Origin of the sequence: Desulfatibacillum aliphaticivorans DSM 15576 (assembly GCF_000429905.1) — a bacterium.
GTDB lineage: Bacteria > Desulfobacterota > Desulfobacteria > Desulfobacterales > Desulfatibacillaceae > Desulfatibacillum > Desulfatibacillum aliphaticivorans.
In genome coordinates this window covers 1-57,671 of the sequence record NZ_AUCT01000007.1, presented here as the reverse complement: position 1 = coordinate 57,671, position 57,671 = coordinate 1, and the positions used below count along the sequence as shown (strand labels likewise).

The window sequence follows — 57,671 nt, the reverse complement described above, 5'->3', positions numbered from 1 at the left end:
GTTTGGAAGCGGTGCGATATTTCTACGGATGCTAAATATTACGATACAAAAATCGAAAAAGCAAATTTTTCCATCCGTAATGCTTGCCGGGTGTCTTAAAAGGCGGAAAAGAAGCTGCCCTTCGCCGTTTACTTGAACAATATATATCAACGGCAGGCGTCCGTAAAGGCAAAGTTTATGAAAGGGGATTAGACATTTTGAAAGTAATTTCATTGAAACTGTAGGTAATCACGTACATCGGACGCTAAAATCCGCACCAAAAGCGACGCATACTAACTAAGTCAGAGGAATGGCTATTGTGCAGATTAGAGTCAAGTATCGTTGTGTTTTTTTATATCATCAAAAATGCACAGAATTTCATTATTCGTTAAAACTTTTATTTTTCCGATTGTGAGACCTAAAGTCGGTCAATATTATTAACTCGCATTCAACCTTAATCTGTTTCAGGGAGAGTTCGGTTGAGAGGATCAAGCTGCATAAGCGTATTCTTTGAAAAAGCGCCTGCCAGGCCCCCATGTTATAAAGCGGCGGCATTGATGTGCTAGGTTTTGCAATTGTTGCGGAGGCAAGGGGAAGCATTAACCGCCCATTGCAAGCCCTTCCTTTTTCAGTCTGTTTTGGTAAACGAGGGAGTTATGTTCTACCAGTTCCAGCCCGGTTCCCGGTCAATTATGACTCGGCCGGAACCACGAGAAGTGTCCACGTCGTACACCAGCATCATTCTGAATTACGTTGCTAACGTTCACCCGGAGATTGATCTGGACTTGCTTGTATCGCGCATCTCCGAGCACAATGAGTACTTTATTCGGCCGGCGCCAGGAAAGATTCCTGAACAGGTTTGCTTACGCCACCTCACCAATCCCAGGCTCTGGATTTCCAACCGGCTGGTTGCGGACATCACATCCAGTCTGGAAGCTCTGATTGACGACCCTATGCTTGGCTACAAAGTGGGCAGGTGGTCGCCCAACTGCGGCGCTTTTGTTAAAAATTCCCTGCTCGTGCCTTTTTTGGGCGTGGGGCCTGTATTGGGCCGGGCGCCGGAAATCCACGAGAAGTACACACGCATTAAAAAGGTGGAGATTCTGATCAACAAGCCGGGATGGCTGCGCATTCGCAAAACCCATAAGCCTGAGGCGATCATCACCTATTTCATGATCCTGTCGTGGATTGGAATGGCCGAGGCCTACGTGGAGTTAGCCGGAGTGGCTTCGCCGAAAGTATCGGTGGAGGTGGACCCGCGGGAGAACAACGCCTATTTTCTGGACATCAAGTACACCCGGACGCGGCTTACCGCCAGGTTCCGCAACCGTTTGGCCTGGTGGCTTCTGCCGGCCCACACCCGGGAGAGCCTCATCGCCACGGATCAGATCGTTTCCGAGGAGTACGATTACGCCGTAACCGAGGAAAAGATGGAGGACATGCTGGAGCTTCAGCGGAGCGGCATTGCAGCTTATTACGCGCACAAGATCGAAGACATTCTTTCCATCATCAATAAAAAATAATTCAAATCCCAAAAATAAAAACCGTTCTCAGGGCCGTCAAACGGCGCCGGAGAACGGTTTTGTTTGTATAAATTCAGCAAGCGGGCTATTTGCCCGTATTTTCAAACTCTCTGCGTAAGTCCGACTTTTTAATCTTGCCCAAGGCGGTCATGGGAAGATCCTGCCGGAAAACAATCTGCTTGGGCACCTTATAATCCGCAAGGCTCTGGATGCAGAATGACCTGAGTTCATCCTCGTTGGTCTCGGAACCCGGACTGGGAACCACGTAGTATCTTCCAACCTCTCCGTAAACGGGATCGGGAATGCCGATGCCGGCCACCATGTCCACCGCAGGATGGGTGGAAAGAATGTCCTCCACCTCCACGGGGAATACATTCAATCCTTCCTGGATGTACATTTCCGTGCGGCGCCCCATGAGAATGATAAAGCCTTCCTCGTCCTTATAGGCCATGTCGCCCGTACGCAGCCATCCGGTCTGGTCAAAGGTCTTGGCGGTTTCCTCCGGCATGTCAAAGTAGCCGGTGACCACGCAGTCCCCCTTAAGCCACACTTCGCCGGTTTCGTTGACCGGAAGCTCCCGGCCGTCCATGCCCACAATTTTAACGTCAAATCCCGGGAAAGGCTTGCCGACTGTGCGCCCCACCATGGTGTAATGGCAGTTCCATGGGGTCATGAGAGCCCCGCCGGAAGATTCGCTGAGCCCGTAGAGATTCATGATGGTGGATTCGGGGTAGGCTTGATGCAGGCGCTCCACCAGGTCGGGCTCGGCATTGGATCCGCCGGTGATTACCACCCGGATATTGGAGACGTCCATTTTGTCAAAGCCTTCATGGGCCATGAGCATGTGGTGGGTGGTGGGAAATCCGCCGATGATGGTGGGATGGTATTCCGCGGCCTGGTTCAAAACCTCCTCCGGCAGAAACACCGGAATGAGAATCGTGGGGCCGCCGGCCAGAAGCATGGAGGCCATGCCGATGGTGATGCCGCCCACATGGGAGAGGGGCTGGGTAAGCATGAGGACGTCTTTGGAAGTCACCCTGACATGCTTGGTCTGCGCCCTTGCCGACGCTATCTGGCTTTTATGGGTGATGGCCGCCGCTTTGGGCTGGCCCGTGGTTCCGGAGGTGAAGGCGAACATGATTTCGTCTTCCGGCTCCACTTGGGCGTAGGCCGCCGTCAAAAGCTCCTGATCCGGCTCCTCCTCCATGAGGGATTCCAGACTCTTGCAGCCGTTGGCGCCTTCACCGCCGATAAAATAGCAGAACTCCAGGCCTTTCACCTTGTCTTTGTTCTGTTCGAGCAATTCCACATAGTCCGTGTCGCCCACGTTTTTCAGGCTGACAATGGCGCGGGGCCGGCTCCTTTGCACCAGCTTGAGCAATTCCGGAGCAGGATGCCTGGGGCTTAAACCCACCACAGACGCGCCGATTTTCGCTGCTGCAAAATACACCGCCAGCCATTCCGGCTGATTCAGGGCGATGATTCCAATCCTGTCGCCCCTTAAAATCCCCTCTTTTAAAAACCCGTAGGCCAACTTGTCCGACAAGTCGTCCATTTCCTTAAAACTGATTTCCCTGCCGTAAAAATAGTAAGCCGGAGCGTCCGGAGCCGCCTCGGCCGTTTCCTTCAAAATCTGACCCATTAAATTTGCTTGTGACATGCCGCTCATAATCCTACTCCCTCAACATACTTTCCCGGGAATCCAGCAAGTTGACGTTTTGAACCACATGCCCGGGGTGCAACAATTATATTTCCGGGGAAAAGCGAACCGTTCATCACATTGGTTCGGCTTCCGCGGTAATCCTTGCTCATGATAACCAATTGGCGCTATACGCTTTACTCGATGGGCGGACATTACCAGAAATATCCAACCAGTCAACCAATGGTTAAAATAGCAGAGAGCGTGCCATAACGGGAAATCATGATCCCGCAGGCGAGTTATACGTCGGCCGTTAAAGGCCGGTCAAGGGTAAGTTTTTAAAATAACAATTTATACGCTTTTGAAATTTGAAACGGATTATTAGAAACAGGGGCGGGTATCTTTTTTAAGCAACGAAAAATAAATCCCGTTAACGGGGCGTATTGCAACACAATGCGAAAAAATTCCTCCGTCTCAATCAATCGGGGGCCGCCGCTTTTTGCGACCGGCCCCCGGCTTAATCGGAACCTTTGCAAATAGAGTTACTTATTCGGTCACAAAGGTGTTTTCCAACTCTCCCAGGCCCTTGATGCGGCACACAACCTTATCTCCCGCCTTAAGAGTAATGGGAGGATCGCGGAATATGCCCACCCCGGATGGAGTGCCCGTGGAGATGACGTCTCCGGGAAGCAGGGTGATGTCCTGGCTGATGTATTCTATGATGGAAGGGATGTCGTAAATCAGGTCCTTGGTATTGCCCTGCTGCATGACTTCCCCGTTCACGATGGCTTCCAGCTCCAGATTGTTGATGTCCTCAATTTCGTCCAGAGTCACGATGGCGGGGCCCATGGGAGCGAATGTGTCGAAGGACTTGCCGCGAAACCACTGCTTGTCTCCAAACTGGGCCTCCCGGCCGGACACGTCGTTTAAAATCATAAGGCCGGCGACGTGATCCAATGCCTTTTCCTTGGATATTCGCTTACCCTGTTTGCCGATTACCACGGCCAGTTCCACTTCCCAATCGATTTGGCCGGAACAAGCAGGGATCAGCACCGGGTCCGAGGGGCCGTTGACGGTATTGGCGGTTTTACAAAAGAGCAGAGGGGCGGGCGGTACGGACATGCCGCCTTCCTTGGCGTGGTCCTCATAGTTCTTGCCAAGACAGATAATCTTGGACGGATTGGCCAAGGGAGGCCCCAGCCGGACGTCCATGGTCACGCCTGCGTCGGTCCAGTTTTTTAATTTTTCCATCCATCCTTGCTCGAAAAATTCCCGTCCGATATCCGGAACGTCATGGAACTGTTTTTTCAAATCCACAATGCGGCCGTATTTGAGCAGACCTGGGCGTTCCTTGCCTTTTTCTCCAAATCTTACCAGTCTCATTCCCAAATTCCTTATTCTAAGTGTTGGTCTTCTCTAAAAATTAAGTAAGAACATACCTCAACATACGGCGCATTAGCAATACGGAAACGCTGTAAAACCATTTACTAACAAAAAGGACGCGTAACCTAATACACGCTCCCGTTTTCCCGGGTCATGGGAACAAAGCGCACGGGGATGATCTTCTTTTCTTTGACCTTGCCGTTGATTTTCGTCAGCAATACCAGATTTTGGTTTCCCGCCTCGCCCACGGGGATGACCATGCGGCCCCCTTCAGCCAGTTGCTCCACCAAAGGCGCGGGGATGTCCGTAGGCGCACAAGTGACGATAATAGCATCAAACGGAGCATGTTCGGGCCAGCCTTTGTACCCGTCCCCGACTTTCACCTTCACATTGTCGTAATGCAGTTGGGCCAGAATTTTCGCGGCTCGTTCCCCCAGGGGCTCCACGATTTCCATGGTGTACACTTCCCGGGCCAATTCCCCCAAAACCGCAGCCTGATATCCCGAGCCTGTCCCGATTTCCAGCACCTTTTCCGATCCGTCCAATTCCAAAACCTGGGTCATGAGCGCCACGATGTACGGCTGGGATATGGTTTGGCCTTCTCCTATGGGAAGGGGGTAGTCGTTGTACGCCTGACTGCGATAGGACTCGGGGACGAAAAGGCGCCGTTCCACCTTGCGCATGGCGGCGAGAGTCCCGGCATCTTTTACTCCCCGTTTTTCAATCTGACTATACACCATCTGTTCACGCAGTTTTTGATAATCGGGGCCTGGGGCGTTCCCGCCCGCCAAAACGGCGGACGCCCAAAACAGGCCTCCGGCCAGCGCCAGTGCAATCAGCACTTTAGGTCCCATGGCTTCGCCTCCTGTTATTTTAGGGTATAGCTGTTGACGGATCTTGCATAATAAGGCTATATATCATCCGAGTAAAACTTCAAGGCCTTAAAGTTTTCCCTCATAGTATACGGAGGAATTATGAATTTTTCGCCCCCTCCTTACGGTTTGTTTTCGCCGAAGATTGACCTGATGGTCAATCTTCCGGGCCTGGGCAAGCTGGGTGAAAAGCATCCCGCATACATCGCCCGCGCGGAAAATGCCCAAGCGGCCGCCCGAAAATTCGCCGTAAATCACATTTTACCTCGTTCTTTGGAAACTGACAAGAAATGCAGCCAGGACCCCGCTTATTTTGACTGGGATTTATGGCATGCCGCCAACCGGGAAAAATTCACCATAGCCTGCCTGCCGGAAAAAATGGGCGGCCTGGGGTGGAGCGCCCTTGCCAATGCAGCCGCCGTGGAAGAGTTCTCCAGCGCCTGCATGGGCAGTACAGCCAATATCCTGTTTAATACGTTCGGGGTGTTGGGCGCCATGGTGGAGTGCAAAACCGGCATTGTGCTTTCCATGATCAAAAAAATGCTCCAGGCCCAGCAGGCAGGCGCCCCTTTGTTCTACTCCTGGGCCATTACCGAACCGGGCGCCGGCACGGACATGGAAGACGCCCGGGGCATGGAAGCCATGCGCCCTTCCTGTCACGCTCAAAAAGTCCAGGGCGGATACAGCCTGAGCGGGGTAAAATGCTTTATCACCAACGGCAGCCTGGCCCACTACGTCATTGTAAACATGCCCGTGGATCCGGAACATCCCCTGGAATCCATGGCGACCTTTCATGTACCAACGGGCGCGCCCGGTTTTTCCGTAGGCCGGGTGGAGCGAAAGTGCGGCCAAAAAGCCAGCCAGACCGCCGAACTTTTTTTCGAGCGGGTTTTTGTTCCCGACGCTGACGTCTGGGCTCAGCCCGGCAAAGGTTTCGACCACACCCGGGAAATTCTATCCATAACCAGAGGCTTTGTGGGCTTGTGCGGCATGGGCATAGCCCGCGGCGCCCTGGAGCGGTGCATCCGCTACTCCGCAGACAAGCAAACGCCCCAAGGCCGGTTGATCGACCAGGACTGGGTGCGGTTCGCCCTGGCGGACATGCTTAAGGATCTCCACATGGTGCGGGCTGCAGCCTACAACTTCGCCATGGCTCTGGACGCCTTCCACGTATGGAAGCTGTTCGATTCTCCGGCCGTTAAAGGGGCCGCATGCCTGCCTGACAAACTCTTGTTGTCCGATTCCCTGCAGGCCTTGGCGAAAAGCGCCCCGGCTTCGGAGGCCGGGTCCATCTTCAAGAAAAAAATCGTCACCGGCAAGGTTCTGGACGAATTCGTCAGGCATGGATCGGCACTCAAGGTTGCGGGAACCGATCTCGCCATGAAGACAAGCTCTCGGGTTCTGGACATTGTAGGGCTGGAGGGCATGTCCCGGGAATTCGGCATGGAAAAATCTTTTCGGGACGCCAAGGTCACCCAGATTTACGAGGGCTCCAACCAGGCCAATCTGCTTGACCTTTTCCATGAAGAAATCGGTCGGCTGCTTTAGCGGATTTCCTGAATTAGGAGATGTGGAATGGATTTTCCCAAGGAATATTTGCAGGTTGTTAAAGAGATTGAAAAATTCGCCGGACGGGAATTGCGCGAACCCGCTTTGGAATGGGACCTCCATCCCGATCCCAAGCATTTGCTGGGGTTCTGGAAAAAAAGCCGATCCTTGGACCTGCCTCTCATCCCCGTCCCCGAAAAGTTTCAGGGCGTGGGATACGATCCCCTTTGCCAGGCCATGGCCGTGGAAGCCCTGGCCCGCCATTGTCCGGGGGCGGCTTCCGTATTTCTCCATCATTTTGCGGGGCTATTTCCCGTGCAATTTGCGGAGGAAGAGCAGCAAACCGAATTGTGGGAGTCCGTAATCAAAGAGACGGGCAGGGGAATCGTAGGAATAGTCTTTGATCCGGAATGTGCATTGACCCTAACCCTAAAAAGCAAAAGTCTGGTTGTGAACGGCCGATCCTCCCTGAGCGCTAACGCCTCCTACGCTGACTGGATGTGCGTTTTTGCAAAAGCCGACAATCAGGAAGACTTCTGCCTTATCGCACCTCTGGACGCGCCGGGCGTATCTTTAGGGCCTGACCTGGAGCTTCCTGGCCTGAAAATCAACCCCTTCCATTCAATATCTTTTGAAGATGTAAAACTATCCTCCAACACTGTGATCAAAGTTCCTAAAAAGTCGCAATCCCTTAAAAATCTGACCCTTGACCTCCTGTATGTTTTGACCGCCGCAGCCGCCCTGGGCGCGGCCCGAACGGCCTACGACAAAGCCCTGGCCTACGCCAGGGAGCGGTATCAATACGGCAAGGTCATCATCCAACACCAGGAAATCCGGCGCATGCTGGGCGCCATGCGCATGAACCTGGACGCGGCCAGAGCCTTTTTGTACGCCTATTTCGACGAAAAATCCGGCGTCCATGCCGCGCACGTCAAAGCCTTTTGCACCGATGCGGCCTTTAACGTTGTGGTGGACGCCATACAAATTCATGGCGGTTACGGATACATGCACGAACAGGGTTTGGAAAAGCTCATGCGGGATGTGAAGGTGCTGCAGGTCCTGGGCGGGTCCAATCCTCAGCTTTTGGTGGATTCGATAAAGGGGTAATATCGACCCGATAAATAATATTCAAGCGCCGTCATTCGAGTCATTTGTTCATTGATGTTTAAAAATTGCAACCCATCTCCAGCCGCTATTCCGCAACGACACTGGGTCCCCGTTTCCGGGAATGACAAAAAGCGACGACGGCAGGGTGGCCCAGGCACGGTACTGCTGTGCCTGGGCCACCCATCATAGGCTACGGCATAAATCGTCATCCCGGCAAGGGCGATCCGTTTTTCAGGTTCGCCCGCAAGCCGGGATCCAGCGTCATTTTGGACTCACCTTGGAAAAATTTTATTCGTTCGAACACAACTTGGTAGAAGACAGTCTTATGGGCGCAAAAAAATGGGGAAGACGCTCGTCCTCCCCATTTTGATTTTACAGACTATGTTTGAAAAAGATTACAGCTTTTTCATGGTGTCCACCAATTCCTGGACGGCCGCAGCGGAGTGCTTCAGGGCCTTGTCTTCGTCCTCGGTAAGATTGATTTCAACGATTTCCTCAATGCCGGCGGCGCCAAGTTTGACGGGCACGCCGATGAACAGGTCGTTGATGCCGTATTGGCCGCTCAGCATGGCCGCGCAGGGCAGGATTTTTTTCTTGTCCTTTAAAATGGCTTCGGCCATTTCCACGGCTGCGGATGCAGGAGCATAGTAGGCGGACCCGGTCTTGAGCAGAGACACGATTTCTGCGCCGCCCGTGGCCGTGCGTTTGCACAGGGCCTCAATGCGATCCTGGGGCATCAACTCGGTGATGGGAATGCCTGCCACGGTGGAGTACCGGGGCAGGGGAACCATGGTGTCGCCGTGGCCGCCCAGCACGAATGCGTGGGTGTTTTCCACGGATACGTTCAGCTCCATGGCGATGAAAGCGCGAAAACGCGCGGAGTCCAAAACGCCGGCCATACCCATGACGCGTTCCTTGGGGAATCCGGAGGCTTCATAAGCCACATGGCACATGGCGTCCAAAGGGTTGCTCACCACGATGATTTTGGCGTTGGGGCTGTATTTGGCCACCTGCTCGGTCACCTGGCGCATGATCCCCATATTGGTGCTCAGAAGATCATCCCGGCTCATGCCCGGCTTCCTGGGAATGCCGGCGGTGATGATCACCACGTCGGAATCGGCGGACATTTCATAGGAGTTGGCGCCCGTTACGGAGGCGTCGTGCTTTTCGATGGGCGCCGCTTCGGTCAGGTCCAGCGCCTTGCCCTGGGGCATGCCTTCCATAATGTCGATCAACACCACGTCGGCCAGTTCTTTTTCACACAGCCGTTGAGCTGCGGTTGCGCCAACGTTTCCACCGCCAATCACGGTTACTTTCTTGTCCATGTTAAGCTCCTTTAATGTTGCGGTCCATGTTTTATTGTTTGCCAGGTCAATTTATATTAGTAACAAGCCAAAGCCTTCTTGTACCAATGCTTTGCGGAGCAATATGAGGGCCTTCAAACCGGATGAAATCGTCCACTTGCTCAACTGAAAGCCCCTTTCCATCAAATGATGGAGAAAGCCCTTCCCATTAATCACAGCTTCCAGGGAATGTCAACCAAATACGGGAAAGCATTTTCACGATTCCCGCAAAATACAGTCCCCTTCTTCCTTATCCAAATAAACAAAACCCCAAGCCCTTATGGCAAGAAAAAAAGCCCTCGCCATATCAAAAAGGAAATGAGACCCGTCAAGTGCGAACAGAGGGGAGAGGGTGATTAAACCCAATGGCGGCGAGATTTCCGGGGACATGAATTTATCTCTGCGAAAGCGAATAACTTTCATAGGGGAAAGCTGAGATAAGTATCGCTTCCTCCTGAAATCATTACTGAATTTGGCGGAATGATTGCAACTTGATATTGCCGGTTGGAGGGATTTTCTGAAAATGCAATCAAACCGTAAAATGTCTTGATAGCTTGCCGATGAAAGAGTATTCTTGTTCCAGTCGTCAGGCCGCCGGACTCACAACCGGTATTCCGGCGCACAGGTCTTTTTTAATCTTCCAACCAGTTACATAGCAGTCCTTTTATCCGGGGCGCCCCATGGGGCCATTGACGCGTCGCCCATATCGTCGCGCCGGATGCTTAAAGTTAACTTTAAGATTAATATGCTGAAGGAGGCGCTTATGTATGACTTCTTACTCACCCCCGAAGAACAGGAACTCAAAAAGGAAACCAGGGAGTTCGTCCGCGAGGAAATCTCCGGCGATTTCCTGAGAAAGCTGGATAATGACGAAATCGTCTATCCCCGGGAGTTTGTGGAAAAATTGGCGGAACGGGGGCTTCGGGGCATTCGTTTCCCCAAGGAATATGGAGGGCGGGGCATGTCCTGGGTTGCGGACGTGGCGGCCACCGAGGAAATCGGGTGCCTGGGCATGGCTTTGGGCTGCGCCTTTGTCATGCCCTCCATTGTGGGAGAGGCATTGAACAAGTTCGGCACGGAGGAGCAAAAGCAAAAATTTCTGAAGCCCTATATCGAGGGCAAGCTGGTGGCCGCCGAGGCCCTGACCGAGCCCCGGGGAGGGTCGGACTTTTTCGGCGCCATGACCCGTGCGGACGACAAGGGGGACTATTTTCTGTTAAACGGCATGAAGCGCTTTGTGGTGGGGGCGGACGGCGCGGATTTCTTTCTGGTTTACGCCAGGACGAATTTCGATCCTGAGGCCCACAAGTACAGCCGTTTGAGCCTGTTTATCGTGGAAAAAGGGCCGGGCGTGGAGACCGAATACCTCTTCGGCCTTATGGGATGCCGGGGCGGCGGAACGGGCAGGCTGGTTTTTCGGGACGTGAAAGTCCCCAAGGAAAACCTGGTGGGCCAGTTGCACGGCGGCGCCTTATGCTTTCATCAAATGATGATCCCCGAACGGCTCACCTCCGCCGCCGGGTGCCTGGGCGTATGGGGCGCCCTGGATCTGGCCGTGCGCTATTCGGACAAACGCCGCACCTTCGGCAAGGAAATCCGCAAGTACCAGGGAATCAGCTTTCGAGTGGCCGAGTCCATCACAAAGCTGGACGCCGCACGGGGCCTGACATACATGGCGGCCAAAGCCGTGGACGGGAACTATCCCAACATGCGCAGGATAGTCTCCGAAGCCAAGCGTTTCGCCACCGAGTCCGCCTGGGACGTGGTTAACGACGCCATGCAGATTATGGGCGGTATAGGATACACGGACGTCTACCCCATAGAACGAGCGGTCCGGGACACCCGTCTTGGCATGATCTGGACCGGGACCACGGAAATCATGAATCTCATGATTCAACACGAATACTATAATGAGGTGCTTTCTCCGGACTATAACCGCCGGAAAATGGAGGGCGACGCCATGCAGCCCGACGATTCTGAACGCTGCCTGACCGACGACGACATGATCAAGGTTTTCGGCCCGGGTTTGGAATGAAATGAAGTAGAGGGGCTGCCGCGCCGCAGCCCCTCTGCAAAATTCAAAACATCTAAACAATCCAACCTGTAGTCCAACCTGTAATTGCCACATTTTAAAGATTAAGATACAATCCTCCCAATCCGAATTTCTCATTCCCATGCTTCGCGTGGGAATGCATACGGGCGCTGTGAACAAGACGGGGCAAACAAATAACGACTCCGTCCATCCGCCCGAAGATATACCAGCAAAGGCGCCGCCATGTCCGCATCCCACATTCTGATCGACCAGTATATGAACTACCTCCTGGTGGAAAAAGGCCTGGCCCAAAACACCCTGGAGGCCTACGGCAAAGACCTGGGCGTTTTCACCGACTTTCTTCAGGAAAGGCAGATTGATGACCTGACCAAGGCGGACACCCCGGACATCGTCCAGCATTTGATCGATCTTCGCGCCCAGGGCCTGGGCGCTCGCACAAGGGCGCGGCATCTGGTGGCTATCCGGGGCTTGTTTTCCTTTTTGGAGCAGGAAAAAATCATCAAACACAATCCAGCCAAGCTGGTGGATCTGCCTAAGACCGGGCTGCATCTGCCGGACGTGATTTCCGTGGAGGAGATAGAGCAATTGCTGGAGGCGCCCAACGAGATGGATATCCTGGGGGCGCGGGACAGGGCCATGATGGAGCTTGCCTACGCTTCGGGCCTGCGGGTTTCCGAACTGATCAATGTGAGAGTGCAGGACATTCATCTGGATGCGGGATTCGTCCGGGTCATGGGGAAAGGCTCCAAAGAGCGCATCGTGCCCATGGGCAGGCAGGCCAGGGAAAAGATCAAAACCTACATGGATCACGACCGGCCCATCCTCTTGAAAGGCAAACCGGGCGAGTTTTTGTTCGTGGTCAGGGGCGGGCGGCCCATGACCCGCCAGGCCTTCTGGAAACTGTTGAAGAAATACGCCCTAAAGGCCGGATTAACCAAGAATATCACGCCCCACACCTTGCGGCATTCCTTCGCCAGCCATTTGCTGGAAGGCGGCGCGGACCTTCGGGTGGTCCAGGAAATGCTTGGGCACGTTGACATTTCCACCACCCAGATATACACACACGTGGCAAGAGAGCGATTGATTGAAATTCACGAACGCTATCATCCCCGGCATTGATAAGCGCCGGGGCAAATTTTATTTGCGAGGACGAATATGAAAATCTACCAGTATCCTTCCCAGGCTGCGGAAAAACGGTTTAAGTCCATGGTGGACCGGGGCGTCTCGTTCCGGGTCAAGGACGTGAAAGCCGTATCCAAAATTTTGGAAGACGTGCGGAAAAACGGCGATCAGGCGGTGGTGGACTACTCCAACCGTTTTGACGCCGGCGGCATGACCGTGGAATCCATGCGGGTGACCGACCAGGAAATGAAAGACGCCCTGGCTCAGGTCGATCCCGATTTTCAAAAAGCCATGGAACGGTCTCATCGCAATGTGGCGGATTTTCATCGCAGGCAGCTTCCCAAGTCCTGGATCACCACGGACAGGCCGGGCACGGTTTTAGGCCAGATGATACGCCCCGTGGACGCGGCGGGCGTGTACGTGCCGGGAGGGCAGGGCGGCAGTACGCCCTTGGTTTCCTCCGTCATCATGGGCGGGGTTCCCGCAAAAATCGCCGGCGTGGAGCGGGTGATCATGGTCACCCCTCCCAGGGCGGACGGAACCGTGCACCCCTATCTTCTGGCGGCGGCCCATCTTACAGGAATCGACGAGGTCTATAAAATCGGCAGCGCATGGGCCATCGCAGCCATGGCTTTCGGCACCGAAACCATCAAGGCTGTGGACGTCATCGTGGGCCCTGGCAATATTTACGTGACCATCGCCAAGAGCCTGGTGGCCGGAACCGTGGGCATCGACATGATCGCAGGCCCCAGCGAGGTCCTGGTCATCGCGGATCACACCGCCGACCCTGACTGCATAGCGGCCGACCTTCTTTCCCAGGCTGAGCACGATCCCATGGCAAGCTCCATCCTGGTGACCACAAAAAGAAAAATCGCCCTCAACGCCAAAAAAGCCCTGTACGAACGGGTGGCCAAGCTCTCCCGCCGGGAAATCGCCGAAGCATCAGTGCAAAAAAACTGCGTGGCCTTTGTGGTGGACGACCTGGACGCGGCCGCGGACCTGTCCAACGCCATCGCCCCGGAACACTTGGAACTCCTGGTGGAAGACCCCTTCGCCTACTTCCCCAAAATCAAGCACGCAGGCGCCATGTTCCTGGGCCAGTACACTCCCGAGCCCGTAGGAGACTACGTGGCAGGACCCAATCACGTCTTGCCCACCCAAGGCACAGGACGCTTTTCCTCTGCTTTAAACGTGGACAACTTCCTCAAGAAAACCAGCCTCCTGCACTATTCCAAGGAGACGTTCGATGAGGAGGCCGAGGACATCATTCGCCTGGCCGAGGTGGAAGGCCTCACCGCCCACGCCGAGTCAGTAAAAGCGAGACTGAAAAAATAGGGGCGAAAAAACGGATAGAACGAAAAGAAAAACTGCGGAACCACAAAAGAAGGAAGATCTTGCCTCCGGCGGCTAACTTTTTATAAAAAGTTGGCCGCCGGAGGCGTTTTTTTAGTCTTCATCCTTTTTGGGCGAGTTGTCGGACCATCAGATCAGTAACCCAGTTACTGGTCCGACCAGGGAAGAGCTTGACGATGTAATAGGACATCTTGGCCATGAAGCCTGGGATGACCACAAACCGATTTTTTTCGATCCCCCGGACAATGTCCCGCGCCACTTTTTCCAACGGCTCGATGCCGGCCATGAGCTTGACGGCCCGGTATTCCCTGGGCAGGGTTTTCAACTCCTCCTCCACCATGGGGGTGTAAACTTCCGGCGGGCAAATCAGGGTCAGGCCCACGCCCTTGGTTTTTAGCTCCGGCCGGAGGCATTTTGCAAAGCCCACGGCGGCGAATTTGGAAGTTCCGTAGGCAGTGTAGCCCGGCAAGGCCGCCATGCCTGCCAAGGAGGCTACAATAACCAGATGCCCTTGATTTTGCACCAGATAGGACAGGGTTGCGGCGGTCATATTGCGTACGCCGTAGACGTTGGTCTGCATAACCTGGTCAAACACCTCAAAGGGGGTGTTTTCAAAATGATCTCCGAATCCCTTGCCGGCGTTGGCGATGACCACATCCGGCGGTCCTGCGGTTTCCACGGCTTTTTGTACAGCCTGTTCCACGTTCTTTGGGTCGGTCACGTCCATTGTATGGATTTCCACTTTTTGGGACAGGGCCTTGCGGTAATTCAGGAGAAGGCTGCGGGCCTTTTCCAATTTTTCGGGATTTCTCGCAAACAGGACGATATGGCAGCCTTTGGAGGCAAGCAGGCGGGCTGTTTCCAGGCCGATTCCTGATGAGCCGCCTGTGATAAAGGCTGTCTTGCCATGGAGATCTTTCATCAGCATTCCTTCTTATAGCCCGTATTGGGCCCGTTCGATCAATTCCAGTTGCATGTCCCGATTCAGGGTGACGAAATAGGCGTTATATCCGGAAATCCGCACGAGAAGATTGCGGTAATTCTCCGGGTTGGCCATGGCGTCCTTGAGAGTGTCCGAGGTGACGGCGTTTAATTGCATTTGCATGCCGCCCAGATCGAAATAGGTTTTAACATACGAGAACATGTTGTCCACCGTTTGTTCATGGGTGTCGTTAGGTCCGGGCACGATCTTGACGTTAAACGCGAGGTTGTTGGTGATGTACTTGGGCGAAAGCCTTGCCACGTCCCGGATGTTGTCCAAAAGATTGGGCGAAGCGATGGGTTGAGGCGTTAGTCCAGGCGTGAAGGGCTTGCCTTCCAGCTTGCCCGAGGGCAGGGCGCCGCTTAGTGTGCCGTATATCACGTGGTTGGACATGGACCAGAACCCCACGGTATACTTACCGCCCCGGTAGTTGGTGTGGGTTCCGTAATGATCGTGAGCGAATTTGGCGACCCGGTTGGCCATTTCCACGGCTTCCTCGCTGCCCGACCCGAACAAAGGAACCTTGTGGGTGATCAGGGCGTGAAGCGCCGGCTCTGACTGAAAATTATCGGCCACGGCATTTTTCAGGTCCGCAAAGCTGACGGACTTGTCATCATACACCAGCTTTTTGATGGCCATAAGAGAGTCGGTCACGTCGGCCAGGCCGATGCAGGCGGCGCCGGAGCTGTTGTACCGGGCTCCCCCATGGGTGACGTCCGCGGCTGTGCTGATGCAGTCGTCAATGAGCGAGGACAGGAACGGGGTGGGGCGGATGGCTTGGTGGGCCAGCCCCATGAGGTTGTTGTATTCCACGGATTGATCGATCAGGAAGGCGAACTGTTTGGTGAAAGCCTCGAAAAAATCGTCAAAGGTTTTGAAGGCGCCTTCCGCCGGTTCGCCGGTTTCAGGCCCCAGGCGCCAGTTCATAAGCGGGTGAAGTCCGTTGTTCAGGGCCATTTCCAACGCGGCCACCATGTTCATCATTTGAAAATTGGTATGGCCGATATGCCTGCCCGATAAGGTGGGCTCCACGCACCCGGTGGCGGACCAGTTGTTCAGATCCTCCTGGGCGTAATCGAATTCCTTTAAGGACTCGATCACGGCCTGATCGCTATGCAGCGAGGGTGTGGCCGCCGTGATGAGGTTAACCTCGCACAAACGCTTAAGGTAGACGTCGCTGTTCTTCTCCCTGTTATACCGGGCGTTTACGTTGGGATCCCGAATACCCAGCATTTCCGTGACTTTCAGGAAAATGTAGGTCATGTCGTTCACCGCATCCTCGCCTTCGGGCGTGACGCCGCCCAGGGTGATGGCCTGATCCGAGGAGCTGCCGCCAAAATACCAGTTGGCCAGGTCCGGGGTCAGGGGCAGATGGTCGGTGCAGCGCATAAACAAGCACCCCACAAGCTCAATAGCGTGTTTGATGTAGGCTTCCCGCTCCTTTTCATCGGAGATTTTTTCCAGGTCCGTTTCATAATAAGGCTGAAGCCATTGATCCAGACGGCCCATGGACAGCCCGGCGTTGGTGTTTTCCATATGCATGCCAACCCAGGTGATCCACACGGCGTTGACGGCCTCGTCCAGGTTTCGGGCCGGATTTTCGATCACCTGGGCGCAGGCCTGGGCGATATTTTCCAACTCGGCCTTGCGTTTGGGATCGGATTCCTGAGCAGCCTCTTCGGCCGCCTGGGCGGAAAGATTTTTGGAATAGGCGATCATGCCTTCCATGGAGTGAATCATGCCTTCCAGCAGGCCCTTTTGGCGATCCGACAAGCCTTCCTGATTCAGTTTTCCTTTGATTTCATTAATAACGCCGGAGGCGCCCAGGGACAGGATTTTGGGGAAGTCCGGGATAGTATGGGACAGAGCGGCTTGTTTCCAAACAAAATATACTGCGTAGCGTTCATCTATGGCCTGGCACAAGGGGGATTGGTAATTATACCTCACCCATTCCTTGAAGTTTCTATGAGTAAAGTACGGAAATACTTCGTGATGAAGCAGCCTGACCGTATCCTCGGAAACATCGTAGGGATTTAAGGAACGATGGGGAACCGTGTATAATTCCCCCCAGAGCATGGTGCCGTGGGCGTCGGGATAGACGATCACGCCGACTTCCTTGGTCGTGGAGGTTCCGGCCAGGAGATCGTCCTTGCGGATGATGGGCTTGCGGTTTTCCATGAGGTGTTTGAATGCCAGGCCCTGGCGAAGCTCGGGTATCCAATCCTTACCCGAGGCGTCTTTTTCAAACCCGTGCTCCTTAAACCAGTCAGTCAGGATTTTCGGCCGCTCCGGGCAAATTTCCCCTTTTTGGGTGAAGTGGATATCCAGGAACCTGGACAGCCTGGGAAAATCTTCCAGAGAGTATTGGGACAGGTACGGATCATCCAGAAAACGTACGCCGGGGTCCACTTTTGGCCCTTTAAGCCGATGGTTTTTTCTATCCAATAAGGCATGGCTCAACTCCGGCTTGGAGTCCGGGACAAGCTCTTTGGCCTGTTTGGCAGAGGCCTGTTTTTCCTTTTCAATGAGCTTGTATGCTTTCTTTTTTAAAAGTAAATTAAGATAGAAAAACAACAAGTTAAGATATGTTTGGTTGCCCTGGGTCCGGAGTTCGCTTTTCAGCAGCATGAAAATTTGCTCCGTGGGCGTGCTTCCCAGGAGCTTGCGCACGGTCTTGTCGTCCCGAAAAATCAGGGAGATGTCGCAAGGATCAGGCGCGACGGCCGGGACAAAGGCCTTGCCGTCCTTGAAAACGATGGAGGCGTTCAGGCTGTTGTTTTCCGTGCGCAGGTTGGCGCTGAAATTCATCCAGCCGTCCACGCTTTTTAGATACTGGTTCAGGCCTGGGCGCAGGTTGAAATTCAAGGCCATGAGCCTGAGCAGGTTCTTGATAAGCAAGTTAGTAAAGGAAAACCCAGGTTTTGACGAACCATTGGATTGGAATTGAAACAGCATGGCTATCTTCCTCCATGGGCGGCTGCGGCCCGGATAGGGCGTTACGCCAGTTGAATGCCGGCCGCCAGGAAGGCCTCCCGGCAGGCCTGGAGCCTGTCTTTATCCAGAAAAGACTGCATGGCCGGGGCGTCGCCCCGGGAGTCTTTGATTCCGATCTTAAAATTTTTTTCCTGCCATAAAGGGTGGTAGGGCAGCAAATCCGCCTTTTTCACGCCGCATTCCTGCAAAAAGCTGATGACGGCCCCAATGTTTTCGTCCGAATCCGTAATGCCGGGAATCAAGGGCGTACGCGGCAATATTTCCACGCCGCCTTCCTGGTACAGCTTGTTCAATGCCTTAAAATTTTTCAGGATCACTTCATTTGACGTCCCGCAATACTGTTGGTGGGCAGCCTTGTCCATGATCTTGATATCCATATAAATTGCATCGATATGGGGATAAACTTTTTCCAGAAAATCCTCCATGCGAAACATGCCGCAGGTCTCCACCAGAACATGGATTTCCTGCTCCCTAAAGGCCCGGACAAGGCGGCTCAGGAAGTCCATGGACAAAGTGGGTTCTCCGCCCGACAGGGTGACGCCTCCGCCCGAGGTTTTGAAAAAGGGCTTGTCCCGGGCCACGTCCCGGACAATAGCGTCGATTTCCATGACCGTGCCCACCCGGGAAAGAGCGCCGGAAGGGCAGGCTTCCACGCATTGCATGCATAAGGTGCATTTTTTTCGATCAATAAAAAATGGGTTGTCCGGCGAAAGAGCATTCTCCGGGCAGGTTTCCATGCATGTATCGCAATGCACGCAGTCTTTGGGATCGTAGGAGATTTCAAGCTCCCGCCTTTTGCTTTCCGGGTTGTGGCACCACAGGCAGGATAGGGGGCATCCCTTGAAAAACACCACGGACCGTATACCCGGGCCGTCGTCCAGGGAATTTCCCTTGATGTCCAGAATCAAAGGTTCATTCATAAAAAATCGTCTCCTACGCAGTGGAAAGGCTGCGTTCCGGCAATTGAATCCGCTCCATACGCCGTAAAAAGTCTTCCCGGATTTCCTCCCGCATATCGGGAACCAAATCCATGGGGCTGGAATGCATATATTGAAGCAAGGTATTGTTATAGCTGGCTATAAAACCATGCAAACGCGTAAATATGGAAATCAGGACCTTTCGGCTGTCTTCCTCTTGGATGAAGAAGCCGGGTGATGCGCACGCCCCAATGGCGTCAGCAAAAAGATCCACTATTTTTAAAGCGGCCTGCAACTCAAGCAAGGCGGCCGGCTCCATGTCGCTGCCTACGTAATCATTGTATTTGGGCACGTGCCATGTGAACATGAGATTGTACGCATTGGACTCGTTCAACCCAAAATCCAGGAATGCCGAAACCATGGCCTCGATGCGGTCCAACGGTTCGTCGCGGGAGTCCCGGGCCTTTTCGCATTGGCGATGCAGCCGGTTGAATCCCTTGGTGAGAATGGCCAAATAAAGTTCATCTTTGTTTGTGTAATAATTATAGATGGTTTTGGCGGCAATCCCCAGCCTGGCCGACAACTTGCGCATGCTGAAGCCTTCAAAGCCCTTCACGGAGATCAACTCCACGGCGTGAGCCAGAATGTTCTCCCGAAATGCTTCCACTTCCTGCGGCGTGCGCGGGGGCTTGGGCATGGCGAATTTCCTTTTTGGTCAAAATTAAAGAAATGAGCTTGGGTCCGCCAATCAAGGCCGAATTGACGATGGGTTAAAGTAACAGCGTTACTTTTTCGTGTCAACAGGAAAAATACCCTTGTTTTCACGCTTGGCAGCTCCAAATCCTTGACCGGAGTAGCGCGTGTGGTATTCTTGGACGAAAGATTCCTAAACAATGGAAAACAAGCATATCAGGAGATTCTAAATGAGAAATATCGCTCTTCTTGTAACCGTCTGCCTGTTCATCCTGGCCTTATCCTCTTGCGCAAGCTTTGGGGTGGGGTACAAAGCTCCTGAAGTCACCCTGGCCAGTATCGCCGTTCAGGACGCCACGTTATTTGAAACCTCGTTCAAGGTGAAACTGCGCGTGATCAATAAGAACGCCGACCCGTTGCAGATTGCAGGGTCGGAAGGGGACATCTACCTCTCGGGAAGCAAGCTGATCAGCATTGTGTCCGGCCAGCAGGCGGAGGTTCCAGGGTTTGGATCCCAGATTATCGAGGCCGAGGCCCATGCCTCGAATCTCAACCTGGTTCCTTTATTGGCCAAGCTCCTGGTTCAGTTGCAATCCGGCCAGGCCGTGGAAGACGTGGATTACAAGGCCAGCGGGGTGGTTCATCTGGTGGGCGGAGGGCTTTTTTCCGGCCGGGTTCCGTTCAAGACCACAGGCGTGCTGCCCTTGAGCGCGGTGCAGAACCTGCACCAGGGATTGGTTGAGCCGGGCAAGTACGTAGCTCCCCTGACGCCTTTGACCGCACAATAAATGGGGTCTACGTTTGACGTTTGAGGAGTATATATTGGTCGGAAGGAAGTAAAAAATCGGCCCGGAGTGAGGCGCCCGATTTTGAAGAGTGAACCTTTTGTCGGGTCGCTCCGCAAAGGGGCTTAGGATTCAACATCATTTTGGGTAGATTAGGCGCCTCTGGATTCTATATTTTTCCCGGAATGCTTCGCGTGACCCGACCTACATAACAACTTGAATTTTTGGTGGTTTTGTAGGTCGGGTCACGCGAAGCGGCGATATGGCATTTGAATCCTAAAGACTGTATTTCGCCCTATCTGAATTCGCAGCAAAGTGCGATCGCGCGCAGCGACCCGACATATTGGAATTGTCGCGAAAGGTATTTGATGGAAAACAACATCCATGGAAAAAGTGGTTGCGCAATAATTTTGGAATGTTTGGGAATAGTTCTTTTAGGTGCAATCCCCCTTTTTTTAGGAATAAAGGCTTTGGTCACTGGAGAGGTGCATTGGAGGGGTAGTTATACCTTTTCAGGAATTCTTGCGACCATTTACGGACTGATTTTAACTGGGATGGGAATCGTTGCAATTGCGGCACTGTTGTCAACAGTCTTGCCATTTTACAGGGTATCAGAAAAGGAGGTGAAGGACTCAGAGGAGATAAAGCAACCCACTATATCAAGCAAATCTGCAGAAGGATTGACTGATAGTAAAAAGATTGAAAATGATAACGACTTGTTTAAAAAACTCAAGGACCGGAGTGATCTTAAGTGAACGAAAAGAGGCAATTTGTCGGGTCGCTCCGCAAGGGGGCTTAGGATTCAACATCATTTCGGGTAGATTGGGCGCTTCCGGATTCTATATTTTTCCCGGAAGGCTCCGCGTGACCCGACCTACGTAACTGCTCGAAATATTGATTATTTTGTAGGTCGGGTTACACGGAGCGGCGGCATGGCATTTGAATCCTAAAGACTGTATTTCGCCCTATCTGAATTCGCAGCAAAGTGCGATCGCGCGCAGCAACCCGACATCTTTCGGTATATGAAGTTGACCATATTAACCGTTTCTTAACGGCGCTTGGAATCCTCATGCGATACAAACGGGCGAAAATCCGAGGAGGAACTTATTTTTTTACGGTGGTGACCCGGTTGCGAAAACCATTTTTATGCGTCCCCGAAAATCGAGACCTGCTGCGGGAATCTTTCAAGCAAGTCATGACCTTTCGCCCTTTTCGCATTGAAGCCTTTGTTTTATTGCCCGACCATTTACATTGCATTTGGACGCTGCCTGACGGAGACAGGGATTTTTCCACGAGATGGCGGCTGATCAAGACGCATTTCACCAAGAATTGCGACCAGCAACTTCGCACCCAGCCGGACAAATCCCGAGAGCGTGGAAAAGAGCAAAGCGTTTGGCAGCATCGCTATTGGGAGCACTTGATAAGAGATCAGAATGATTTCAACCGGCATGTGGAATATATCCATTATAACCCGGTCAAGCATGGTTATGTTGGATCTCCATTTGATTGGGAGTATTCAAGTTTTAAGAAATTTGTGATATTGGGGATTTATGCCGAAACATGGGGAGCGAAAATGGAAGACAGGGATGATTGGGGTGATATTGAAGAATAGTTTTTTTTGCCCAATGCTAAAATGGGCGTCGTCACAATTTGTCGGGTCGCTCCGCATCAAGGCATAGGAAATTCGTGCACAGCGACCCGACATTTTAAATCCCCTCTACAATTCAGAACTGTTTTTCTTTTATTTATACGCGCATTTTCACGGCTTTCCTGATTGCCGAACCCATAAACCATGCTTATAGTTTGGTATTGCATACGGAATAGGAAGGAGAATCCCGCCCGAACCAAGTTTTACCGTATGCAGTTGTTAAATTTGGATTTTCAAGCCAAACAAGGGCTTGTGCAGGAGCAATGGTTTTGCTATACCCCCAATACGCACTCGCACACTGGCGGCGCCATGCCAATCTTCCAAAGGAAAAGGCGTCCACGGCTTTCAGCCCATCCGGTTTTACGAGCATAACCTGTTAAGTCAATACGTGTATTCTGAAAGGCGAAATTTTCAATGATAGGCGAAACCCTAGCAAAAATTTTCGGCACCAAAAATTCCCGGGTTATTAAATCTTTCCATCCCACAGTCAATCAGATAAATGAGCTTGAGCCCAAATACCAAGCCATGAGCGACGACGAGTTGCGGGCTCAGACGGAAGTGTTCAAAAAGCTGTTGGCGGACGGCAAGCCCCTTGACGACATCCTGTGCGACGCTTTTGCAGCGGTTCGCGAAGCCTCCATCCGCACCCTGGAAATGCGGCATTTTGACGTTCAGCTCATAGGCGGCATGGTCTTGCATCAGGGAAACATTGCGGAAATGAAAACAGGCGAGGGCAAGACCCTGGTGGCCACGCTGCCCGCTTATCTGAATGCATTGACCGGCCGCGGCGTGCATGTGGTTACGGTGAACGATTACCTGGCCACGCGCGACACCGAATGGATGGGGCAGATCTACCGTTTTCTGGGCATGACTGTGGGAACTATCGTGCACGGCCTGGATGATGATGAACGCCAGGAAGCCTATGCCGCAGACATCACGTACGGCACCAACAATGAGTTCGGCTTTGATTATCTGCGCGACAACATGAAGTATTCCCGGGGGCATTTCGTACAAAGGGACCACCACTTCGCCATCGTGGACGAAGTGGACAGCATCCTGATTGACGAAGCCAGAACGCCTTTGATCATTTCCGGCCCTGCGGAAAAATCCACCCAGTTGTACTATCAGGTGGACGTGGTCATCCCCCGGCTCAGGGAGGAGGATCATTATACCATCGACGAAAAGGCCCGCACCGTGGCACTGACGGAAGAGGGCGTCAAAGTGGTCGAAGGGGGCCTTGGTGTGGACAACCTGTACGACCACAAAAACATGGAAATGCTGCACCATGTCAACCAGGCCCTGAAGGCCCACACCCTTTTTAAAAGGGATGTGGACTACATCGTCAAGCAGGGCGAGGTCATCATCGTGGACGAGTTCACGGGCCGCCTTATGCCCGGCAGGCGCTACAGCGACGGCCTGCATCAGGCTCTGGAAGCCAAGGAAAAGGTCAAAATCGAAAACGAAAACCAGACCCTGGCGTCCATCACCTTTCAGAATTATTTCCGCATGTACGAAAAACTTTCGGGCATGACCGGTACGGCGGACACGGAAGCCCCCGAATTTAAAAAGATTTACAACCTTGATGTTGTGGTTATCCCCACCAACATGCCCATGATCCGAAAGGATTACCCGGACGTCATTTATCGTTCCAAGCAGGAGAAGTACGAAGCTGTCATCAACGAAATCCAGGAGTTGCATCGCTCCGGCCAGCCGGTTTTGGTGGGCACTATCTCCATTGACGACTCGGAAACCCTGGCGAAAATGCTAAAAAAGCGGGGCGTTCCCCACAACGTATTGAACGCCAAGAACCATGAAGGCGAAGCGCAGATCGTGGCCAACGCAGGGCAGGCGGGCTCCGTCACCATTTCCACCAATATGGCCGGCCGCGGTACGGACATCAAGCTGGGCGAGGGCGTCAAGGAATTGGGCGGCCTCCATATTCTCGGTACGGAAAGGCACGAAAGCCGCCGGATCGACAACCAGCTTCGCGGCCGCTCCGGCCGTCAGGGCGACCCGGGCTCCTCCCGTTTTTATTTGTCCATGGACGACGATCTGCTGCGTATTTTCGGCGGGGAGCGCATGTCCAAGATCATGGACACCTTGGGCATGCAGGAAGGCGAACCCATTGAGGCCAAGATTCTCTCCCGGGGCATTGAAAACGCCCAGGCCAAGGTGGAAGCCCACAACTTTGAAGGCCGTAAGCATATCTTGGAATACGACGACGTCATGAACCAGCAGCGCGAGGTGATCTACCGCCAGCGCCGGGAAATACTCAGCGGAGAAAGCCTGCGCCCCAATATCGAAGCTATGATCGAAGATCTGACCGAGGGCATTGCCGCTGTCCACGCAGACGACCGGACTCACGCCAAAGACTGGGACTGGGAAGCCATCAACGACGATATGTACGCCCAGTTCGGCATTCGCGTTCAAGTCGACGACGAAATCAAGGACAAAATCAAGTCCCAGGAACTTGGCGACATCCTGTACCAGACGGCCATTGAGGTCTACGACGCCAAGGAGAAGTCCATCGGCTCCGACCAGTGGCGAAACCTGGAGGAGTACGTCATGCTCCGGACCGTGGACTCCCTGTGGAAGGACCATTTGCTTTCCATGGACCACCTGCGGGAAGGCATCGGCCTCCGGAGTTACGCTCAGCAACAGCCCTTGATCGTTTATAAGAAAGAGGGCTTTGAAATGTTCCAGGAGATGATCGATAAAATCCAGGAGGAAGTGGTCAAGCTGCTTTTCTTCGTGCGCTTTGAGGAAGAGCCGGAAAAGATTGAAGAGATCAAGCCTAAGGAACAGGAAATGACCTTCTCCCACGGCGGCGATCAGGCTGTGAAGAAGAAGCCGGTCCAGCGCAAGGACGACAAAGTCGGCAGGAACTCGCCTTGCCCTTGCGGCAGCGGGAAGAAATACAAGAAATGCTGCGGCGCGTAGATATTCATCTATAAAAGCAAAAAGGGGAAGCCTCCAAGCGAAGGCTTCCCCTTTTTTAGTCTCTATGGAATGAAAGGAATTATTCTTCCTTTTCCGCGGCCGCCGCCTCAATGATCTTCTGGGCGAGCTGAGCAGGCACTTCGTCGTAATGAGAGAATTCCATGGTGTACATGCCGCGGCCGCCGGTCATGGAATTGAGGTCCGGGGCGTAGGTCAGGATTTCGGAAAGCGGCACGTGGGCTTCCACCACCTGGTTTTTGCCCTTGGAGTCCATGCCGAGCACGCGGCCCCTGCGGGAGTTCAAGTCGCCCATGATATCGCCGGTGAAGTCGTCCGGTGCGATAACTGCGATTTTGTATACGGGCTCCAGCAGCACGGCGCCGGCATCCGGGATGGCCTTCTTGAAAGCCAGAGCGCCGGCGATTTTAAAGGCCATTTCCGAAGAGTCCACCTGGTGGAAGGAGCCGAAGTCCAGGGTGGCTTTGAAGTCCACCGTGGGGAAGCCGGCGAGAACGCCCTTGACTGCGGTTTCCACGATGCCCTTTTCAACGGCCGGGATGTAAGTCTTGGGAATTACGCCGCCTACGATGGCGTCCACAAACTCAAAGCCCGCGCCTCTTTCCATGGGCTCGAAGGCCACCCAGCAGTCGCCGAACTGACCGTGGCCGCCGGTCTGTTTTTTATGTTTACCCTGGACGCGGACCTTTTTCTTGATGGTTTCGCGATAAGGCACCTGGGGCAGGTTCAGGTTGACGCTGACGCCGAATTTGCGGTTCATTTTTTCGACAGCGTTTTCAATATGCACCTGGCCCATGCCGCGGACCAGGATTTCCTTGGTTTCCGCGTTGCGGTCCAGCACCAGGGCGGGATCTTCTTCCGCGATTTTAGTCAGGGAGGAGAAGATTTTTTCTTCGTCGCCCTTGGCCTTGGGAACCACGGCGTAGGAAATCAAGGGGTTAGGAATCTCAGCAGGCTTGATGATCAGCTTGCGGGAGTCGTCGCACAAAGTGTCGCCGGTTTTGGTGTCCTTGAGCTTGGCAACGGCCACGATGCTTCCGGGGCCTGCCTGGGTGACGGGCTTGGTGTCTTTGCCGAACACGGTCAGCAACTGGCTGAAGCGTTCTTTGGAGGACCGGTTGACGTTGTAAAAGCCGCCGTCGCCGCCCAGAGAGCCGGAAAAAACGCGCATCACGCTCAGGTTGCCGGCAAAACCGGCCATGGTCTTGATGATCAGAGCGGCAAAGGGCGCGTCCGGATCGGGGGGCAGTTCCACTTCCTCTGCGTCGGCGGTGTCCAGGTACCCTTTGATGGCGGGCCTGTCGTAGGGGCAGGGCATGGCGTCGATGAGGAAATCCATGAGCAGGTCCACGGCCACGTTTTTGGTGGCGGAGCCGCAAAGCACGGGGGCGAAAATGCCTTCCAGGGTTCCTTTTTTCAGGGCGGCCTTCAACTGGTCGTTGGAGGGCTCTTCGCCTTCCAGGTATTTTTCCAGAAGTTCGTCGTCCGCTTCAGCTACATTTTCTATAAAGGCTTCCCGCTGTTCTTCCACCATGTCGGCCATATCGGCGGGGATCTCGGTTTCGGAGGCCTTTCCTTTGTCGTCGTAGACGTAGGCTTTCATTTTCAGAAGGTCCACAACCCCGTTGAACTCATGCTCTTTGCCTATGGGAACCTGGGTGATGATGGGCCTGATGGTGAAGGATTCTTCCGCGTCCTGGACGGTTTTCAGGAATTCGGAGCGCTCCCTGTCCAGCCTGTTGATGAAGATGCAGCGGGGCAGGCCGTATTCGTCGGCCAGTTCCCAAGCCTGTTCGGTCTGCACCTTGACGCCGTCCACGGCGTCAATCACCACGATAGCCGCGTCCGCGCCCTGGAGGCACAAACGGGTGTCGGAAAAAAAGTTCTGGTCGCCGGGGGTGTCCATTATGCTAAACTCGTGTTTCTTCCAGCCGCAAGTGGCGAAACCCGTGCTGATACTGGAGGTCCGTTTCAGTTCCTCCGGCTCAAAGTCCATGGTGCTGTTTCCGTCTTCCACCCGGCCCAACCGGTTGGTTGTTCCGGCGTTGAAAAGGATTGCTTCGGCCAACGAAGTTTTGCCAGCGCCGCCATGGGCTATTAATGCCACGTTTCTTAGTTTTTCATTCATGAATACCCGGTCTCCTTTTTCGTGATATTTTAAAACCTTAGCTTTGCAGGTTTATAAGTGCTATCCACAGTCCCTCCTCAATCAGGCCTAATACGCCCCTTGACCCTAAAGAAAACGGAAACGTAGCCTCAAACAACAAAAAAATCAACCCTTTTTGGGAGAGTATTTGCTTAATATTAGGCTTTGGTGTTTGTTTTGATTAAACATAAATCTAAAAGGGCAATTCGTCCGGCGCCTTGGGCGGCCACCAGCGATACTTATCCTGTTCGATCACATACTGGGTGATGCCTGGAACCTCGGAGGCGTCCAGCATTCTTTTGAAGTCGTCCACGGACTGGCTTTCCGCCGCCTTGATGCTCATTTCCGGGGACAGGGAGTACCATACCGCATTGGGGATGTCGCGTGGAAGCCTTCTGGATTTGTCGCAGCGCTTTTTCATGGAGTTTCGAAACCATTTTTCCCAGACGCCCCATTGTTTGCGGTCGGCCAGACGGTGCCCCCAGGGGAGGGAGACGGTTTTGTCAGCGCCGTCTTTATAGTCGACCAGTTTGTATAGGCGGAAGTCTCCGCAACCGGAAATATTCATGGAAGCCATGGCGTCGCTGGCGCCGGGAGCGTGTTTTTCATAAAATGCGACCATCACTTTTTCCGAGGGAAAGTCCAAAACCTGAAGGCCCACTTCTTCCTGGCCGCCGGCCGAGGCGGCAACGGGAAAAATCAGGAAACCCAAACTGCACAGAAGGCAGCACACCCATGCTGCAAAACGCATACGCATTGTTCACTCCTCATCGACTATCCAGAAAAATTTTTGTTTTTGTGAGCAGTCCGAGAAGAATTATTGGACTGGTCGCACTTTAAGAATATTCAGGATAATATACGGCGCAAGTTGTGTCAAAAAAACAATGAAACGCCCCGCATCAAAAAGCTGTGCGAGTGAGGAGAAAAAAGAACTCTTTATTGCCTTTGGGGCCGAGAATAGGGGAGGGCGCCGGGCCTATGCACTCCAGGCCAAGCCCTTTGAAAAAGGCCTCCATATCCTCCAAAACCTTGGCGTGCTTGGCGGGGTCCTTAACCACGCCGTTCTTACCCACCTCCCCCTTGCCCACCTCAAACTGAGGCTTGACCATGGGGATGATCCGGCAATGCTGCGCCATCAGTTCCAAAAGCACAGGGATTACTATTTTAAGGGATATAAAGGATACGTCAATGACCGCCAGTTCCGGCTTCCAGGGTAGGTCCTCGGGGACCGTATGGCGGATATTGGTCCGCTCCATGACCACAACCCGGGCGTCCTGCCGGAGCTTCCAGGCGAACTGGCCGTATCCCACGTCCACGGCGATGACCCGGGAGGCGCCGCGCTGAAGCAGGCAGTCGGTGAAACCCCCGGTGGAAGCGCCCACGTCGATGCAGTCCAGCCCCTGGACGGACAGGCCCAGTTGGTCCAGGGCGCCTTCCAGCTTTAATCCGCCCCGGCTGACATAGGGCATATCCTGGCCTCGCACCGAGATGTTTGCTTCAGGCGAGATCATGGCGCCGGCCTTATCCTGGGGAACGTCGTCCACCAAAACCTGGCCGGATAATATCAAGGCCTGGGCGCGCGTCCGGGACGGCGCCAGGCCTAATTCGGTTATCAGCGTGTCGAGGCGTTGTTTTTTAGCCATTGGATTTCAATGGGAAGTCGTTAAGCAGCTTTTCCGCCGCTTGTATAATGCCCTGGGAATCCACGCCGTATTTTGCGCGCAGAATTCCGGGAGCGCCGTGCTCCACAAACTGATCGGGCAGGCCGACCCGGGAGACGCGTACGCCCGTGACGCCGGCTTCCTGGATCGCCTCAAGCACTGCGCTGCCGAACCCGCCCATGAGGGCGTTGTCTTCCGCCGTGATCACCCGGGGAGTTTTTTTGACGGCCCCGGCGATGGTTTCCATGTCCAGGGGCTTAATGAAGCGGCAGTTAATGACTCCGGCGGAAACGCCCTTTTCGGCCAGTTTCTCCCGGGCGTCCAGGGCTTCGCAGACCATGCGGCCCACGGCCAGGATAATCACGTCTTCGCCTTCGTGCAGCACTTCGGCCTTGCCTACGGGCAAAAGGCTCGGTTTTTCGGACAAAGGCACGCCCACCGCCTGCCCCCGGGGGTAGCGGATCGCCGTGGGGCCGTTGTGATTGACTGCCGTATACAGCATATTGCGGAGTTCGTCTTCGTCCTTGGGCGCCATGATGGTCAGATTGGGAATGCAGCGCAAAAAGGACAGGTCAAAGGCGCCGTGATGAGTGGGGCCGTCCTCGCCCACCAGGCCGCCCCGGTCCATGGCAAAGCACACGGGCAGGTTTTCCAGGCACACGTCGTGCAAGACCTGATCAAAGGCCCTTTGCAGGAAGGTGGAGTATATGGCCACCACCGGGTGAAAGCCCTCGGCGGCGAGGCCGGCGGCGAAGGTCACGCCGTGTTGTTCGGCTATGCCCACGTCGAAAAACCGGGTGGGAAACTCGTCGTGAAAATTGGTCAGGCCGGTGCCTTCAGGCATGGCGGCCGTGACGGCCACGATCCTGTCGTTTTCCCGGGCGAACTCCACAATGGCGTCCCCAAAGACGTTGGTGTAAGAGGGCGCTTTGGCGCCGGAAATCTTGCAGCAATTCCCGGTGGCCACTTCAAAGGAGCCCACTCCATGAAAATAGGTCGGGTTTTTTTCCGCAGGCTCGTAGCCCTTGCCTTTGACCGTCGTGGTATGGAAAAGAATCGGGGTGCCGGCATTTTTCACATTTTCAAGGGTTTTGATCAGGTGGTCCAGCCTGTGGCCGTTAATGGGGCCTATGTACTGGAACTCAAAGGCTTCAAACAGCATGCCCGGCGTGACAAAAGCCTTGAAGGACTCCTCCATCTTCTTGAAAAACTTATAAATATTCGGCGTTGAGCTGAGGATGCCCTTAAACTCGGTGCGCCAGTCCATAAAGGTTTTGGCGGTGAGTTTGCGGGAAAGAAAATTGGACAATGCGCCCACATTCGGGGAAATGGACATTTCGTTGTCATTCAGGACTACGATAAGGTCTTTTTTTAAATCCCCCGTGTGGTTCAGGCCTTCGTAGGCCAGCCCGGCGGTCATGGAGCCGTCGCCGATGACGGAAATGACCTTGGAGCAATCCTTATTGAGGCACTTGCCTGTTGCTATGCCGGCGCCGGCGGAAATGGAGGTGCTGGAGTGGCCTACGGTAAAGGCGTCGTAAGGGCTTTCGCTCATGCGGGCGAAGCCGGAAAGGCCTCCGTGGGTGCGCAGGGTGTGAAATCGGTCGGCCCGGCCGGTAAGGATTTTATGGGTGTATGACTGATGCCCCACGTCCCAGATGATTTTATCTTTGGGGAGATTGAACACATAATGCAGGGCGATGGTCAGTTCCACCGTCCCAAGGCTGGGGGCCAGATGTCCGCCTGTCCTGGAAACCGTTTCTATAATTAACTCCCTGACTTCCTTTGCCAATTCAGGCAAGACCTCCATGGGGAGCTTCTTAAGGTCGTCGGGGGATTTTATATCTTTAAGGTATTTTGTTTCGCCCATTCACAAAAAGTCCCTGAAACCGCACTGCGCCGATCATAAACATAAAGGGCAGGGGGTTAGCGGCTTCGCGTAAGTATATAAGTTGCTATGGAACGCAACGGATCACACTTGTTATCAAAGGAAACAATGGCTTGCAAGGCTTTGTTGATCAAGCGTTCGGCAAAATCCTGGGCGCCGTCCAGACCCATGAGCGCCGGATAGGTGCTTTTACCAAGCTCCGCGTCTGTTCCCACGGCCTTGCCCATGACTTTGGGGTCTCCGATCACATTAAGGATATCGTCGATCACCTGAAAAGCCAGGCCCACGTTTTTGGCGTAGACGTCCAGGGCCGCGATTTGCTCCGGGGTTCCACCGCCCAGATAAGCGCCTGAAAACACCGAAACCTCTATCATGGCGCCGGTTTTGTTGTTGTGGATGTCTTCCAGTTCCTCGCGAGTCAGAGACTCATGTTCTCCCTCTATATCAAGCATTTGACCAAGGATCATGCCGTTGCAGCCGGCGGCGTGACTGATGCGGGCGATGATGGTCAGGACTTTTTCCGCAGGCAATAGGCCGTCATCGGCTGCGTGGGACAGGATTTCAAAGGCGCTGGTTAAAAGTCCGTCGCCAGCGAGAATGGCGGTGGCTTCGTCAAAAGCCTTGTGACAGGTGGGGGTTCCCCGGCGATAATCGTCGTCGTCCAGGGCGGGAAGGTCGTCATGGATTAGGGAATAGGTGTGGATAAACTCCAGGGCTGCGGCCACGTCCATGACATGGTCTTTGTTTCCGCCGACGGCTTCGGCGGAGGTCATGCAGAGAATAGGGCGCAGACGCTTTCCTCCGGCGAACAGGGAGTGGCGCATGGCCTGGGTGACCCGGCTTTCCTCAGGATAGCGGGCGATGCGTTTTTCCATGGCGGCCACAACCAAGCGTCCGTATTCGGTAAGAAAGGCTTTTAAGTCAAAGGAATTCAAATCAGATTGTAAGGTTGGTTCCGTCATTTTATCTTCTTGCCCGGATTCGGCCGGGATAGGGCGTTATTCTGTTCCAAACGGGGTTTCCTTCAGGTTTCCTTCGGAATCCTGTAATATAAGGGTAACCTTTTTTTCCACTTCGTCCAGCTTTTTGGAGCAAAATTCGTATAATTTCATACCTTCTTCAAATTTGGCCAGGGCGGTTTCCAAAGGAAGGTCCCCCTTTTCCATTTGAGACACGATTTGCTCCAGCTCTTTGGCGGCTGATTCAAACGTTGCGTTTTTTTTCATGATTTGGTTCCTTTTTCAATGCTTTTTATTTGGGCGGCGGCCTTACCCGAAGCCAGGGTGATTTCCACCTCGTCTCCAGGGCTTAAGTCATGGACGTTTCGGACGATTTCCATGCCGGGGGTCTTTCGGGTGATGCTGTATCCCCGTTCCAGGATGCCGGAAGGGTTGAGGGCTTCCAGGCTTGCCCGGGCTTGACTGAGGGCCGCCTTATCGGCTCGCATTTGTTGCTGCATTGCACCGGTAATTTGCCGGAGCTTAAGTTCAAGCATCACTTTAAGACTTGGAGTTTTATGCAATGGAGACAGCTTGTTAAGTTTGTATAACGCTGTAGATAAATTGTTGCGATTCTCCACAACCCCCCGTTTGGTCAGGTTGATTATGCGTTGCTGATAATCGTCCATACGCAAGCGCCAATCATCCACCTGCCTGCGGGGAGGCGGAAGCCTTTTCTTTAAATTCAGCAGATTGTCGCGTTCTTGTTTTAGAATTAAGGTGAATGCGCCTTTTAACCGGGCGGCGTATTCTTTTAATAAAAGCTCTAATCCCTGATATTCCGGTAAGACGATTTCAGCAGCAGCGCTGGGCGTGGGAGCGCGTCTGTCGGCCGTGTAATCGGCTATGGTGTAGTCGGTTTCGTGACCTACAGCGGAAATCACGGGAATGGCGCTGGCGAATATGGCGCGGGCGACTTCCTCGGAGTTGAACGGCGCAAGATCCTCCAGGGAACCTCCGCCGCGGGCGATAATGATGACATCCGACTGATTTTGTTGGTTAATCATCTCCAGGGATCGGACTATTTGCGCCGGGGAATCAGCTCCTTGGACCTTGACCGGCCACACCTGGACATGGACCTTGGGAAACCGGTAGCTTAAAACACGCAGAATATCGTGGATCACGGCGCCGGTGGGGCTTGTAACGACTGCTATGGTCCGGGGGAGATAAGGCAGCGATTTTTTACGATCTTCGTCAAACAGGCCTTCCTCGGACAGTTTAGCCTTAAGCTGTTCAAAAGCAAGGGCCAGAGCGCCCATGCCGGCAGGCTCCATATGCTCAACAAGGACTTGATACGCTCCCTGGGGTTCATACACGGCGACCCGTCCCAGGCAGACCACGCTCATGCCGTCTTCCAGATCAAACTTGAGGTTCCTGGCGTGCCCCTTGAACATAACGCTCCGGATTTGCGCATGATCATCCTTTAAGGTGAAATAATAATGGCCGGAGGACGGAATGCGGAGGTTGGATATTTCGCCCGTGACCCAAACAAAGGGCAAGGCTTCTTCCAGCACGCTTTTGATAATGGCGGTTAATTGGGAGACTGTATGGATGCGTCTTTTTTGTGTGTGTTGGGCCGGGTTCATCGGGTATGTGTAGAACACGCTCCTTATATGTAGTGTTGACTAAACGGAGAATGACAATCCGTTATGTCCGATAATATATATTATGTAAACTTTGAAATCCGTCCGGAAAAATCAGGCCAAAAAGGACCGATTTCACGCCTGCTCCCCTGCCTCTAATTCAGGATCGGAATCGTCCGGATTTTCCGCTTCGAGAGCCATGTCCGGCGCCTCTTCCTGGTCATGTGTCGCTTCATTGACGTTGCCGGCTTCCGAGCCTTTATCCAGGTCCAGGGCCTCGATTAAAGCCTCGATACGATGATCTTCTTCGATAGTATGATGGGCGGTTTCGGCCTCTTCCTGTTTTTGACTGTGCTCCGCCCTTTTACGGTGTTTGGCAAGGAGATCGCGGATTTGCGGAACCAGAAAAACGCCGTTGGTGTCCATGAGGCACAGGCAGTCGGCAAGCACCTCAATCTTGTCGCCCTGGTTCAGTTTTTTATCCAGGATGAATCGCTCTTCTCCGCGCACGGTGCACAGCCCGCTGCGCACATGGATGCCCGGAGATTTCAGCACCTGTTCAGTGACTTTGATCCCGATTTTTTCGGCAAGTTCCTTTAAACCCGCCAGGATTTTATCGGATTGCATAGGCAAACCAGTAATTTAAAGGTTAATGGTTTTGAGACCTCTGATTATTGCCAGCTAAGCCGGTTTTTGTCAATCAGGAGCGCCCGGCCGTTATTCCTCGTTGACGGCCAAAGTTTCTTGCAAAAGCCCGAACACCATTTCCGGTGTAATAACTTGTAAACACACATTATCCGAACAAGGAGTCTTGCGGTGATTTGCAGCGCTGACGCATGGCGAACAGGCAAGCCCTGCATAGATGGGAATGCAATTTCCCAGAGATCCGTATAACGCCGGCGTTTCCGGCCCGAAAATCACGTAAGTCGGCATGGGCGTTACGGCTGCAAAATGCGCCGGTCCGGAGTCGTTGGTGAGCATGAGCGTCGCCAGGGAGTATAGGACGGGCAACTCGGTCAATTGGCATTGGCCGGCGAAGTTGATGCAGCGGTCGTGCCCTACCCTGGCCTTGAGTTCGTCCGCCTCCTCTTGCTCCGAGGGATCTCCGGTGATCAGAACCAAAACGTCTTCGTGGGCGTTCAGGATCATTTTCATGACCGACACAAAATTTTCGGGCATCCAACGCCTTTGAGGAAGCAGCTCTCCCGCGTTTGGATTGATGAGTACAATCCTGTGAGCCTCAGGGTCGTAGTCCGGATGCAAAGCCCTAATGGCTTTTCCCATGGCATCCAGGGCCTGGGGTTTGGGCGTCACTGTTTCCAGGCGGATTTCCTCGTCCTTAATCAGGGTTTTGGAAAACGGAACCTCTTCCTGGTTCGCCGTTATCAAGGAATTTACCAAGGCTATGAAATTTTTGGATATATGGATGTGGGGATTGTAAGCGGTTTTATGGGTGATCATGTCGCCGCGGTAAAGCCCTTCTGTATGAAAGCTATGGTATCCCACAATCCTGTCCGCGCCGCACATGCCGGAAAGCAAGGCCGTAATGCGGGAGAATAACTCCAGGTCAATGACCGTGTCGATATTGTTTTTCCTGGTCCAGAGGAGAAAGCGCAGGCAATCCTTGGTAAGCTCCCAAAATGGCCCGCTTTTGATGCCGAACACGTTTTCTTTGGGGACGGTGTTGAGAATTTCCAGGCTTTTTTGATTGCGCTCGAAAATAGCGAAAAAGATGTTGGCGCCCAGACCGTCCCTGGCTTTTTTCATGGCCGGATCCGCCAGGATGACGCTGCCCATTTCGGACAATTCAATAAACAGGACGTTTTTCACCTGCTTGCGGCGCACAGGCATGACGAACCTAAGGCATTTGATGATCAGAGTCATGACAAAACAAAGAGGGACGCCGGCATAGCGGTCGATTTTTCGCATTCTATCAACGTTCATGGTTCATCCTGTTTTGATTGCATTGAAAAAAATAAGGTTTTCCGCCTTTGTATCACTGGATTCCGGCCTCGGTAAAGTCAGGAGAATATTTTCCGCTATATCGGGGCTCTCCGGATATAGCTCTCCCGCCAGTTCAAAAAGGGTGCGAGCGGTTTTGTAGTCTTTGATTTTCCAGCATAAGACTGCATAATTATTTAATATTTTTGGATTGAACAAATCAAGGGCAAGGGCTTTTCCCATCCATAAAAGACTTTGGGAATAATCCTCGGTGCGAGCCAGGTTTACGGCGTAATTATAATAACTTACGGCCTTGAGTTGATCCTCCGGCCTGACCAAAAAGCGCAGGTTTTGGGCAGGATTCTCATTCCGCATGCTCAAAATGCTGCTGCACAGGTTTCTTACCGCAACAGCGTGATCGGGCTTCAATGTAAAAGCCCGATGGTAGAACATGAGTCCCTGGGTCGTCCCGTGCATATACTGGGAGGCGAGGTTGTTGTATGACATCGCGCTGTTGGGATTCGTTTTGATCGCCTGAATATAAAGACTTTCGTTGCCGTCCCACGTCCGCACTTGCAGGTTGACGAGCAGGCCCAGGGCCAGCAAGACAGCCCCAGCCACTCCTTTGACAATGGCATGCGGATGCCGGGCTACTAACAGAGCTGCTATCAAGGAAACTCCCGCCATGGAAAAATACATGTACCGGTCCGCCACCGTGGAGATGGTCTGAAATACAAAGGGGGAAAGCCCGGAAACCGGACCGAATCCTGCGATGAAAATCAGCGCTCCCGCAAGATAAGGCCTTGCTTTTTTTCCTAATATAAGCAGGCCTCCGGCGATGACAGCCGGGATGATCCAGGCAAAATAGCCCCACCCCGTATTTAGGACGTTTTGGGGCGTCCTTCCGTAATCGATCCCCAAAGGCGCCGGATAGGCCGTCTTGGCCATATAATGGGCGATGGCGTCTCCGTAGATTAAAATGCGCTCTCCCATGCTTGATACAAATTGATGGGAGTACGGAGGCTGAACGCTTTTGGTGATTATCAAAAACGGAATAATGACCAAAAACCAAGGCGCGGCTTCCTTGATGCTTTTTTTGCACCCCCAATCAAGGACTAACAGATTTATAATAAAAATGAATACCGGAGCAACCACCGCCGTCGGCTTGGACAAGAGGGCCAGGACAAAAAGCAGGAAAACGCCTGCAGCTGCGCCAATGGGCAAAGTCCCGTTTTTTTTCGGGTTTAGCTTATACGCATAGTATATGTTCATGGCCCCCGCGGAAAAGGCGAAGGCCATCAAGGTTTTAAGCTCCGTGATATAGGAGGCCGCTTCCGCCTGGACGGGATGAAGGGCGAAAAGCAAGGCGCCTATTGCGGCGGCCGGTTTGTTTTTCACCAGTTTTTCAAGCAGCAAATATAGCAGCAGCCCGTTAATCAGGTGGAAAAACAGATTGACGACATGGAACAGCCACGGGCTTAACGGCCCTCCTCCGTCATGAAGCCCCAAAGCCTGGCCGGCCATAGCTATAAGGCTCCAGGCCGAATAAACCACCGGGATGTACATGTTCAAGTAAGGTTCGGTCCAGTAGCGAATGATTCCGTTCAAGTCCGGAGAGGTCGCCCGGGGATTTTGCAGCAGATTCAACTCATCGTCCCAGAGAAAGGAATGGTTGGCCAACAACGGGGAGAATGCGGCCAGGATAATGCCGCTAATAATGAGAAGCGCTAAAATTCCTTCCGCCCGGTTGTTATTATTCAATGATCAACCCTTTTTCAAAAGAGGTAAGTCGTGATATAGAACCGACTATATTTCTCTGAATCAACCCTAACCTTTTATTGCAAACGCCGCAACCATGGAAAATCAATTGAACTCTGTATCCCCCAATTCCCCTCAGTGGTCAAGGCTGTTAACAGGCGCCGCCTGGTTTCTGGCGATTGCAAACGCTTTGTGGGCGTTTTCCCTTATTATGGCTGATCCGGACCTTTGGGGGCATTTGAGATTCGGCCAGGCTCTGGTGGAGAACGGCAGCCTGCACGCGACGGATCCTTTTTCCCTGACGGCTTTCGGACATATTTGGATTAATCACGAATGGCTGACCGAATTGGTTTTTTGGGTCGCCTACGCCAATTTCGGCGATGCAGGCCTGTTGCTGGGCAAGCTGCTGATCGGCCTCTGCATTGTTTTTATGCTCATCAAAACTTGCCGTGACCAGCCGATTATTGCGGCGGCTCTGGTGGTTTCCCTGGCCGCCTTCGCAGCCGCTCCCGGGTTTAACGTGCGGCCCCAAGTGTTTTCATTTTTCTTTTACACCGTTTTTATCGTTGTTTTGAGGGAATTTTTTTCAGGCGGAAAAAACCTCCTGTTTTTACTGCCGATTTCCACAGTGATTTGGGTGCAGTTGCACGGGGGCTTTTTGATGGGCGTGGTGGTCCTGGGACTGGCCGCGGGCTGGGCGACCCTGATGCAATGGGTTTCAGGCAAAAAAGAGTTTTCGTTAAAAAGTCTTTGGTTTTGGACCCTCCTCACCTTTGCCGCGCCCCTTGTAAATCCCTACGGATACAAACTGCTTTTGTTTTTTTCCCAGACGCTTTCCGTCCCCCGGGCCATCAGTGAATGGGAGCCCCTGCCGTTGATGGATTTTTCCCATTGGCAGGCAAAACTGCTTATGGTCATGTTTTTTGCCGCCGTATGCCTGAAGCCGGAAAAAATCCGCAAATGGGAGGCGGTGGTCGTTTTTTTCACCATATACGCCTCCCTGAAGCATGTAAGGCACTTGCCCTTTTTCGCCATTACTGTCGCCCCGTGGCTTGTGGACAGGATCGGCGAAGCGGTCGCTGGATTTAAAAAGAAGCATCCTGAAACCGTCATGACCCTTCCGACCATCGGCGTCATCGCCGCGGCCTTTTTCGCCGCGGGCGCCGTCCAATGCTACAAGACCGTGGACCTGTACAAGACCACAAACCTGCGGATCGTTGTAGATCAGGATTTTTACCCGGTTCACGCGGTCAGATACATGAAGGCCAATAACTTAACAGGCGGGCTGATTTTACCCTTTGACTGGGGCGAATTCGCCATGTGGCACTTGTATCCGAATATGCTGGTTTCCATAGACGGCAGGTTCCGGACCTGCTACCCGGAGCAGGTTATTCAGGATCATATGCTGGCTTTTGCCCTTCCCTGGCAAGAATGGGGCCGGCTGGCCAAGTACAAAGGCGACGTCCTTTTAACGCCAAACACCAAATTTTTTCAAAAACTTGCGGCGCTTAACAAAGGCTGGAAAATCATCCATGCGGATTCAACGGCGATTTTATTCCTGCGGGATAACGAGCACAACCAGCCTGTTTTAGCGAGATTTCGCGGGCCGGGATTCGTAAAGCCGGACTTGACCGATATCCAGTTTTTTCCCTGATCGCATTCAGGAAACAGCCCCCACTTGCAACACGGCGTATTCCTTATTTTGAAAAAGGACGGGATTCTGCGCCAGAAACTGGCCGAGGATTTCTTTGCCCCGGGCTTCTCCAAACTCATTAACTATATGATTAATGAAAAGATTGGTTTGGACGAGCAGATGGGTCGCCCCGTAGGAGTGCAGCCTGCCCGAGGAGGATTTTCCCTCCATCATGTCCTGGATGGCCAGGTCAATCTCCCGAACCCCGCCCATGTTTTTATGAAAATACTGCCTGTCCAGGTAGTATCCGCGCCGGCCCATAAATACAAGCATCACAACGGCGTCTTGAGGCAGGGAATCATTGATGAATTCCACCGCCTTGTACTCCCTGACGCGCTTTTCCAAAAAATCAGCCCTGGACTCCCGGCCCGTCACGTAGGGCATTGGGTCGGCCTTGGCGAAATAGGCGGTCAGATACCGGGCGTTGACGCCCAAACCTAAAACTGCAACCAGCACGGGCAGCCAGACAAGCGCTTGGGCGGATTTTCCGTTAAAGTGTTCGGATAAGGCGTTTTGGAGATAGGCCAGGCCCATGGCGGTCATGACGGCCAAAAAAGGGATGGTGCAGATTATATAGCGAATTCTCGGCGCGGTTTTTAAAAAGGCCATAATAATGTACAAAAGGCAAAAAAGCCCCATGAACGCGACTTGCTTCCTATGTTTTTTCCATCCAAAAGCAAAAGGCGCTGCTAACAGGAGCAAGGGATTCAGCACTCCGTCAAAAAATTGGGGCGTGTCATCCTGGCCGCTGAAAAACATACGAATGGGTATCAATAGGTATTCCAGCAACCCTTCCCCGAAAAGCTGTTTCCTGAGCAGGAAAATGCTGATGTCCTCCCCGGCCTTGTCGTTTGCAAACAGGGGATACGCCGATCCTCCGGGAGAAAACAGCGGATACAAAGGATTGCCGACCTGGATGTAATTCTTAATATACCAAGGGCTTACCACAATAAGAGCACACAGGAAAAAAAGCCCGCCCCACCAGACGGCCTTCCACTGGGCCTGCTCGGCGTCCCTTGCTGCAAAATACACGACCAGCAGGCACATCAGGCCCCAGGCCAGTATGCCGTTGGGTTTGGTTCCCACGGCAAGGCCCATGCACACGCCCGCCAGGATAAGCCAACCATTCACGCCGTACCCTTGCTCCATCCATTTGAATAGGGCGAGCACGCAAGCGCAGACGAAAAAGGCCAGCCCAAGGTCCACATAGGCTATGGTCTGGAGCTTCAGGACGGCCGGGACGGTAAGATAAAACAACGCGCCGAAGGCGGCCCACGGCTTGGAGATTTTCGTTTTTAAATACAGGAAGATAATCAGGCCCGTAGCCAGGGCGAAGGAAAGATGGACGAATTTAGGCGCAATATCCGACTTGAAGACTAAGGAAAGGTAGTACAGGATCTGCAAATTCATGGGATGGTAGGAAAAGTCGGCCCAGGGGATTTCGCAGATTCCGCCGGAATTAAGCCAGATTTTGGGGACGGCCATGTGGTGCACCAGGGCGTCCCTGGTGTAGGGGGGAGTTGCGCAAAGCAACAAGACAGGCGCCAGGTAAAGAATAAAGCCCAGTCCAAGAAATATGAAGGCCGCCCTGTTTTTGGTCATGGCTCGGTTATTTTTCTATCAGGTTGTACTTAAGAATGCACCAGATGGCGCGAAAGCCGTCTCTCCAGCCGATTTTCTTGCCTTCCGAATAGGTGCGGCCCGCGTAGGAAATGCCCACCTCATAAATCCGGCATCCCATCCTGGACACCTTGGCCGTGATTTCCGGCTCAAATCCAAAGCGATTTTCGCAAACGGTCAGTTGGGAGATCACGTCCTTGGTAAAGACCTTGTAGCAGACTTCCATGTCCGTAAGGTTAAGATTGGTGAACATGTTGGAAAGAAGGGTCAGAAACTTGTTGCCCACGGAATGCCAGAAATACAAGACCCTATGGGACTCCCCTCCGGCGAACCGGGAGCCGTACACCACGTCGGCCTTGCCCCTGATGATGGGCTTTAAAAGTTTGGGATACTCGTTGGGGTCGTATTCCAGATCCGCGTCCTGGATGATGATGATGTCGCCCGTGGCCGCTTTGAATCCCGTACGCAAAGCGGCGCCCTTGCCTTGATTGACCTCGTGGAACTGGACCTTGATTCCCAGTTCATCGCTCAGCTTTTTCAGGAGATCGGTCGTCCCGTCCGTGGAGCAATCGTCCACGGCCACAATTTCCTTTTCTATGTCTTCCAATTCCACAGCGAGAACTGCGTCCAGGATTTCCCTGAGGGTTTCCAATTCATTGTACACGGGGATGACAACCGAGAGTTTCATATCTTTCCTGCTCCAGCTAACGAGGGCGTTTCATGTTCTGTTTCTGTTTTTATTGAGTTGGATTTTTGGGCGACCCGTGCGGGGATTGATTCCAACCGAGTAATGAATAGCATCTTTATTCGGTTTTATGCAAACATTCCCTGAAAAATCACCATGTGAGGCTCATCATAGAGCAATTCAAACCGCTCCCGATGCCCAACAAAGCCACATGATCTCCCGTCTTAACCCTTCCCACTTCCTCGGCCATGGCCAGGGTGATGGGGATGGCCGCCGGGCCTATGTTTCCCAGCAAGGGGTAGTTCAAATACATTTTGTCCTGATTAAGCCCCAGGCTTCGGCACAAAACCCTTGTGTTTCGGGCGCTGACCTGATGGGGGATGTATGCGTCTATGGTTTCGTCGGTCCAGTTTTCCAGGCTTTGGGCCGCCTTCTCCCAGGTGCGGCCGGCCAGTTCCACTCCGTATTTCATCACGCTGGGGGCGTCGGCAACCATGGAGTCCTTCTGGCCCAGGCACAACCTGCAATGCTGGGTGGCCGCCATACTGACTCCGCCGTTAATCACATGGCTTGTGGTCGCCAGATCCTCCCTGCATAAGATCATGGCCGCCGCTCCGGACCCCAAGGTCAGTGTGGCGAAGTTCTCCCGAAAGGCTTCGGCGCCGGTTTCGGGGTTTTTCAGGCGTTCTATGGTGGCTTCGATGGGCTCGCGCGAGCTTTCGCCGTTGATGATCATGCCGTAATCAATAGCGCCAGAACGGATCATGAGAGACACGGTTTCCATGCCGTTGATGAAGCCCAGACAGGCGTTGCAAACATCGAAGTTCAGGCATTCGGGCGGCAACCCCAGGGCGCCGTGCACCATGCTGGCCACGGAAGGCTCCACGTAATCTTTGCAAACGGAGGTGCTGATAAGGCAGCCGATGTCTCGAGGGCTTATCCCGGCGTTGTCCAGGGCTTTTTGGGCGGCGCGGGCTGCTGCGTCGCTTACCAGGGTTTGGGGTTCCCACAATCGTCTTTCCCGAATGCCGGTGAGCCCTTCAATGATTTTCCGGGGCATATTCAGGCGCTCCATGGTGGAGTGCAGTTGATCCTCGATGGCCCTGGAAGAAAGGCGGATGGGCGGCAGTTCGTAGGCCAGGGCCTGGATGGCGGTTTTCATGGATAGTTTGGGTTCCTGGGTATCTTAAGCGTTGGTTTATATAAATACAATCAATTATTTGGTATTATTCATTAAAAGTTGACTTAATAAGCTGCTTGACCTCCGCCAGCCAACCCCGCCTTTCGTCCTCGGTGGACGTGCATACAACCCGAAACATCCGGCGATGAAAAAACTCCACCCCGCACAAGCCGAAAATGCACTCCCGCCATAATATGTCCAGGGGATCGCCAAAGAGCTCATCCTCACGCTGGCCCGGTGTATTGGACGTATTAAGCACCACCGCGGTCTGCGCTTTTAAAAGGCCTACGGGCACGCCTTCGCCGCCGTCCCCTTCCAGAAAACGGTAGGCCACCTCGGGCCGAACCACCCTGTCCACCCAGCCTTTTAAAATGGCGGGCGGCTGGCCCCACCAGTTGGGATGCACGATCACGATGCCCTCGGCCAAAGCCAGCTCCCAACAATGGGAGTCGATTTCGGGGGGCAGCTTGGCGTCGGACGGGATTTCCTCAGCAGGCAAAAGCGGGTTAAACCCCTCTTCGTACAAATCATGAAAAAACACCTTATGGCCGCTGAGCTCCAATTGGTCCACCACGGTCTGGGCAATGGCGTGATTGAAGCTGTTTTTATCCGGATGAGCTAATAAGACGAGAATTTTCATTTATAATCCTTCCAAAAGATCTTTCCATTCTCTGGCGGAAAGCAGGCCTTTTTCCATGGCCAACTCCCGGACGGTTTTTCCTGATTCATGGGCCTCGCGGGCCAACTCGGCGGCTTGATCGTACCCCATGTCCGGAACTAACAAAGTGGCGAGCCCCGTGCTCTGGTCAAGCATGTCCCGGCATCGGATTTCGTCCGCCTCCAGCCCGTCTATGCATTTTTCCGCAAAAGCCCGCGAGGAGGAAGCCAGCAACTTGATGCTTTCCAACACGCACTGGGCCAGAACGGGGATCATGGTGTTCAACTCCAAACTGCCCATGTGACCGCACACAGCGGCCGTTGCGTCGTTGCCGATCACCCTGGCCCCCACCTGGAGGACGGATTCGGGAAGGACCGGGTTGACCTTGCCCGGCATAAAGGACGAGCCGGGCTGAAGCGCGGGCAAACGGATCTCCCCTATTCCGCAACGCGGTCCGCAGGCCATCAGACGGATGTCCGAGGCGATTTTCATGAGCCCGACGGCCAGGGTTTTCAAGACGCAGGAAAGCTCCACCAGGGCGTCCCTTGCGCCCATGGCCTCAAAACGGCTTTTAGCTCGGGTGAACGGCAGCCCGGTTTCCTCGGCCAGTTTCCGCACCACCCTCCGCGCCATGTCCGGATGAGCGTTAAGCCCCGTGCCTACGCCGGTTCCACCCAAGGCGAGTTCGCCGAGCCTGGGATATACGCCCTGGATTCTCTCCATGGCCAGTTCCACTTGCCTGGCGTATCCGCCGAATTCCTGGCCCACACGAACTGGCAGGGCGTCCATAAAATGGGTTCTGCCCGTCTTAAGGACCGGCTGCAAGGCTTTCGCCTGTTTTTCCAGGCTGGCGTGCAGAATTTTCAGCGCCGGCAGCAGATCGTCATCCAGGCTCGTAAGGCATGCGATGTGCACCGCCGACGGAACCACGTCGTTGGAGGATTGCCCCAGGTTCACGTGATCGTTGGGATGCACCGGATGCTTTCCGCCCCTCTTGCCGGTAAGGATCTCATTGGCGCGGCCTGCCAGCACCTCGTTCACGTTCATGTTGGATGAGGTGCCGGACCCGGTCTGGTAGACATCCACCGGGAACTGATCGCCCATGGCGCCGGATTCCACCTCTTGGGCCGCCTGGACGATTGCCCCGGCGATTTCCCCGGGCAGCAGGTCCAGGTATTGGTGGACGCCGGCGGCCAATCGCTTGATCCTGACCATGGCTAAAATCACAGCATGAGGAAAAGGCGTGGAACTGATGGGAAAATTTTCCACGGCCCTTTGGGTTTGGGAGCCGTAATAAACGTCCCCGGCCACCCACACAGGCCCCAGGCTGTCTTCTTCCCTTCGCTTGTTCATGGCGGTTTCCATCTCTGGATTGATAGGCTTCTGATAGATCCTTATACATTATTTGACAAAAATGGTCCATAAGGTCAATGGAATATGCAACTTAACCGTTTTGAAAATGTTCTGGACAAAAAATCGGCGCCGGGTGTATTGCTCAGACAAAAGGAGATTCGTTATGAAAAAGGAAACCCAGTGCGTGCAGGCAGGAACCCTAAAGGATAATCAATACCAGGGATTGAACAGCCCCTTATACACCTCCACGGCCTATGGATATATGGATAAGGAAGAGGTCTGCTATCCCAGGTATTTCACCACGCCCAATCAAGGGGCTGTCGTAAAAAAAATCTGCGCCCTGGAAGGCGCGGAAGACGGTTTGCTCTTCAGCTCAGGCATGGCCGCCGTCAGCACAACTATCCTGGCCCACACCAGGTCGGGGGATCACGTGATCCTGCTGGACGACCTGTACGGCGGCACCCACTCCATGGCCACCGCCGACTTTGAGCGTCTGGGCCTGGAATACGACTTCGTCGCCACAAGCCTTGAAGCGATCATGGCCGCCCAAAAGCCCAACACAACCATGGTGATCATTGAATCCCCAACCAACCCCCTGATGAACATCCTGGATATCAAGGCAACGGCGGATTGGGCCAGGGAGAATAAGATCACCTCCCTTATGGACAACACATTTGGCACCAGCATCAACCAGACTCCCCTGGCTCTGGGGATCGACATTGTAGTGCACAGCGGCACCAAATACATGGGAGGCCATAGCGACGTGTGCTGCGGATTCGCCCTGGCTTCCAAGAAAAAAATGCAGCCGATCCTGGACCTGGCCCGGCATCTGGGCGGCAGTCTGGACAGCTTTGCGGCCTATTTGCTGGAACGCAGCCTGAAAACCCTGGCCATCCGGGTGGAGCGCCAGTGCCAAAACGCCCAGGCCCTGGCGGAATTCCTGGAGGCGCATCCCAAGATCGTCAAGGTCAACTATCCGGGGCTGCCCAATTTTCCCGGCCACGATATCGCCAAAAAACAAATGAAACTTTTTGGCGCCATGATGTCCTTTGAATTGGACGAATCCATCGGGGACGTGGATGTCTTTTTAAGAAAGCTGAAGGTGATCCACCCGGCGGTGAGCCTGGGAGGCGTGGAATCCTCCATATGCTCGCCCAAGGACACCTCGCATAAGCCTATGACCGCCGAAGAACGCGCCCGGGTGGGAATTTCAGACTTCCTGTTGCGCCTTTCCATTGGCATCGAACACATCGACGACCTAAAGGAAGACATTGAACAGGCTCTGACCTAAAAATTGCCTCCGGAAATCAATAAATTTCGGCGGGCGATAAGTATTAATCAAGGCCAATTGTTGCAGATTATGTGGTCCTGTTAATTCAACCTGTCAGGTTTTTGAAAAAATGGCGTTGAACTTTTCAATGGCGCTTCGCTCATGGGCATGGGTGGAAGCGCCATAACTTTTTTGGGATTCAAGAATGTCGTCTACTCGACGGCTTCTTCATCCCTGCCGCCGCGATCGCGTGGCCTGCGCCCCCTGCCCTTGCGGCTTCCTTCGCTAAAGCCTCTCCTGCCTCTTCCGTCTCCGCAACGGCCGAATCCGGAGCGCCGGCCCGGAGCCTCGTCTCCCAGGGAGGCGATCATTTTTTCCAGGATATTCTTAAGCTGGCCCCGTTCTTCATCCTCCAGGCAGGTGAAAACGCCCTCCGAACTGCTGCGCCCCCTGCCGCGGCCGGAAAAATCGGCTTTGGCCTTGTCCGTGGCCGAGACGATAAAGCTCCTTTTATCCTCCTCGTTGCGTTGGCGTACGATGAGTTCCTTCCGCTCCAACTTGGCCAGCATCTCGCTTAAGGAAGAAGACCTGACGTCCAAAATTTCCAGCAATTCCCTCTGGTTGATAGGCCCTTTTTCCATGATGACGGAAAGAGCCCGGTTCTGGCCATGGCGGCGAAATCCGGAACGGCGATGATGGGACCTGCCCATCATGCGAGCCGCACGGTGAAACAACTCCGCCAGATCCTGGTCGTTGACTGGTCTGACTTGTTCGTTTGCTTCGTTCATTATTGAGTCCTCTCTTCGGGGTTCATGGCCTTGAAATAGGCTTCCCCTTTTTTGCATCCGGGGTCGTCCATCGGGCAATGGTTCTTGCACAAAGGGCAGGTAGCCGTGTTGATCGCCATGTCCGCGGGGTCCATGACCTCCGCCTGCCGGATGAAGTCCGCCGCGGCCATGGCGTCCATGCAGCTAAAATCCCGGCGTCCCAAGCCTCTCATATGGCGGGGTCTTCCGCCGTGCCGGTTGGACCGGAATCCGTGATGGTGAATATGCTTTCTGCGGCCTCTGCCTTCGCCGAAGCCCTGTTCTTTTTTATGTCCAAACATGAAACATCTCTCCTTTCATTATCAGGGTTAATTAGGAAGGCGCCTTCCTTTTTCTGGGAACAATATAGGCATCAATGGGAAGGCGTCAAGATAAAAAGGCGCCTTCCTAATTTTTAATATTAAGTTCAAACTGTTAAATAGTATGTATGGATTATAATTTACTAAGAATTCGGCAAGGTTAGGAAGGGATTGTTTTGATTTTCGAATGGAGAAGATTGCACCGGTTCATGGAATTTCGGTATGCGTTCCCCAAAAAAAAATTAACCCGCTATTTCTTTATAAGCCATGTAAAATAAATTGGTTAAATACAATCTCTCCCTACTGTTATCGCACCATGGCGAAGCCGATGCGGAACGCTTCGGTTCTTTCGTCGTAATGAAGCAGGCTTTCGGCCAGGGAGTTGACGTATTGGGCTTGCAGGCACAAGTTCAGGTGTTTCCAGATCAGGTTATGCAAGGGATAGGTCAGATCCGCCTGGACGGAGGCGCCCTCATGAGCCAGACGGAAGTTGGTTCCCAGCACAAGGCCGTCAGCCTTGCCCAGCTTCAGGTCGATATCGAAATACCCCCGGTAGCTTGCCAGATCCGGGTTGGTCTCATCCTCGTTATTTACATACGCCCAAATTTTGGAGGATGCGCTGAAGCCCAGTTTGGTTCTTTTGTGTATTGCAGCGAATCCGGGGCGAATGTACAGGAAGTTGGTGCTTCGGGAGGCCTCTTCATCCCGGCCGTTTGACTCGTGCTGAAAACCGGCTTGGTAAAAAAGGCCGTGCATCCAGGAGGGGCGGGTTTTTAAGTTGCCGGAAGCATAAAAGAATTCCGGTTTGTAACTGGTGTCTTTAAAAGGGGCGGATTCCGACTGCAAATCCCAGAATGAAGTCTGGGTGTAGGCGAAATGCAGGCCGGCCAGCCAGGGGTGTTTTTTCGTGAATTCGTCTTCAGGCTTGAAAAAGCGATACCGGAAGCTGAACTGGAACTTGCTGTTCTCTGGATCGGCGCCCACCAGGAAATACATGGGCTCGTAGGGCGCCAGGTTGGTCAGATAGGGCTGATATTGAGCGAACAGGCTTTCCACAGAGACTTCCTCGCCGCCCTCCCCTTTTTCAGAATCTTGAGCCAAATCGCCGCCGTCTTCCTGTGCAGCGCCCTTTTTTTCCACGGTGACTTCAGGCTCTTTTGCCGTGAACAGGTGCGCCTGATCCGGAACGGCCTCCTCCACCTCAAACATCAACGGCGGTGCGTGATAAGCATCCACTTTAAAAACGGCCACGCCCGAAAAATCCGTGGGGAAAACCACGTCGTATTCCAGCTTTTTAAAGCCCTGGGCGGGAATAGCGACGGCGTCCTGCGATTGAGAGGAAACCAGGCGCCCTTCCAGGGTCTTGTTTTCCGGCCACTCTCCCAAGCTGAAATTCAGGACCGGCTCGGCCTGGAATTGCATCTCCCTGTCTTCCGGATTGTGCACGTACAGATAAAACCGCGTCGTCCCCCCGGCCTTCACCTCACTGCTGGGCGGCGCCAGGACAAAGTCCAGGCTTTGCTTATTTATCGTTCCCCAGGCTGGGGTTGCAAGACATAGGGCCAGGACGGCGATAAAGATAGCCTTGAAACCGTTTATTTTCATTGTGATTTTTCGCTTTCGTTTGCGTGGGCGCCAGAGAAATCCTTGCGCTTTGGTGTTTATAGACTAGTTAGCATGCTCCCAGCCGCGATTCAAGACATTAGAGGCTTAGGCGAGAAATCGCCCATGCCCGCCAATTCCTGGGAAACATTTAGATCAATCTATTTTAAACCCGTTGAAACTGGAACTGAAAACAAATACAATTCGGAATATTAAACATGTAGCGTCGCTATACAATATGTATTAAAACTTGACCTTTTTTACGGATTTCGCATATAATCCATCCCATCATTTCCATTGGGCTGAATTTCAACCACGCATTTCCATTTATATAGCCAACTGCCTGAATTAACGTCTTTTCCTATAATATTCACAGCAATATCCCGGGACTTGCTCCTTGGGACTCACCGCAAAGCCAGGAGGTAGGAAATGGAAGAAAGAATTTGGCATCAGCATTACGATTATAATGTTCAGACCAGCTATCGCTTTCCCAAAGTTCCGGTCAACGGCTTGCTGGACATTCCCGCCAACGCCCTGCCGGACAAGCCGGCAATCGACTATTACGGGTCGAAAATCAGTTTTTGGGATCTCAGGATCATGTCCCTGAAACTGGCTAACGCCCTGGCGGATATCGGCGTCCAAAAGGGAGACCGGGTGGGGCTTCATCTTCCCAACATTCCCCAATACATTATCGCCTATTATGCGGCTTTGTCCCTTGGCGCCATTGTGGTGAATTTCAACCCGCTGTACACCCCGGACGAGTTGACGGCTTTGATCAAGCAGACCGGGATATCCACCTTCGTCACCTTTGATATGGTCATCCCCAACGTGAAGGAAGTGGTCAAAAAGGCGCCCATCCCCCGCGTCATCGCCACTTCGGTGTTCGATTTTCTGGAGGGATCGGAGGTCAGCACCCCGGAAAGCCTGCAGATGGAACCGGGATGGCGTCATTTTTCCACGTTGATCAACGAATCCAAAAGCGAGAAAAAGCCCAAGGTGGATATCACGCCGGCAGACCCGGCCATGATCCAGTTTACCGGCGGCACCACGGGCATTCCCAAAGGCGCGGTGCTCACCCACGCCAACATGGTCACAGCCGCCTATAGCTGCTTTTTATGGGGATCCGCCTCCCAGATGTATAAAACCCCGGAGCAGCGTTCGGTGGTTTGCGTGCTGCCCTTCTTCCATGTCTACGCCAACATTGTATGCCTCAACTGGGCGGTTTTAAACTGCGCCACCATGATTTTGGTCCCCCGGTTTGAAATCGATCCCCTAATCGATTTGCTGTCCAAGGTGGAAAACAGCGTGTTCCTGCCCGCCGTCCCAACCATGATCAACGCTATCGTAAACCATCCCAAGGCTGCGGAAATCGAAATCGCCAAGAAGCTGGACATGCTGAACAGCGGCGGCGGCCCCATCCCCGTGGAGTTGATCGACCAGGTGAACGACCTGGGCATCGCCTATAGCGAAGGCTGGGGCATGAGCGAAACCACGTCGCTGGGCATCGCCAATCCGGTCATGGGGCTTAAAAAGCCGGGCTCCATCGGGGTGCCCTTCCCCGGCATGGACGTGCGATTGATGGACATTGACGCCGGCGACAAGGAAGTCCCCCAGGGAGAGCCGGGCGAACTCACCGTCAAAGGCCCTCTGGTCATGAAGGAGTATTGGGACAACCCGGAAAAAACCGCCGAAGCCCTTCGGGACGGCTGGCTCTATACGGGCGACATCGCCACCATGGATGAAGAAGGCTATTTTTACATCGTGGACCGCAAGAAGGACATGATCATCGCCGGCGGTTACAACATCTATCCCAGGGACATCGACGAGGTTTTGTATCAGCATCCTAAAATCATCGACGCCGTGACCATCGGCGTGCCCGACGCCTACAGGGGGGAAACCGTCAAGGCCTACGTGGTGACTCGCCCCGGCGAGGATCTGCGCGCCCAGGACGTCATCGACTTTTGCAAGACCAAGCTGGCCATCTACAAGGTGCCCAAGATCATTGAATTCCGGGACGAGCTGCCCAAGTCCGCCGTAGGCAAAATCCTGCGAAAAGTCCTCAGGGACGAGGAACTGGCCAAGTCAAAATAGAAAAGCCAAACTGCTGAACTGCAAAAAAATAAAACCGCCTGCCTCCGGCGGCAAACTGCTGAACTGCCAAAAGAGCCTCCGGCGGCAAACATTTTATCTTCGGGCCGCAACGCGGCCTAAAAAGTTTGATCAAAACTTTAAATTGGCGCTGCGCGCAAAAACAGGTCGTCCTAAAAAGATCCTTCCCCACTCGTGTGGGGAAGGTCAGGATGAGGGGAATCCATAAATGCCGAGAGCATCCTGGTTCTCGCAGGAGCGCACAGCGACATGTAGGCTGGATTGCGCAGAGCCAGCATTTACCTGAGTATTGCCATTAGAAATGGCAATATTCATACATGATTACAATAAGATTTATAGTTATTGAGTTTTTGACGGATGTCTCGTGAAACTACGAGTTCAAGATAATTGATGGCGTGGAAACGATCCGGATCGAAAACCTGCGATAGCAGGATTCAATCCCTAAATTCTTGCATCAGTTGCCGGGCTTTTACGATATCGTCTTTATGCACACGCAGGCTGACCACCCTATTATCGGTGCCGTACAAGCTGGTAAAACCCAGGCGAACCAGCTTGCACCTGATCCCGTGTGCACGAAGGTATGCGTGGCGGCGTATCGTCGATTCAGACCTTTTCCCCGGCGAGATATGTACTTCAACCCACTGCAATGGAAGATTCGGAACGGAATTCCACAGCCAAGAGAGGGCTTTCTTTAACAATTCTTTCAAAGCCATGTGTCTTACCTCGTGATATCAATATCCCGGTCCTTCTTTAGATTTAGCCGCCTGATATGCGGGCGGCGGATATCATTCATAGATAATGATCGATATATGGATATCGGAGTGATAACCGAAAGGAAATGATGACCTTTTATATAGAGCGTATTATCACCCAAATTGAGATAACCATTCCGGACAAAAAAATACAACCAGAAAAATAAATAAAGAATAAAAATATCCTACAGTTCACTCTTGTCCACAAACCGGAATTGAAAGTCATATGGGAATGGATCGACCATCCCCTGGTAACGCCGTCCCCTTGGCCCAACCGTCCATTACCGATTTCACTCCTATTAGCCTGATGGCAAGCCCGCCCTCGAAAAAGATCCTCCCAGGCCTGGAAGGGATTCCCCGGAAAAACCGATAAGGCAGTGCGCCCCATTAGAAGGTCTTCCGAGCGCCGCCGTTTTTTAGCCGGCAACCTTATTCTTTCGCCAGGATTTTCAACAAGCCTTTGCCTTTTGAAAAAAGAGTCCTTACGGACCCCGGCAGCATAAAACAAGGACGCTGCCGCGGGCGCCCAACAAAGAAAGACAACGACTCTGGGTCCCCGCGTTCGCGAGGATGACGGGCTTGATCGGCCGGAATAGCGCCTATGGTCTGCCCTTTTTCCCGCCTTTATTGACAGCCGCTTGCTGCGCCCGCGTAGGGGAGATCCTTGTGATCGCCCTGGAGTATGACGGATACGGGTGCAATCATTAGCGGATGGAGAGGGCGCCGTCCTGCCAGACGGCCCAACTCTTGAGGAGTATTATTCCTGACGTACTTGATTAGGATGACAGGGCGCGACGCATGGCCCTGCATCCAAGGCGCCGTTGCCTTTAAAAGAAATCCGCCGCCGCAGAAACATATTTTGAATAAAGCCTTGAGTTGTGATACTTTTTCCTTTCCGCAATTTTCATTAGCATCCATCAGCCATGGAAGGGATTCCGCTATGAACAGCATCACACTATTTCCGGGCCGCTATATTCAAGGCAAAGGAGCGTTGCATGATTTGGGCGCTGAATGCGCAAGATTGGGAAGCAAAGCCTTTTTAATCGCCTCGCCCTATTCTCTCGAACACTATGCCAAGACCATTTTGGAGAACGCCCCCGAAGGATTGGTAATCGTCCAGGAGCAATTCAAACGGGAGTGTTCGGACGAGGAAATCCAACGGCTGCATGAGTTGTGCGCGAAAAACCAGTGCGATTTGGTTGTGGGGCTTGGCGGAGGCAAAACCCTGGACGCGGCCAAGGCGGCGGCCCATAAGGCGGGCGTTCCGGTTATTATGGCGCCCACCATCGCTTCCACGGACGCCCCGTGCAGTTCGGTTTGCGTGATTTACACCCCGGAGGGCGTTTTTTCCTGGGTGGACTATCTGCCCCGCAATCCGGACGTGGTTCTTGTGGACACAAGCATTATTGCCAAGGCGCCCGCCCGCTTTTTGGCCTCCGGCATGGGCGACGCCCTGGCCACGTGGTTTGAAGCGGAATCCTGCCGCATAAAAAGAGCCCCCAATATCGCGGGCGCCGTGGGTTCCATGACAGCCTACGCCCTGGCCAGGCTTTGCTGGGAAACCATCCGTGATTACGGCGTTTCGGCTTTGTCCGCCTGCGAAGCCAACGTGGTTACGCCGGCCCTGGAGCGGGTGGTGGAGGCCAACACCCTGTTAAGCGGCATCGGCTTTGAAAGCGCAGGGCTCGCCGCGGCCCACGCCATTCATAACGGTTTGACTGTCGTCCCCGGAATCAACCGGTTTTATCACGGCGAGAAGGTCGCTTTCGGCGTGCTGGTTTCCCTGTTTCTGACTGAAAAGCCCCCTTCCCTGATTGATGAAATCTACGGATTTTGCGAATCCATAGGCCTGCCCACCACCCTGGCCGACCTGGGTATGGAAAACGCTTCGGACCAGCTTCTTCTGGATGTAGCGGAAAAGGCCTGCACCCCGGAAGACAGCATGCACAACGAGCCGTTTGACATTTCCTCCGCCAAGATTGCGGACATGATCAAGGCGGCGGACGCCTGGGGCCTTAAACGAAAAAATGGATAGAAAAGGAGGCTTATGCATCCGGTTGAAGAGTTGATACACAAGGCGGACAAGGCCATCCATGAAGAGGATTTCGACGCATTGGCGGATATCTACGCCGAGGACGCCGTTCTGGTTGTCCAGCAAGGCATGAACGCCGTGGGCAAGGAGCAAATCAGAAGACGCTCACAAGCAGTTGTGACCCCCCTTCAGGCAGCCTCTTCACAAAGGCTTCAGCAAAATTAACCTTATTAATAAACACAGGCCGTAAAACATGCATAATAGTCTAATGGAAGTTGAACAACTGCTTTATCGTTGCTGCCATGCCGTGGACACAGGAAATGTTCCCGGCATTATGAGCGTATTTCATCCGGATGCGGTCTTGATTATAAACTGGGAGGAGAACGGCCGGCACGAAGGGTATGAAGAAATCAAGCAATGGTTTCTTAATTACACCCAGGTAATGAAATCCGCGATGAGGTACTTGCGCCATAAAATATCGTGTCCAGTGATAGAAATTAACGAAGAGCAGGCCGTCGCAAATTCCTATTTGGACGTGGATGCGGCGCCTATAGAAGCCGACCGGGTCATAATATCGGTTTGCAGATACGAGGACAAGCTCGCCAAATTTGACGGGAAGTGGCTTCTTACGGAAAAATCGATTTTTATGGACGACACGTATATGGTGATGAAATAATATATCAACTTTCAGGAGATGTGGACTTCATCCTTTTTACGGCGGAACCACCCGCAAGGCTTCCTCCACGGTGGTAATGCCCATGGCGACCATCTCCAGGGCGTATTCCTCCATGGTAACCATGCCGGCGGACGTTGCCGCCTTGAGGATTTTTTGCTCCGTTGCGTCCTGCCTGATAAGCTCCTGGATTTCTTCGCTTATCATAAGTATTTCATAGGTTCCAATCCGGCCTGAGTAGCCTGAAAAATGGCATTTTTCACAGCCTGCGCCATGCATGTATTTTATTCCGGCCAGCTTTTCGGCAAGGATTCCCAGCCTTTCCAGGGATTCTACAGGCGGCTCATATTCCTCGATGCAGGCCTGGCAATTTCGGCGCAGCAGCCTTTGCCCCAAAAAGGCCAGGGACGAGGAGGCTATCAGGTAGGGCTTGATCTGCATGTCCACAAGGCGGGTGACGGCGGAGATGGAGCTGTTTGCGTGCAGGGTGGATAAAACCAGGTGGCCGGTCAATGAGGCGCGAAAGGCGATTTCCGCAGTTTCCATATCCCGTATTTCCCCCACCATGATCACGTTAGGGTCCTGGCGCAATATGGCTCTCAGGCCATTGGCGAAGGTGACCCCGGCCTTGGCATTGACCTGAACCTGGTTGGCGCCCGGGATTTCATACTCAATGGGATCTTCCACCGTAACTACACTGATTTCCTCGGAAATAACCTCTTTAAGCGATGCATACAGCGTGGTGCTTTTTCCGCTTCCCGTGGGGCCGGTGGTCAGGATAAGCCCTTGGGGCTTGTGCAGGCAGGTTCTCAATTGCTCATCCATGGCCGGGCTCATGCCCAGTTCCCGGAGGGTCAGGAGTTTGGTGCTGTTTCCCAGGAGGCGCAGCACCATTTTTTCCCCGTATTGGGAAGGCAGGGACGAAAGCCTTAGATCGATCTTTCGGCCTTTGATGCGGATTTTCGCGGCGCCGTCCTGAGGGCGCCTTCTGATGGCGATATCCATGTCCGCCATAACCTTTAAACGGGAGATGAGCGGCTGGTGAATCTTTTTGGGAAAGCGGTGCCGGGTCTGGAGCATGCCGTCAATGCGGTACCGGACCAGGGTTTCCTTTTCCGCCGCCTCGATATGGATGTCCGTTGCGTCCGTGTCCACCGCCCAATACAGGATGATATTAACCATCCGTACAATGGGCTTGTCGTCCAGGGTCTTGTCGATATCCTGGGTTTGCGTTTCGTCCTCTTCATCCAGGCTTTCAAGCAGTTCAAAGGCCTGGCTGGGATCGTACTTATCCAGGACGCTCTGGACCTCGCTGGGCACGAAATAAGTGGATTCGATCAGTTGCAATATCTGCTGGGGCGTCGCCACAATGGGCTTAATGGACGAAGAAAAGAGAAATCCCATTTCGGAGATAGTGTCCGTATCCAAAGGATTGGCCATGAGCACCCGGATGGTACGGCCGTCCCGGGACATGGGAAATACAATGCGCGAGGAAAGATACTCCGAGGACAGGATGCCGGACACGTCCTTGACCGGTTCCTGGCCCTCGTACATGGGAAGGTCCAATTGATTGGAAAGCGCCTTGGCGATATCCTGCGCATCGACGCCCCGATGGGCCAGAATTTTTCCTATCCTCTCGCCTGTGGTGCGTTGTTCGTTCAGCGCCTTCCATAAATCCTTAAGGTCTATAACCCCCTCAGATAGCAGGATTTCCCCCAGCCTTTTTCGGGAGCTGGAATAGGAGGGCTTAGGCGCCCTGGTCTGCTTTGCCTGTTTTTGCACTTCCATATACGCCTACTTTTAAGCTCATGAGGAAAATTTTAAAGTATGATGCACAGCGTTCGTAATGGACAGTTCAAGTGTGATCTATTTAACATGTTGATACCAAATAATAAACTGTCTTGACAATTAAATATAAAATAGGGAAATATATTCTCAGGATTTCTTAGCATTCGCCTTAGGAGAGGTGGGACGGCTTGCGCATTGCTCTAATATCTGACATCCACGGTAACGACATCGCCCTGGAAACAGTGCTGAAGGATATGAAGTCCGCGGGCGGCATCGACCAGATTATTTGTCTGGGAGACGTGGCGAACCTTGGGCCGGACCCGTGTTCCGTGGTGGCCAGGCTTCGGGACGTGAACTGTCCTTGCGTTCTGGGGAACCACGACGCCTTTTTATTCGACCGGGACTTGATTCATCAGTACACCGAGGTGGATTACATTATCGAGGCCGTGGATTGGTGCCGGGATCAATTGACCCAGGACGACATAGACTGGATGGGGGATTTCCACCGGGTTCTGGAAGTGCTTATGGATAAAGCCGGAAGCCTGATCGCATTTCACGGCTCTCCTTTGTCCCATATGGATAACATCCTTTCCAGGACTCCGGACGCGGAAGTGGACCGCATGATCCAGGGCCTGAACGGCGAAATCCTGGCCTGCGGGCACACCCATATCCAGATGCTCCGCCAGCACCGGGGCCGGCTGATAATCAACCCCGGCAGCGTGGGCCTGCCTTTCCGGGAGTTTTTGATCCGCAACACCCCGCAGCTCATGGATCACGCGGAATACGCCATTATCACATCTGAAAATGGAACCTTGGGCGTGGAATCCCGCCGTGTTTTCCTGGACAAAAGAGCCATGTTCGAAGCCGCCAAGGCCAGTTCCAACCCCATGCGCGCCTGGCTTATGGAAGAATACTCCTGATCAAGGCGGCTTTTCCCTTAGTTTCCTGTTTTAATCCAAAACGGAAAATCTGACCGCCGAACATTCGGCCCGGATATCCAGGATGCGCTTTCCGTCCTCCGTGCGCAAAACCTTATCCAGGTAATTTCGTAGAATGCCCTCCTGCTCATCGGTTTTTACATTATACCGAACCCGATAGAAATCCACGGCTTCCTCCAACCCGGAAAATGCACTGTGGCTCTCGTAGGAAAATGGAGTCGCCTCAGGTTTGTATCCCATTTGCCTGATTACGTTCATCAACACGTAAGAATCGGGCATGGAGGAAAACTCCCGGCCGTGGAGAAGCGGGTACAATGCCTTGTAATGCTTGTTCCAGGAGACGTCTTCGGCGAACCAATACAGATAAACTGTTTTATTGCAGGCGGCGGCCATCTTCTCGAGAGCGGCCCTTACGTCGTCCATGCCCAGGGCGAAGGAGCAAACCACCGCATCGTAAGGCCCCTGGAGGTCGGATTCCAGGTTTACGTCCTCCCAACGCTTCTCCACTATGGACAGGTTGGAGATATTATTAGTCTGAATGATTTCCTTTAACCGCTGAATCATTCCCGTAGCGGGCTCCACGGCCGTGACAAGCTCCGCTTGTTTCGCCAAGGGAACGGCCAGGATTCCGGGCCCTGCGCCGATATCCAGAATTCTCAGACAGTTGTCTGCCGTCAGGTCTTCAAGCATTTGGGCTATTCGAGGCCCCTGGGTTGCTTTGGCCGAGTTTTCGTAGATCTTGGCTGTGGAGGCTTTGGACCAGAAAGCCACGCAGTCGCGCCCTCCGTCCGAAGCCTTGTGTTTCGCCATTTGTTCTTTCCAAACCTGGTTCCAATCTGTGTTATCCATGGTCATTGACGTCTTCCTTTATTCAATTTCTGTTGACATTTTTTTTCATACTCGTGTATGGTCACGCCAATTGTGCAATCGAAGTTGTACACCAAACTGCAATCTATACAAAATACACGAGAACAAGGCCATGAAGGTTTTTCCGAAAGGGAGAAATGTTCATGGCTTTTTTTATGTTTTTTAACGGGGATCCCGAACTTTGACACCAATCTTGCCTTAAACAAGAAATCCAGATTGAAATCATTGAAGATAATATCTGTTTCGGGAAGGTTAATGTAGTACGTAAACTATTGTATTTATACTTGACTTAATGAATAATATATTATAGTGTTTACGCACTATGTATATCCGAATCGTCAAAAGTAAACAGCGGGGCAAGGTCTATCAGTCGGTCCAGATCGCGGAAAGCGTCAGGGAACCCGGCGTCAAAAATCCACGCACCAAAATTATCGCCCATTTGGGCCAGGTG

46 protein-coding genes are annotated in these 57,671 nt (G+C 53.2%); 17 read left to right on the top strand and 29 right to left on the bottom strand.

Annotated elements, in window-relative coordinates; genetic code table 11:
* Positions 1-695: 695 nt before the first annotated feature.
* On the top strand, positions 696-1,502 hold the full coding sequence (locus G491_RS0107725; RefSeq protein ID WP_028314183.1) for a hypothetical protein: 807 nt from the start codon (positions 696-698) through the stop codon (positions 1,500-1,502).
* An 85-nt stretch (positions 1,503-1,587) separates the two neighbouring features.
* Here the strand turns inward: G491_RS0107725 and G491_RS0107720 are convergent, their stop codons facing one another.
* The 3 genes from G491_RS0107720 to G491_RS0107710 all read right to left on the bottom strand — a co-directional run bounded on the left by G491_RS0107720 (position 1,588) and on the right by G491_RS0107710 (position 5,378).
* Entirely contained in the window at positions 1,588-3,162 is a 1,575-nt protein-coding gene (locus G491_RS0107720; protein ID WP_169829405.1) for a class I adenylate-forming enzyme family protein, read from the bottom strand.
* Positions 3,163-3,687: 525 nt separating this feature from the next.
* Positions 3,688-4,524 carry a fumarylacetoacetate hydrolase family protein gene (locus tag G491_RS0107715; protein WP_028314181.1) on the bottom strand — a complete coding sequence of 279 codons (837 nt, stop codon included), beginning with the start codon at positions 4,522-4,524 and terminating at the stop codon, positions 3,688-3,690.
* A gap of 125 nt (positions 4,525-4,649) precedes the next feature.
* On the bottom strand, positions 4,650-5,378 hold the full coding sequence (locus tag G491_RS0107710) for a protein-L-isoaspartate(D-aspartate) O-methyltransferase (RefSeq protein WP_028314180.1): 729 nt from the start codon (positions 5,376-5,378) through the stop codon (positions 4,650-4,652).
* Positions 5,379-5,498: 120 nt separating this feature from the next.
* Between G491_RS0107710 and G491_RS0107705 the strand changes: the two genes are divergently transcribed.
* Together G491_RS0107705 and G491_RS0107700 are read left to right on the top strand one after the other, a co-directional pair.
* Complete coding sequence (locus G491_RS0107705) at positions 5,499-6,944, top strand: acyl-CoA dehydrogenase family protein (RefSeq protein WP_028314179.1); 1,446 nt, start codon at positions 5,499-5,501, stop codon at positions 6,942-6,944.
* Between the two features lie 27 nt (positions 6,945-6,971).
* On the top strand, positions 6,972-8,051 hold the full coding sequence (locus G491_RS0107700; RefSeq protein WP_028314178.1) for an acyl-CoA dehydrogenase family protein: 1,080 nt from the start codon (positions 6,972-6,974) through the stop codon (positions 8,049-8,051).
* A 395-nt stretch (positions 8,052-8,446) separates the two neighbouring features.
* On the opposite strand, the gene mdh is transcribed toward G491_RS0107700, so the two are convergent.
* Positions 8,447-9,376: a malate dehydrogenase gene (gene mdh, locus G491_RS0107695; protein WP_028314177.1), complete on the bottom strand. Its 930-nt coding sequence runs from the start codon at positions 9,374-9,376 to the stop codon at positions 8,447-8,449.
* A 781-nt stretch (positions 9,377-10,157) separates the two neighbouring features.
* Between mdh and G491_RS0107685 the strand changes: the two genes are divergently transcribed.
* The 3 genes from G491_RS0107685 to hisD all read left to right on the top strand — a co-directional run bounded on the left by G491_RS0107685 (position 10,158) and on the right by hisD (position 13,904).
* Complete coding sequence (locus tag G491_RS0107685) at positions 10,158-11,429, top strand: acyl-CoA dehydrogenase family protein (protein ID WP_028314175.1); 1,272 nt, start codon at positions 10,158-10,160, stop codon at positions 11,427-11,429.
* A 240-nt stretch (positions 11,430-11,669) separates the two neighbouring features.
* Positions 11,670-12,566: a site-specific tyrosine recombinase XerD gene (xerD, locus tag G491_RS0107680; protein ID WP_028314174.1), complete on the top strand. Its 897-nt coding sequence runs from the start codon at positions 11,670-11,672 to the stop codon at positions 12,564-12,566.
* Positions 12,567-12,602: 36 nt separating this feature from the next.
* On the top strand, positions 12,603-13,904 hold the full coding sequence (gene hisD, locus G491_RS0107675) for a histidinol dehydrogenase (RefSeq protein ID WP_028314173.1): 1,302 nt from the start codon (positions 12,603-12,605) through the stop codon (positions 13,902-13,904).
* A 118-nt stretch (positions 13,905-14,022) separates the two neighbouring features.
* Here hisD and G491_RS0107670 read toward each other — a convergent pair whose 3' ends face one another.
* The 4 genes from G491_RS0107670 to G491_RS33530 are packed head-to-tail and all read right to left on the bottom strand — an operon-like array spanning position 14,023 to position 19,512.
* Positions 14,023-14,844, bottom strand: coding sequence for an SDR family NAD(P)-dependent oxidoreductase (locus G491_RS0107670; RefSeq protein ID WP_035218161.1), 822 nt, complete (start codon positions 14,842-14,844; stop codon positions 14,023-14,025).
* Between the two features lie 12 nt (positions 14,845-14,856).
* Positions 14,857-17,859 (bottom strand): pyruvate formate lyase family protein, encoded by a 3,003-nt coding sequence (locus tag G491_RS0107665; RefSeq protein WP_028314171.1) that lies wholly within the window; start codon positions 17,857-17,859, stop codon positions 14,857-14,859.
* A 41-nt stretch (positions 17,860-17,900) separates the two neighbouring features.
* Positions 17,901-18,818 carry a glycyl-radical enzyme activating protein gene (locus G491_RS0107660; RefSeq protein ID WP_028314170.1) on the bottom strand — a complete coding sequence of 306 codons (918 nt, stop codon included), beginning with the start codon at positions 18,816-18,818 and terminating at the stop codon, positions 17,901-17,903.
* Between the two features lie 13 nt (positions 18,819-18,831).
* A complete protein-coding gene (locus G491_RS33530; protein ID WP_051327108.1) occupies positions 18,832-19,512 on the bottom strand; it encodes a TetR/AcrR family transcriptional regulator in 681 nt (226 codons plus the stop codon).
* A gap of 226 nt (positions 19,513-19,738) precedes the next feature.
* On the opposite strand from G491_RS33530, the gene G491_RS0107650 reads away from it, so the two are divergent.
* The 4 genes from G491_RS0107650 to secA all read left to right on the top strand — a co-directional run bounded on the left by G491_RS0107650 (position 19,739) and on the right by secA (position 24,881).
* On the top strand, positions 19,739-20,296 hold the full coding sequence (locus G491_RS0107650; RefSeq protein ID WP_028314169.1) for an LEA/WHy family protein: 558 nt from the start codon (positions 19,739-19,741) through the stop codon (positions 20,294-20,296).
* 365 nt (positions 20,297-20,661) lie between these two features.
* Entirely contained in the window at positions 20,662-21,048 is a 387-nt protein-coding gene (locus G491_RS0107645; RefSeq protein ID WP_028314168.1) for a hypothetical protein, read from the top strand.
* Between the two features lie 314 nt (positions 21,049-21,362).
* Positions 21,363-21,905, top strand: coding sequence for an REP-associated tyrosine transposase (locus tag G491_RS0107640; RefSeq protein WP_028314167.1), 543 nt, complete (start codon positions 21,363-21,365; stop codon positions 21,903-21,905).
* A 450-nt stretch (positions 21,906-22,355) separates the two neighbouring features.
* Positions 22,356-24,881, top strand: a complete 2,526-nt coding sequence (secA, locus tag G491_RS0107635) for a preprotein translocase subunit SecA (protein ID WP_028314166.1) — start codon at positions 22,356-22,358, stop codon at positions 24,879-24,881.
* Between the two features lie 79 nt (positions 24,882-24,960).
* Here secA and fusA read toward each other — a convergent pair whose 3' ends face one another.
* The 10 genes from fusA to G491_RS0107585 all read right to left on the bottom strand — a co-directional run bounded on the left by fusA (position 24,961) and on the right by G491_RS0107585 (position 36,877).
* Positions 24,961-27,027, bottom strand: coding sequence for an elongation factor G (gene fusA, locus G491_RS0107630; RefSeq protein ID WP_028314165.1), 2,067 nt, complete (start codon positions 27,025-27,027; stop codon positions 24,961-24,963).
* A 211-nt stretch (positions 27,028-27,238) separates the two neighbouring features.
* Positions 27,239-27,796, bottom strand: a complete 558-nt coding sequence (locus G491_RS0107625) for a hypothetical protein (protein ID WP_157468098.1) — start codon at positions 27,794-27,796, stop codon at positions 27,239-27,241.
* Between the two features lie 148 nt (positions 27,797-27,944).
* Positions 27,945-28,688, bottom strand: coding sequence for a TlyA family RNA methyltransferase (locus tag G491_RS0107620; RefSeq protein WP_028314163.1), 744 nt, complete (start codon positions 28,686-28,688; stop codon positions 27,945-27,947).
* Positions 28,681-30,576 (bottom strand): 1-deoxy-D-xylulose-5-phosphate synthase, encoded by a 1,896-nt coding sequence (gene dxs, locus G491_RS0107615; RefSeq protein ID WP_028314162.1) that lies wholly within the window; start codon positions 30,574-30,576, stop codon positions 28,681-28,683. The genes G491_RS0107620 and dxs overlap by 8 nt, the downstream gene beginning before the upstream one ends.
* A 56-nt stretch (positions 30,577-30,632) precedes the next feature.
* A complete protein-coding gene (locus tag G491_RS0107610; RefSeq protein WP_051327107.1) occupies positions 30,633-31,556 on the bottom strand; it encodes a polyprenyl synthetase family protein in 924 nt (307 codons plus the stop codon).
* 36 nt (positions 31,557-31,592) lie between these two features.
* Positions 31,593-31,820: an exodeoxyribonuclease VII small subunit gene (gene xseB, locus G491_RS0107605; protein ID WP_012609982.1), complete on the bottom strand. Its 228-nt coding sequence runs from the start codon at positions 31,818-31,820 to the stop codon at positions 31,593-31,595.
* Positions 31,817-33,196: an exodeoxyribonuclease VII large subunit gene (xseA, locus tag G491_RS0107600; protein WP_157468096.1), complete on the bottom strand. Its 1,380-nt coding sequence runs from the start codon at positions 33,194-33,196 to the stop codon at positions 31,817-31,819. The genes xseB and xseA overlap by 4 nt, the downstream gene beginning before the upstream one ends.
* 114 nt (positions 33,197-33,310) lie before the next feature.
* Positions 33,311-33,802 (bottom strand): hypothetical protein, encoded by a 492-nt coding sequence (locus G491_RS0107595; RefSeq protein ID WP_028314159.1) that lies wholly within the window; start codon positions 33,800-33,802, stop codon positions 33,311-33,313.
* A gap of 90 nt (positions 33,803-33,892) precedes the next feature.
* Positions 33,893-35,119 carry a glycosyltransferase family 9 protein gene (locus tag G491_RS0107590; RefSeq protein ID WP_028314158.1) on the bottom strand — a complete coding sequence of 409 codons (1,227 nt, stop codon included), beginning with the start codon at positions 35,117-35,119 and terminating at the stop codon, positions 33,893-33,895.
* A 3-nt stretch (positions 35,120-35,122) separates the two neighbouring features.
* Entirely contained in the window at positions 35,123-36,877 is a 1,755-nt protein-coding gene (locus G491_RS0107585) for a tetratricopeptide repeat protein (RefSeq protein WP_028314157.1), read from the bottom strand.
* A 208-nt stretch (positions 36,878-37,085) separates the two neighbouring features.
* Between G491_RS0107585 and G491_RS0107580 the strand changes: the two genes are divergently transcribed.
* Positions 37,086-38,528: a hypothetical protein gene (locus G491_RS0107580; protein WP_169829404.1), complete on the top strand. Its 1,443-nt coding sequence runs from the start codon at positions 37,086-37,088 to the stop codon at positions 38,526-38,528.
* Between the two features lie 6 nt (positions 38,529-38,534).
* Here the strand turns inward: G491_RS0107580 and G491_RS0107575 are convergent, their stop codons facing one another.
* From G491_RS0107575 to G491_RS0107555, 5 genes are all read right to left on the bottom strand, one after another.
* Positions 38,535-40,169 (bottom strand): ArnT family glycosyltransferase, encoded by a 1,635-nt coding sequence (locus G491_RS0107575; protein WP_028314155.1) that lies wholly within the window; start codon positions 40,167-40,169, stop codon positions 38,535-38,537.
* 7 nt (positions 40,170-40,176) lie between these two features.
* Positions 40,177-40,875 carry a glycosyltransferase family 2 protein gene (locus G491_RS0107570; protein WP_028314154.1) on the bottom strand — a complete coding sequence of 233 codons (699 nt, stop codon included), beginning with the start codon at positions 40,873-40,875 and terminating at the stop codon, positions 40,177-40,179.
* A 148-nt stretch (positions 40,876-41,023) separates the two neighbouring features.
* A complete protein-coding gene (locus tag G491_RS0107565) occupies positions 41,024-42,034 on the bottom strand; it encodes a 3-oxoacyl-ACP synthase III (RefSeq protein WP_028314153.1) in 1,011 nt (336 codons plus the stop codon).
* A 64-nt stretch (positions 42,035-42,098) separates the two neighbouring features.
* Positions 42,099-42,692, bottom strand: coding sequence for an NAD(P)H-dependent oxidoreductase (locus tag G491_RS0107560; RefSeq protein ID WP_028314152.1), 594 nt, complete (start codon positions 42,690-42,692; stop codon positions 42,099-42,101).
* On the bottom strand, positions 42,693-44,063 hold the full coding sequence (locus G491_RS0107555) for a class II fumarate hydratase (RefSeq protein ID WP_028314151.1): 1,371 nt from the start codon (positions 44,061-44,063) through the stop codon (positions 42,693-42,695).
* A 163-nt stretch (positions 44,064-44,226) separates the two neighbouring features.
* On the opposite strand from G491_RS0107555, the gene G491_RS0107550 reads away from it, so the two are divergent.
* Positions 44,227-45,354, top strand: a complete 1,128-nt coding sequence (locus tag G491_RS0107550; protein ID WP_028314150.1) for a trans-sulfuration enzyme family protein — start codon at positions 44,227-44,229, stop codon at positions 45,352-45,354.
* 191 nt (positions 45,355-45,545) lie between these two features.
* Here G491_RS0107550 and G491_RS0107545 read toward each other — a convergent pair whose 3' ends face one another.
* The 3 genes from G491_RS0107545 to G491_RS29870 form a co-directional block, all read right to left on the bottom strand.
* The gene (locus G491_RS0107545; RefSeq protein ID WP_028314149.1) at positions 45,546-46,121 is read right to left on the bottom strand and encodes a MarR family winged helix-turn-helix transcriptional regulator; all 576 of its coding nucleotides are present in this window, start codon (positions 46,119-46,121) and stop codon (positions 45,546-45,548) included.
* Positions 46,121-46,441, bottom strand: coding sequence for a hypothetical protein (locus G491_RS0107540; protein WP_028314148.1), 321 nt, complete (start codon positions 46,439-46,441; stop codon positions 46,121-46,123). Before G491_RS0107540 ends, G491_RS0107545 begins: the two co-directional genes overlap by 1 nt.
* Positions 46,442-46,765: 324 nt before the next feature.
* Entirely contained in the window at positions 46,766-48,064 is a 1,299-nt protein-coding gene (locus tag G491_RS29870; RefSeq protein ID WP_012609996.1) for a phospholipase A, read from the bottom strand.
* A 426-nt stretch (positions 48,065-48,490) separates the two neighbouring features.
* Between G491_RS29870 and G491_RS0107530 the strand changes: the two genes are divergently transcribed.
* Positions 48,491-50,152 carry a long-chain-fatty-acid--CoA ligase gene (locus tag G491_RS0107530; protein WP_028314147.1) on the top strand — a complete coding sequence of 554 codons (1,662 nt, stop codon included), beginning with the start codon at positions 48,491-48,493 and terminating at the stop codon, positions 50,150-50,152.
* Between the two features lie 452 nt (positions 50,153-50,604).
* Here the strand turns inward: G491_RS0107530 and G491_RS0107525 are convergent, their stop codons facing one another.
* Positions 50,605-50,883, bottom strand: coding sequence for a hypothetical protein (locus tag G491_RS0107525; protein WP_028314146.1), 279 nt, complete (start codon positions 50,881-50,883; stop codon positions 50,605-50,607).
* Between the two features lie 979 nt (positions 50,884-51,862).
* Between G491_RS0107525 and G491_RS0107515 the strand changes: the two genes are divergently transcribed.
* The 3 genes from G491_RS0107515 to G491_RS0107505 are packed head-to-tail and all read left to right on the top strand — an operon-like array spanning position 51,863 to position 53,630.
* A complete protein-coding gene (locus tag G491_RS0107515; RefSeq protein WP_028314144.1) occupies positions 51,863-52,957 on the top strand; it encodes a glycerol dehydrogenase in 1,095 nt (364 codons plus the stop codon).
* Between the two features lie 12 nt (positions 52,958-52,969).
* Entirely contained in the window at positions 52,970-53,179 is a 210-nt protein-coding gene (locus G491_RS29865; protein ID WP_035218151.1) for a Cif family virulence factor, read from the top strand.
* Between the two features lie 28 nt (positions 53,180-53,207).
* Positions 53,208-53,630 carry a nuclear transport factor 2 family protein gene (locus G491_RS0107505; RefSeq protein WP_012610006.1) on the top strand — a complete coding sequence of 141 codons (423 nt, stop codon included), beginning with the start codon at positions 53,208-53,210 and terminating at the stop codon, positions 53,628-53,630.
* A 36-nt stretch (positions 53,631-53,666) separates the two neighbouring features.
* Here the strand turns inward: G491_RS0107505 and G491_RS0107500 are convergent, their stop codons facing one another.
* Positions 53,667-55,415: a GspE/PulE family protein gene (locus tag G491_RS0107500; protein WP_051327106.1), complete on the bottom strand. Its 1,749-nt coding sequence runs from the start codon at positions 55,413-55,415 to the stop codon at positions 53,667-53,669.
* A 188-nt stretch (positions 55,416-55,603) separates the two neighbouring features.
* Here G491_RS0107500 and G491_RS0107495 point away from each other — a divergent pair, with 188 nt between their 5' ends.
* Complete coding sequence (locus G491_RS0107495; RefSeq protein ID WP_028314141.1) at positions 55,604-56,335, top strand: metallophosphoesterase family protein; 732 nt, start codon at positions 55,604-55,606, stop codon at positions 56,333-56,335.
* 30 nt (positions 56,336-56,365) lie between these two features.
* Here the strand turns inward: G491_RS0107495 and G491_RS0107490 are convergent, their stop codons facing one another.
* The gene (locus tag G491_RS0107490) at positions 56,366-57,202 is read right to left on the bottom strand and encodes a class I SAM-dependent methyltransferase (RefSeq protein WP_169829403.1); all 837 of its coding nucleotides are present in this window, start codon (positions 57,200-57,202) and stop codon (positions 56,366-56,368) included.
* Positions 57,203-57,671: the final 469 nt, after the last annotated feature.

Bases quoted from the DNA above. Each gene is read 5' to 3' on its own strand.
- G491_RS0107670 (WP_035218161.1), bottom strand. From the start codon at position 14,844: ATGAAAGATCTCCATGGCAAGACAGCCTTTATCACAGGCGGCTCATCA.
- G491_RS0107685 (WP_028314175.1), top strand. From the start codon at position 10,158: ATGTATGACTTCTTACTCACCCCCGAAGAACAGGAACTCAAAAAGGAA.
- G491_RS0107720 (WP_169829405.1), bottom strand. From the start codon at position 3,162: ATGTCACAAGCAAATTTAATGGGTCAGATTTTGAAGGAAACGGCCGAG.
- hisD (WP_028314173.1), top strand. From the start codon at position 12,603: ATGAAAATCTACCAGTATCCTTCCCAGGCTGCGGAAAAACGGTTTAAG.
- G491_RS0107580 (WP_169829404.1), top strand. From the start codon at position 37,086: ATGGCTGATCCGGACCTTTGGGGGCATTTGAGATTCGGCCAGGCTCTG.
- dxs (WP_028314162.1), bottom strand. From the start codon at position 30,576: ATGGGCGAAACAAAATACCTTAAAGATATAAAATCCCCCGACGACCTT.
- G491_RS0107610 (WP_051327107.1), bottom strand. From the start codon at position 31,556: ATGACGGAACCAACCTTACAATCTGATTTGAATTCCTTTGACTTAAAA.
- G491_RS0107560 (WP_028314152.1), bottom strand. From the start codon at position 42,692: ATGAAAATTCTCGTCTTATTAGCTCATCCGGATAAAAACAGCTTCAAT.
- G491_RS0107595 (WP_028314159.1), bottom strand. From the start codon at position 33,802: ATGCAATCCGATAAAATCCTGGCGGGTTTAAAGGAACTTGCCGAAAAA.
- G491_RS0107665 (WP_028314171.1), bottom strand. From the start codon at position 17,859: ATGCTGTTTCAATTCCAATCCAATGGTTCGTCAAAACCTGGGTTTTCC.
- G491_RS0107650 (WP_028314169.1), top strand. From the start codon at position 19,739: ATGAGAAATATCGCTCTTCTTGTAACCGTCTGCCTGTTCATCCTGGCC.
- G491_RS0107565 (WP_028314153.1), bottom strand. From the start codon at position 42,034: ATGAAAACCGCCATCCAGGCCCTGGCCTACGAACTGCCGCCCATCCGC.
- G491_RS0107575 (WP_028314155.1), bottom strand. From the start codon at position 40,169: ATGACCAAAAACAGGGCGGCCTTCATATTTCTTGGACTGGGCTTTATT.
- G491_RS0107540 (WP_028314148.1), bottom strand. From the start codon at position 46,441: ATGTTTGGACATAAAAAAGAACAGGGCTTCGGCGAAGGCAGAGGCCGC.
- G491_RS0107530 (WP_028314147.1), top strand. From the start codon at position 48,491: ATGGAAGAAAGAATTTGGCATCAGCATTACGATTATAATGTTCAGACC.
- G491_RS0107705 (WP_028314179.1), top strand. From the start codon at position 5,499: ATGAATTTTTCGCCCCCTCCTTACGGTTTGTTTTCGCCGAAGATTGAC.
- G491_RS0107710 (WP_028314180.1), bottom strand. From the start codon at position 5,378: ATGGGACCTAAAGTGCTGATTGCACTGGCGCTGGCCGGAGGCCTGTTT.
- G491_RS0107515 (WP_028314144.1), top strand. From the start codon at position 51,863: ATGAACAGCATCACACTATTTCCGGGCCGCTATATTCAAGGCAAAGGA.
- G491_RS33530 (WP_051327108.1), bottom strand. From the start codon at position 19,512: ATGCCCAAGCCCCCGCGCACGCCGCAGGAAGTGGAAGCATTTCGGGAG.
- G491_RS0107555 (WP_028314151.1), bottom strand. From the start codon at position 44,063: ATGAACAAGCGAAGGGAAGAAGACAGCCTGGGGCCTGTGTGGGTGGCC.
- G491_RS29865 (WP_035218151.1), top strand. From the start codon at position 52,970: ATGCATCCGGTTGAAGAGTTGATACACAAGGCGGACAAGGCCATCCAT.
- mdh (WP_028314177.1), bottom strand. From the start codon at position 9,376: ATGGACAAGAAAGTAACCGTGATTGGCGGTGGAAACGTTGGCGCAACC.
- G491_RS29870 (WP_012609996.1), bottom strand. From the start codon at position 48,064: ATGAAAATAAACGGTTTCAAGGCTATCTTTATCGCCGTCCTGGCCCTA.
- xseB (WP_012609982.1), bottom strand. From the start codon at position 31,820: ATGAAAAAAAACGCAACGTTTGAATCAGCCGCCAAAGAGCTGGAGCAA.
- secA (WP_028314166.1), top strand. From the start codon at position 22,356: ATGATAGGCGAAACCCTAGCAAAAATTTTCGGCACCAAAAATTCCCGG.
- G491_RS0107620 (WP_028314163.1), bottom strand. From the start codon at position 28,688: ATGGCTAAAAAACAACGCCTCGACACGCTGATAACCGAATTAGGCCTG.
- G491_RS0107715 (WP_028314181.1), bottom strand. From the start codon at position 4,524: ATGAGACTGGTAAGATTTGGAGAAAAAGGCAAGGAACGCCCAGGTCTG.
- G491_RS0107625 (WP_157468098.1), bottom strand. From the start codon at position 27,796: ATGCGTTTTGCAGCATGGGTGTGCTGCCTTCTGTGCAGTTTGGGTTTC.
- G491_RS0107505 (WP_012610006.1), top strand. From the start codon at position 53,208: ATGCATAATAGTCTAATGGAAGTTGAACAACTGCTTTATCGTTGCTGC.
- G491_RS0107590 (WP_028314158.1), bottom strand. From the start codon at position 35,119: ATGAACGTTGATAGAATGCGAAAAATCGACCGCTATGCCGGCGTCCCT.
- xerD (WP_028314174.1), top strand. From the start codon at position 11,670: ATGTCCGCATCCCACATTCTGATCGACCAGTATATGAACTACCTCCTG.
- G491_RS0107660 (WP_028314170.1), bottom strand. From the start codon at position 18,818: ATGAATGAACCTTTGATTCTGGACATCAAGGGAAATTCCCTGGACGAC.
- G491_RS0107645 (WP_028314168.1), top strand. From the start codon at position 20,662: ATGGAAAACAACATCCATGGAAAAAGTGGTTGCGCAATAATTTTGGAA.
- G491_RS0107550 (WP_028314150.1), top strand. From the start codon at position 44,227: ATGAAAAAGGAAACCCAGTGCGTGCAGGCAGGAACCCTAAAGGATAAT.
- G491_RS0107545 (WP_028314149.1), bottom strand. From the start codon at position 46,121: ATGAACGAAGCAAACGAACAAGTCAGACCAGTCAACGACCAGGATCTG.
- G491_RS0107570 (WP_028314154.1), bottom strand. From the start codon at position 40,875: ATGAAACTCTCGGTTGTCATCCCCGTGTACAATGAATTGGAAACCCTC.
- G491_RS0107640 (WP_028314167.1), top strand. From the start codon at position 21,363: ATGCGATACAAACGGGCGAAAATCCGAGGAGGAACTTATTTTTTTACG.
- G491_RS0107490 (WP_169829403.1), bottom strand. From the start codon at position 57,202: ATGGATAACACAGATTGGAACCAGGTTTGGAAAGAACAAATGGCGAAA.
- fusA (WP_028314165.1), bottom strand. From the start codon at position 27,027: ATGAATGAAAAACTAAGAAACGTGGCATTAATAGCCCATGGCGGCGCT.
- G491_RS0107700 (WP_028314178.1), top strand. From the start codon at position 6,972: ATGGATTTTCCCAAGGAATATTTGCAGGTTGTTAAAGAGATTGAAAAA.
- G491_RS0107525 (WP_028314146.1), bottom strand. From the start codon at position 50,883: ATGGCTTTGAAAGAATTGTTAAAGAAAGCCCTCTCTTGGCTGTGGAAT.
- G491_RS0107500 (WP_051327106.1), bottom strand. From the start codon at position 55,415: ATGGAAGTGCAAAAACAGGCAAAGCAGACCAGGGCGCCTAAGCCCTCC.